The following is a 57,671-nucleotide window of genomic DNA, read 5'->3' as shown; positions in this document are numbered from 1 at the left end:
ACCGCTGATAGAGATAATCTTATTGTTCTTGTCAATCTCCATGATAACCTTGCCCTGCTTATTGGTGAAAGCCTTAAGGTTACCCTTAACAACTACCGTCTGACCAGCTTGAAGATCAGTCTTTGCAGCGAAGTCAGCACCATTGAGACCCTTACCAGAGAATACCTGGAGCGTCTTGTCTGTACCGTTATCAGAGATATAGTAAGTGATACTCTTATAGTTCTCGTTATAAGAAACTACCTCAGAGATAACACCCTTTACATAAGCCTCGCCCGTAGCAGTCTGGTTAGCCTGAATCTTTTGTACAGCTTCAGTAACAGTCCATGCAGTAGTCTCTGTATTCAAGTCAGCTGTTGGTGTTGGCTGAGCAGCCTTATTACCATTGAGAGAGTAGATATAGTTGCCCTGTGTGAACTCCTTCGTACCCTTGAAGTTTACAAGTTTACCATATACAACAACCTTATCGCCAGCGTTAAGTTTATCGCTTGCAGTGAACTTCTTATTACCAAGTGCATAGCCGCGATATACAGTCAACTGTCCGTTGGTCGTTCCATCGTCAGAGATAAGATAGGTAGCATTACCATAGTTGGCAGCATCAATCTCCTTGACACTAACGATTGTACCAGAAACATATACATCCTTATCAAGGTTCTGACCAGCATCAATATACTTCAACGCTGCAGCAACGTTGAATGGGTCAGCCTCTGTACCAGTTCCAGCAGTAGGAGTGGTAGGTGTGTTTGTGTTGTTATTGTTGTTCTCTTCAAATGTAACACTGTATGGAGCTGGAACATCCTCACAGCTTGTGAAGACAGTTGTTGTCATAGCCAGCGCCATCATTGAATAAATAATCTTTTTCATATTCTGTATAGTTATTTGTCTTGTTAATTAATTGAGATAATCTTACTGTTACGACCAACCTGTGGGTTTGATGTTGCCTCGTAAAAATCCAAGGTACCAAGGATAAGAACCTTCTTTCCTACACTAATCTGTGAAGGGTCAGTGAACTTATCGCCATTCAAGTACAAGCCACGGAACACCTGCAACTGGTCAGTTGTTGTACCATCATTAGACAGGTAGTAGCGAGCATTACCATACTGAGTTGAAACCTCATCTATCTGTGAGATGATACCCTTGATATAGTAAGTGTTAGCATCCTTCTTATTCAACTTTGCATAAGCCAAAGCACGTGTGATATCCAATGGGTTAGCCTGTGTGCCATCACCCTTGCCTGGGAGTCCCTTGAATGGGTCAACCTTCTCTGCAGGCTTGATGTCATCAAGTGAGCGGATGATAATCTCCCACTGGTTATTAAAGCGTTTGAAGATACCAACGATGTCAACCTTACCCGTTGGGACCTTGCTATTAGCGAATTTAGCAAAGTTACTATTATACACGATAACCTTTCTGCCATCCTGCTCGTTTAGGGTCCAGCTAACGCTACCCGCACCGCCATTAGCATCAGCGAAAGTATCAGTAACCTTACTGCTGTTGCTACTCTTAAAGCTAACGTTACGGATAATACCCAACTTACCGCCATCAGTGTCGAGGTTCCAAGTTGTTGCGTTGGTGCCAGAAGCAAACTCAGTAGGTTCAACCTTATTACCAGAAGAGAGAATCTTATAGTGCTGATCCCAAACAGTACGGCTGATACGACCAATGGTTGTTGCACCAGAAGCATTCACAGAAGGAACACCAATCTGTGCCTGCTTACCATAGTTGCCTACGTAAAGGTCCTTCAGACTTACCAAGACTTCCGTGCCGATAGGTAGTGCACCATGCAAACCACCCTGAGCAACACTAACGATAATAGCACCTGTTGCGTCCTGCAAAGCTAACTCCTGATAGATGTTACCAGCAACGTCAGAACTTGTAACGATAGCCTTTATCTTGATATCGTCTGTAACCTTAGCATAGCTGACGCCATCACGGTAATCCGTCGCAATATAGTTAGCAAACTTACTCTTCAGCTGAGCAATAGAAATGACATTTGTTTCGGTCAGTTCATTGTTGCCGTATGGCGCCGAACCTGTTTCAGCTGGCTCTGCGTAGCTATCGCCCATACAAGATGCAAAGAGTGCGCAGACAGCTGCCATCATTAAATATTTCAGTTTCTTCATAATCGTTTCCTGTATTTAGTTTTAGAATTTGTAAGCTACGTTCAACATACCATTGATACCATTCACGTAATACTTCTTAGGATTGCGGTAGAAGTCGTAAGCACGTGTTGTAGCAGCTCCAGTCGTCTTGTTGACAGTGTAGTTGCTGCGGCCCTGCTCATAACCACCACTTACAATCTTCTGGTTGTTCAGTAAGTTGGTAATCATCAAGTTGATAGACAAACTTCCATGGCGGAGATAAAGACTCTTACCGATAGAAGCATCGAGCATAAAGCCACCATGACCCTCAGTTTGTGCGTAAGGAGTATAGTTGCCATTAGCATCCATACCGCCAAGCGCAGTACCCATTGTGCGGAGAGTGTTGCCATAACGGAGGCTTGGTGCGTAAGAGAGGTAGATACGATCATAGTAGTTACCGCTCAAGTCGATGAACCAACCACCCTTGTGATAACTGAGGATTGCACTGTAAACACTCAGAGGAGTGCTTGCTTCGTGCATATTCTTATTGTAAACAATATCCTTGTTATAAGTGCTCTTCGTAGAGTTCAAGTAGATAACATCAGCATTGTTAGCATTCTTAGCCTCGCTCCAAGTACCGAGCGCCTTGAAGTTAAGGAAGCTTGTGAGCTTGAAGTCAAGTCCCAACTCAATACCATAGTAATTCTTCTTCATGTTAGTCATGCTAACGTATGTGAAAGAGTTAGCATCATCAAAGTAGAAGTTCTGCCACTCGGTCACGTTTGTCATGTGGTTGTAGTAGCTACTGAGGTTAGCGTGGAGCCAACTACCAGAGTACTGATAGCTAAGTTCGCTTGAGAAAATACGCTCATTGTGGAGGTTGAGAACAAAGTCATTGTTCATCTCAGGTGAAGCAAAAGCAGTGTTAGCATTTGGTGCACGATGCTCATAACCCAGTCCGAGAGAAAGTGCATTACCACCACCAAGGGTAACGGTAGCATTAGACTTCACACCACCTGTAAGGAAGTTTGCATCCTTGCTCTTACCAGCAGAGTTGTCAGCAAACATACCATTGCGCATGTTACCTACTCGATACATGTTGTCATAGCCAACTCTACCAGCTACCATATAGTGAAGCTTGCCAATAGTTTGCGCATAATTAGCCCAAAGTTTAGCACGGCGTACGTTGATATTATAGTCGTAACCGAATGTATCACCCTCATATACGAGCTTACCTAAACCCAAAGTACCGGTTGTATTAAGGTCATACTGAACACGTGGGTCAGCTGCAGCGTAGGTTCCGAGCGCATAAGTATTGATGTTATGGAAACTCTTTGCACCCAAGAGGTCCTCCATTGTCTGATAGTGACGAGCTAAAGTCTGACCGAGTGAAAGGCCTGCATTAAACACCTTGTTCTTACCAAGATGGTTAGTAAGAGTAGAAGACAGTGCCGTTGTCATTGCATCATTGTGCTTAGCCTGCACGTAGTAAAGTGCATCCTCACCATTGGCTGCCGCCTGGCGGTTAGCATAGTAAAGACGATCCCACTGAATCTGGCGGTTCTCCTTATTGCCCCACCAGTTCACAGCAGTCTGCCAATCAGAGAAAGTCTGTGCTGTACGATAGCGTGCATTGCTCTGATCCCACACGTCATAGTAGCTACTTGGAAGGTTCTTCCAGTAGTCAGGCTGTGGGTTTTCGCTGTTGTTATAGTTCAGCTTAGTGCTCTTATACATAGAATACTGAGCAAAAAGACTTGTTGTCAACTTCATCTTTTTATTGATATCCCAATCCCAAGTGAGGATAGCAGAAGGAGCGAAGTCGTTTATAACACGGCTATTGCGTTTGTGACCATTCTGATAACCCCAATATGGGTTGTACTGATAGTCGTTAGCAAGCCAGTAAGCCTCGTCAGTACTTGCGCCCTGTGTAGAACGCTCAGTTGGGTTACCCCATGTAGACAAAGCTAAAGAATGACCATTGTTCCATTTCTTCTGAACACCGAAGTAGTAAGACAATGAGTTATAGAAAGTCCCCTCAACGTAACCACGGTTAGCCCAACGATAAGCAACGCTGGCAGCAATAGCCCAGCCCTTAGCGTTGAATCCACTTGCATAGTTGTACATACCACGAAGGGTATAGTTACGGTTAGCAGCAGAAAGCGTGAGACGATGTCCGCCAGCCATTGAACCAGCGCGGAAGTCATAGTTGTTACTTCCAGCCAAAGCTGTCATTGAGAAGTTATTGTTCTCAAAAGGAAGTGCATAGTCAACGTTACGTGTCTGCTGGTTGATACCACCTACCATAGAGTAGCGGAACTGTCCGCTTTCCATATCGTTCATAGGTGCACCATTGATATAAACATCGTTATATTTCTGGTTCAGAGCACGGTAACGGAACCGCATGGGCGAATACAAGAAACCCACTTGTGAAGCATAGACGTTACTGTTTGAGTTGAGAATCGTTACATTTTCATTCATGTCATTGTTCTCACCTAACTGCGCTTCAGTGAAGGTGAACGCCGATTCATCCATAGCGTTGGCCGTCTGCGCCTGCTGGTTCGTCTTTGTGTCGGTATTCTGTGCGACCACCATAGACGAACTGCATAGTGCTAAAACGGCAAGTTTCAGCTTTTTCTGCATAGTTGATTACATTAAATAGGTGTTATACTATAGACTGCAAAGTAACGAAATAAATTTGGAAATAGAAAGTCTTTTTGATGAATTTTTCGAGAATTATGCGTAAATGTCGGATTATTTACCGATATTTGCAAACTAAACGTGACTGTGTCCAGGATTCAGTTATAGGCTTTGTGTGTCTATACTTAAAAGTCGAGTACATATCAGCTTATGCTTTTGTTTTCGTATTATTGCTGATTCCCAGGGTACTATAAGTCTTTGTTTAGACGCTCTGATAAAAACAACAACATTAAAAATAATGAGAAAGTTACTATTAGTTCTTTTCTGTGCCGTTCTTTTCGGTACGTCAGCTTCAGCCCAGAAGAAGTTTTCTGTTTATGCTATAGGCTTCTATAATGTAGAAAACTTGTTTGATACAACACGTGATGAAGGGAAAAACGACCACGATTTCACGCCGACTGGTAGTTATCAGTGGAACGAGATGAAGTATAGTCATAAGTTGCATAACATGGCATCGGTATTGGCAGAGATGGGTACAGATGTTCTTCCGAATGTTGGTTGTGCGGTTATTGGCTTGGCTGAGGTTGAGAACGACCACGCAATGCGTGACCTCACAGCACAGCCAGAGTTGGCAAAACGTGGCTATAAGTATGTACATATCGAAGGACCCGACCATCGTGGTATCGACTGTGCCTTGATTTATAATCCAAAACTCTTTACCGTAAGAAATACAAAGTTGGTTCCTTATGTTTATGATTTACCAAAGGACAGCACTCGTGCTACACGTGGCTTCCTTACTGTAAGTGGTACACTGGCTGGCGAACATGTGACCATCATTGTGTGCCATTTACCAAGTCGTGGTGCAGGTTCTTACTATCGTGAGTTGGGTGGTAAGCAGGTAAAGGCGTTGAAGGACTCACTTCTTCGTGAAGATCCAAAGGTGAAGGTGCTTGTTATGGGTGATATGAATGACGACCCAACCAATAAGAGTATACATGAATGTCTGTCTGCAAAGGGCGAAATCAATGAGGTTGGTGCAAATGACATGTACAATCCTTGGTATAATGTCCTTGTAAAGGAAGGAACAGGAACCTTGCAGTATCAGGGTAAGTGGAATCTCTTTGACCAGATTATCATGACTCCTAACTTGCTGAATAAGGATGGTAAGAAAGACTTCTCAGAGTTGAAGTTCTGGAAGAACCAAATTTTCCGTCGCGATTATCTCTTTCAGGAGTCAGGTAAGTATAAGGGTAATACCAAGCGAACCACTGCTGGTGGTGTTTGGCTCGATGGTTATTCAGACCACTTGCCAGTTGTAACTTACTTTGCTAAGCAGCAGTAAAGATTATTAGACTTATTAGGCTTATTAGCCCAATTAGCCCAATTAGCCTAATAAGCCCAATTTGATGATAAAACAATGGAAATAGAAACTCATCCTTTTGAGCCGTGGCTCCCATCCAATGCCAAATTGTTGCTGTTAGGAACCTTTCCGCCAGCACCAAAACGTTGGTGTATGGAATGGTATTATCCTAATTACACGAATGATATGTGGCGTATCTTTGGTCATATCTTCTTCGGAGATAAGCACTACTTTGTGGATGAAGAAAAGAAGACCTATAAACTTGATTTACTAAAGCCCTTCTTAAAAGAGAAGGGGATAGCTATCTTCGATACTGCCTTGCGTATCTATCGTACAACAGGTACGGCATCTGACAAAGACTTAGAAATCATTGAGCGTGCTGACCTCGATGGAATGCTTCGTTCATTGCCAGAGTGTAAGGCGGTGTTGGCAGCAGGTCAGTTGGCAACAACGGTCTTTACAGAGCATTATGGTATTGATGCGCGTAAGATGAAGATGGGTGATCACAAGGAGTTTAGCTTTGAGAATCGTACGCTGCGACTTTATCGTGAACCAAGTAGTAGTCGTGCTTATCCGATGAAGGTCGAGAAGAAGGCTGAGTATTACGAAAGGATGTTTAGGGATTTAGGGATATTAGGCTAATTGGACTTAAGGCAAATAAGCCCAATAATAAGAATAATAAAATCAACCAATATGAAGGATAAAATAACTATCATAGGAATAGCGGGTGGTACTGGTTCGGGAAAGACCACCGTAGTGAAGAAAATCGTAGAGAGTCTTCCTCCTCATTATGTGGCTGTTGTGCCGTTGGATTCTTATTATAATGACACGACAGAACTTACCGATGAAGAGCGCAAGGCAATCAATTTCGACCATCCAGATGCCTTTGATTGGAAACTACTCATTAAGCAGGTGAATGAGCTGCGTGAGGGAAGAGCAGTTGAACAACCAACTTATAGCTATATTCTCAGCAATCGCTTGCCAGAGACTATTCATGTAGAGCCAAAGCCTGTAATCATCGTTGAGGGTATTATGGCATTGAGCAACAAACGTCTACGTGATATGATGGATCTCAAGATTTTTGTTGATTGTGATCCTGATGAGCGCCTTATCCGTAATATTCAGCGTGATACGATAGATCGTGGTCGTACGGTTTCAATGGTTGTAGAGCGCTATTTAGAAGTATTGAAGCCAATGCATGAACAGTTCATCGAGCCTACTAAGCGTTATGCTGATGTGATTATCCCACAGGGAGGCGAGAATGTAAAGGGTATCAACATCCTCTGTAAGTATATCGAAGGCTTAATGCCAGGGGATTAAGAATAAGTAAGACAGGTTTTTGCCTGTCTTTTTTTATTGAGGATATTAGGCTTATTAGCCCAATTAGGCTAATAAGCCTAATAATAAAAGCTTCCTCCGATATGTAAAGTGATAAAGTTTACTTCTGAAAGTGGGACTTCAGTATGAGAGATGAAACGCTCTTATTAGCGTGCGGAGCCTCCGCACATATGGTGCGGAAGGTAAACACCAATGGTGCGGGTGGCTGATAGCAATCGCTTGGGCGGTTTATAACCTTATTAAATCCAAATAGGAAACAATACCATAGTAAGGACTATACATAAGCCTAACTTAGAGAGTTGGGTTAAAATGTTAGGTGTTATCTCTCCTTGAACCTTTCGATTTCTATGTAAAGATTGAATGGTTTTTGAACGCTCTATCACGATACCCTTTACAAGACAATTCACTTGAAACAAATTTTGCTGTCATTGCTATCATTCAAAGTGTTCACCTAACTTATTCTTTTACAGTTAGATTGCACGAAATGTTAAAATGACAGCAACATAAAATAAAACTATTCTTGTAAGATTTGTAATAGTTTTCTTTCGCATATAAGATCGATTCTTCTCACTTCATAGATCAGGATATCTAATAAAAAAGCGACAGCATCAAGGGATAACCTTTAATGCTGTCGCTTTTATATTGGAATCTTTTGTTTTATCTGATTCTGTCAGCTGCTCTTACTAAGGCTTCATCAGCAAGGATAGAGTGGCGTGCAAGCCACAAGAGGATGAAAGCTACGAGTGGAAGACAGGCTGCAAACTTAATGTGGAAGTCGAAGCCAGTCATCAATACTTGGCTGAACACACCATAAACCACATACCAACCAATAATCATTAACATGGAGAACGTACAGAAACGAGCCTGACGCTTGCGGTTATGATAGTCGAAGATGGCGAAGAGGTTGATAGGACAAGTTACTAAAAGAATAGCAAACAACGCCCATACGTTAAAGTCCTTACCACCGTTAGCATCACTTATCCAGAGATTCATTAACATGCTCTCAGCACCCATACCCTTTGGTTCAAAGCCACCTACAGGTAGGCAGAGGCACGCAATGGTAGTAAGCAATGCAAGAAACAGGAATACAGTTTGTTTCCTCTGTATCATAATTTAATCTTCTTCCTCGTTCAGAGCATCCTTAGAAGGATCGCGCCAATAAACGTCACCATCGATGAACTCCTGAGTAGCTAACAATGTTGGCTTTGGCAGTTTCTCGTAGTAACGGCTAATCTCAATCTGCTCACGGTTCTCGAATACCTCGTCAAGAGAATCGTTATAAGAAGCAAACTCAGCAAGTTTCTTACTCAAGTCCTGCTTAATTTCAACCGAGATTTGGTTTGCTCTCTTTGCTATGATAGCAACACTCTCATAGATGTTACCAGTATCTTTCCAAAGTTCCTGAACATCTCGGGTTACCGTATTTGACGGTGCTTTTGACTTCTTGTAATCCATTCTAATTGTCTATATTTTATAAGTCTGTTATTCTTTAATCTTTTGTATATTGCTTACACTTCTTGATGTAATCCTCAGCTGTTTTGCGTTCCTTTGAATCTGGGTACTCGTTGATAAATCCGTAGCACTCGTCTTCTGCATCCTGGAAACGTTGTACCTTCTTCTCCTCAACACTCATTTGAGCTAATTCAAACTTACTCTTCATAATGAGGATAGCAAAGTCCTCGCGTAAGTCGCTATAAGGATAATCGTTCAAAGCGTTTTGTGCAGTGATGATGCAAGCCTCGTAGTTGTTACCACCGTTGTTGTCAACGGTGCGGATGCTGTTACCAAAGTAAGAGCCAAGGTTATAATATAACTTTGCATTGAGATACTCCTTACGGACAAGCTTATCCTGCAATGCAAAGAGGCGTTGCTGAGCAGTTTCTTTCATCTTACCATTTGGGAAGATGTCCAAATACTCTTGGAAAGCTGCGATGGCTGCGACGGTAGGAGTCTGGTCAAGACGTGGCTCAGGGGTTCCTTCAAAGAGACTCTGCCCAATGTAGAAGGATGCCATTTCAGCATACTGGCCACGTGGGTAAGTCTGGTAATACTTCTTAAATGTTTCTGAAGCAGCTTGATAATCCTTCAAGCAATACTCTGCCATAGCGAGCATATAGAGACATTCCTGTGCGTTGTCAGTACCTTTCTCGATAGTCACAAGGTCTTGCAAAAGGGGCACAGCAAAGCCATACTTTCCCTTTGCAAAGCATTCCTTTGCAAATTCGTATTTATAATCGTTGTTAGTTGTCTTGTAGACTTGATTATATTCGTGTGCGCAACTTGTCAACAGTAAAACGGCACAAAGACCAATAAGAATTCTTTTCTTCATAATTTGACTTTGAAGTGCAAAGTTACATATTATTCTATAAATACGCAAAGGTGGTTTGCATTTTTAGCAAAAAATCACTATTAATTATATACTATCAGCGCTTTTTTGTATCTTTGCAATCAAAGATTGATTCACTTGACGTGTAGAAAATGAACTTCAAATTAACATCGAAATATAAACCAACGGGCGACCAGCCAGAGGCAATCAAAGAACTTACAGACGGATTAGAGCGTGGCGATAAAAGTCAAGTACTCTTGGGTGTGACAGGTTCGGGTAAGACGTTTACGGTTGCGAACGTGATTGCCAATGTCAATAAACCCACACTTATCTTGTCGCATAACAAGACTTTGGCTGCACAGCTTTATGAAGAGATGAAGGCTTTCTTCCCCGATAACGCCGTGGAGTATTATGTCTCTTATTATGATTATTATCAGCCAGAGGCTTACATGCCTGTGACGGATACCTATATTGAGAAAGATCTTGCGATTAATGACGAGATTGATAAGTTGCGTTTGTCGGCTGTATCTTCTTTGTTGTCAGGTCGTAAGGATGTTATTGTCGTGTCTTCCGTTTCGTGTATCTATGGTATGGGAGCACCAATAGCCATGAAGGAAAATGTCATTTCTATCAAGAAAGGACAAGTCATTGATCGTAATGATTTTTTAAGACGCTTGGTCGATGCACTTTATATGCGCAATGACATCGAACTACAGCGTGGAAACTTCCGTGTGAAGGGCGATACGGTGGATATTGCGATGGCTTATAACGACAATGTCTTGCGTATTACGTGGTGGGATGATGAGATAGACTCTATCGAAGAGGTGGATGCTGTTGATTTCCATCGCCTTGCGACCTTCGATGCTTACGAGATTTACCCAGCCAATCTCTTTGTTACGTCAAAGGAACAGACCGAAGGAGCCATTCGTCAGATACAAGACGACTTGGTGAAGCAGGTTAATTTTTTCACCGAGATAGGGGATAACATTAAGGCACAACGTATCAAGGAACGTGTGGAGTATGACATTGAGATGATTAAGGAACTCGGTCATTGCTCTGGTATTGAGAACTATTCACGCTACTTTGATGGTAGAGAGGCGGGAATGCGCCCTTACTGTTTGTTAGACTTTTTCCCAGAAGATTACTTGATGGTGATAGATGAGAGTCATGTGAGTGTACCGCAGATTTCAGCGATGTATGGTGGCGACCGTGCCCGAAAAAAGAATCTTGTGGAGTATGGTTTCCGACTTCCTGCAGCCTTTGACAACCGTCCGCTGCGTTTTGAAGAGTTCCATGATTTGATTCATCAGATTATCTATGTTTCGGCTACCCCAGCTGACTTCGAGTTGGCTGAATCAGAAGGTGTTGTAGTTGAACAACTTATCCGTCCTACTGGTTTGCTCGACCCAGAGATAGAGGTGCGTCCATCGGAGAATCAGATTGACGACTTGATGAACGAAATCGTTATCCGTGCAGAGAAGGAAGAGCGTGTGTTGGTGACGACACTGACCAAACGAATGGCGGAGGAGTTGACCGAATACCTGCTGAACCATGATATCCGTACGGCTTATATCCACAGTGATGTTGCCAGTTTGGACCGTATTAAGATTATCAACGACCTCCGTGCGGGTATCTATGATGTCCTTGTGGGTGTCAATCTCTTGCGTGAGGGATTAGACTTACCAGAGGTTTCATTGGTTGCTATCCTTGATGCCGATAAAGAAGGTTTCCTCCGCAGTCATAGAAGTTTGACACAGACGGCAGGACGTGCGGCTCGTAACGTGAATGGAAAGGTGATTATGTATGCCGATAACATCACAGAGAGTATGCAGAAGACCATCGATGAGACGATGCGTAGACGTACGAAGCAGCTGAAATATAATGAGGAGCATCATATTACTCCGACACAGATTGTCAAGGCTATCAAGGGTACACTGCCAGTGGGTGGTGAATCGAATCTTACTGCACAGACCGCTTCTATCGGTAAGAATGTCGGACAGGCATACGTTGAACCCAATAACGGTGTTCTCTTTGCTGCTGACCCAATTGTTGCGAAGATGAGTAAAGCACAGTTGGAGAAGAGTATTGCTAATACAACTATCCTCATGAAGCAGGCAGCAAAAGACCTCGACTTCCTACAGGCAGCGCAGTATCGTGATGAGATAATACGTTTGCAGAAGGAGTTGGAAGGGAAATAGCCTCACCCCCAGCCCCTCTCCGAGTGGAGAGGGGAGTGATTAGCGAGATACCCCCGAAGTCTTAAATGTAAAAGATGGTAGCCTCATCCCCAGCCTCTCTCCGAGCGGAGAGGCGAGTAAAATGCGTGATACCCCAGATATTAAATGTAAAAAGAGGGGTAAGAGAAGGGCGAAAAAATGTTTGTTTAGTTCGTTTGGGTCATGGTGAAAAAGTTGCTACGAGGGTTTGAAAAATCATTACAATATTTTAGGTAAAGGGTCCCTAATATAGGTGAAAAATACGTGTAAGAAGTAGGTTTGCAATCATCAGTAAATCAGTGGGTTATAAAACTGCTTTTCAAAAGGTGCTTAGTTGGACTTCAAAAGGGCGTTAGTAAGGGACTTAAAGGGCATCTTTTGCAAGCCAATTGGGCGTCTTTAAGAAGCCAAAAGAGCATGTTTTAGAAAGTGGGATGTGAAAATATAGGACAAATTATTCCTCTGTAAACATTCGTTCTTTTACTTTGTCTTTATCTTATTCTGTCTTGCATTATCCTGTCTTCTGTTCTTCTGCTTTCTATGTCAAAAACCTCCAATATTTCTTATTTTAACTATTTATTTAACATTTACACTTGGCGTTGCCACGCAGATGTTGTCAGATTGATACATGCAACCATTTCTGACCATTGCTGTTATAATGGCAATCATCTTATTCTTGACATTATTCAGTGCAACCATAGGTTTCTTTCCTCGTTCTATAAGCCTTTGATAATACTTTGTAATCTGTGGACAAGTTCGTACAGCGGCTAATGCAGCCTGTGTGAGGAGCGATTTAAGCATCTTATTAGCTATAAAGCCCACTCGTGGATCAGTGTGTACGCTTGTGCCAGAATCACGTCCAAAAGGTGCTATACCATAGTAGCAAGCAATCTTTCTTGGGTTGTAAGCGAACTTAGTAAAGTTGTTAGTATATACCATTAAACTGACAGCGTTGATAGTTCCAATACCTGGCATAGATGTGACAATGGCAAAGATACTATAGAGTTGGTCATCTGATTCGATATACTCCTTTATCTTTTCATCACACTTGGCTATTTCCTTATTTATCTCTGTAATGATATGTCTGGCACTCTGAGATATAGTATTCTTGATAGGCGATTTCTCTTGTGTAAAACGTTTCTCAATTCGTCTTACTTGAAAGCTGCACCTGTGGCGTACAAGGTGATGACGATACAAGAAAAGTTCCCGTAATCCACTCAAAGCAGGGCTTAAGGGTTCATATAACTGCGCCTTATCCTCAAAGCGGAGAGCATACTCAGCAATCATAAATGCGTCAACAGCATCATTCTTTATACGCTTCAAAGGGAATGTGCGTTTGATGGTTAGTGCATTCTCTATCCACACGTCATACCCCTGAGCATATAGCCAGTCACTCATCATACAGCTGTATCCACTCGTAGTTTCGCCACAGAACAACCAAGAGGAGCATGTTTTTTCCTCAACCACAGACTTAATCCACTTGATCATCTTACGATAACCACTCACTTTATTGTCGAACTCTGCATGCGCTTGCATAGATGTGGACTTAACGATGATAGCTACATCGAATTTTTCTTTTGAGAAATCAATGCCAATTAAAACTTTCTTCATAACTTTGCATTTTATGGAAGGCTAGCCAATAGTTGTTGGACTCAAAACTCTAAATAGGCTCGCAGCCTAGACTTTCTATCAGGTCTTTGCAACTATACAGGATGGACTAAAGCAAAAGCTGGATTTGAATTCCTTGTTACTTTAAAGTTTCCCTATCCTGTAGGCTGGTTCTTCCTTTTGACAACAAAGGTAATGAATCAACCTTATTTTCTAAAGGATTTTTATACCCTCTTTAAGTTTCTTGCTGCAAACTTAGAGTTACTTTGTCTTTATTTTATCCTGTCTTTGTTCTTCTGTTACCCTGTCTTAATCTTACTTTGTCTCAAAGTGGTTTAGTCATCTTGTCTACAGTAATAGTGGTGCTCTTCGTCTGAATTTCCTCATGTCTATAAACGAAAAAACCGCAGGACAATGTCCTGCGGCCAATTTCTCTCTTTTTCTGTTCGTTCTCTGATTACTTAACAGAGTCAGCAGCAACTGAATCAGCAGCAACTGAATCAGCGTGTACGCTATCTACCATTGAATCAGCAGCCATTGAGTCAGCTGTAGAGTCAGCGTTCTGAGCTGGCTTAGAGTTACCACCACAAGATGCGAAAGAGATAGCTGCGATAGCTACGAACATTAAAACTAATTTCTTCATTTTCTTTGCTTTTTAAATCTGTAAAACAATCATTTGTTTGTTAAAACGATGCAAAGGTAAGTATTTTTTTTATATGGCAATAATATTTTTAGAACTTTTTTTGTTCTTCTTTTGTAACAAATTCGTAAGCTATTGATAATCAATAGGATATGAATATTAAATAAATGTTAAAGGTTTTGATGTGTGCCTGCACAATTTAAAAACCCTTTCTTTTTAGCGGCTTTAAAGCCTTGTTTTAGCGTGTAAAATCTTATTTTCTGTCTTTTTCTTGTTTTTTCTGATGTGTAAACGGGGTTATTTCTTTGGTTTTGTCTTCATTTTACTGTAACTTTGCAAGTTATATGATAGATACAGCAGCATTTCAAGGCAAGACAGCCAAGTTCTATACGTTGGGTTGTAAGCTCAACTTCTCAGAGACAAGTACCTTCGCGCGTACCTTATATAATATGGGCGTGCGTGAAGCGAAGAAGACTGAGCAGGCAGACATATGTCTGATTAATACCTGTTCGGTTACTGAGGTTGCTGACCATAAGTGCCGTCAGATCATCCATCGTATGGTTCGCCAGAACCCAGGTGCTTTCGTAATCGTGACAGGTTGCTATGCTCAGCTTGAGAGTGCAACGGTAGCGAAGATAGAAGGTGTTGACCTTGTGTTGGGTAGTAATGAGAAAGCCGACCTCGTACAGTATCTTAGTGATGCTTGGAACAAGGTCGATACAGCTAAAGAAGAGGCGTCAGAGGGAGAGTATCACTCTGTTAAGACGAAGGATATTAAAAGTTTCCAAGCAAGTTGCTCACGTGGTAATCGTACACGCTACTTCCTAAAGGTGCAAGACGGATGTAATTACTTTTGCACTTATTGTACGATTCCTTTTGCTCGTGGATTCTCACGTAACCCGACTATTCAGTCACTTGTTGCGCAGGCAGAAGAGGCTGCAAGAGAGGGTGGAAAGGAGATTGTATTGACGGGAGTGAATATAGGTGACTTCGGTAAGACCACAGGTGAGAGTTTCTTAGACCTCGTAAAAGCATTAGATAAGGTAGAGGGAATACAGCGTTTCCGTATTAGTTCGCTGGAACCCGACTTGATAGATGATGAGTTGATAGCGTATTGTGCAGAGTCACGAGCGTTTATGCCACATTTCCATATCCCACTTCAGAGTGGTTCTGATGAGGTGTTGGAGTTGATGCACCGTCGTTATGACACGGCACTCTTCGCCCGTAAGATAAAACTTATTAAGGAAAAGATGCCCGATGCGTTTATCGGTGTGGATGTGATGGTAGGTTCTCGTGGCGAGCGACCAGAGTATTTTGAGGATTGTTATAACTTCCTCGACTCCCTTCCAGTCACCCAACTCCATGTCTTCCCTTATTCAGAACGTCCAGGAACTGCGGCATTGTCAATTCCTTATGTGGTAGATGACCGTGAGAAGAAGCACCGTGCGCATAAGCTATTGAAGCTCTCTGACGAGAAGACACGTGCCTTCTATGCAGCGCATATAGGGCAGGAGGCAGACGTCCTCTTTGAGAAAGCGGCACGCGGAAAGGCTATGCACGGCTTTACAGATAACTATATTCGTGTGGAACTGTCGCCTGATCAGGCAAAGGAAGAATATGACAACCAGATTCTCCGAGTACGATTGGGAGAGTTTAATTTCGATCAAAGTTCATTAAAGGCAGAACTCTTATGAAAGTAGCGATAGTCATATTGAACTGGAATGGACGAAGCATGATGGAGCAATATCTCCCTTCTGTGCTGAATTATTCACGAGATGAGGCAGAGGTTATCATAGCCGACAATGCTTCAACAGATGACTCTGTTGCTTGGTTGAAAGAAACTTATCCACATGTTCGGGTGATAGAATTAGCTGAAAACTACGGCTTTGCAGAAGGCTATAATCGTGCGCTAAAGCAGGTAGACAGCGAATATTACGTGTTGTTAAACAGTGATGTTGAGGTCACACACCACTGGCTAACGCCCCTCATCGAGGAGATGGACGCTCATGAGGACATAGCAGCTTGTCAGCCAAAACTGCTCTCCGCTGCCAATCCTGATGCTTTTGAGTATGCCGGTGCATCGGGAGGTTTCATTGATCGTTATGGCTATCCGTTCTGCCGTGGACGCATCTTTGACACGGTAGAGGATGATAATGGGCAGTATGATAACAGTGAAGAGATACTTTGGGCAACAGGTGCTTGCTTGATGATACGTGCCAGAGACTATTGGGCAGCAGGTGGATTGGACGGCAGATTCTTTGCCCATAATGAAGAAATCGACCTCTGTTGGCGTCTGCATCAGATGGGTAAGCGCATCTTCTGTTTCCCTGAAAGCTATGTTTATCACGTTGGAGGCGGCACATTGCCTAAGTCAAATCCACGTAAAACCTTCCTGAACTTCCGTAATAACTTGACCATGTTATGGAAGAACTTACCAGAGGATGAATTGAAGCATGTCATGCGCGTAAGATGGTTTTTAGACTATTTGGCTGCATTTCAAACGCTGATTCTGAATCATAATTGGGGTGAATTTAAGGCAATCTTCTCAGCACGTAGGGCTTTTAAAAAGTGGCGACATGAGTTTGAGAGATTACCTATTCGTCTTGATGGAGTGGTAAAACATCGAGAAAACCTCCCTTCTTGTACGAATGATGGGCGTAAGAAATATGCTCTTCTTTGGCAATACTACGTAAAGGGTCGTAAGGTGTTTAGCTCCTTATCTGAATGAAAATGAGATATGGTTGCATATTATTTTAATATTTTTAGCAGAACGCTTGCGTTTTAAAATATATTTTAGTAATTTTGCAATCAATACTCAAATATTGTAAAAACAATCTGTCAGTAATAGCCTGTGAGATATCTCTATTGTATATTATTAGTTGTTCTGTTCACCTGTGTAGGCTGTCAGTTCAAACTTTCATCTGATGGCATGAATAAAAATTCACTGTTATTAGAGATAGATCGCTATGACCGTTTGGAATATCGTTACTTGACAACGGGTGATTTCTCTGCCCTTCAGCAGATGAATACAGAGTATCCGATAGAGACCCGTACACTGATAGAGGATGTCGTAAAGATTGGTGAGATAACCGATCCAGACATCAATACAAAGTTCTTGAAGTTCTATCAAGACACGACCTTACAGTCTGTTATAGCAGATGTAGAGTCGGAGTTTGCCAATACAGAAGACCTTGATCATCAGTTTAGTGGAGCATTCAGACGACTGAAACAGGCTTTGCCGAACATTACAGTCCCAAGAGTCTATGCACAGATATCAGCTTTAGACCAAAGTGTTGTCGTGGGTAATGGTACTATCGGTATCTCGCTTGACAAGTATCTCGGTCCTAATTATCCTTTGTATGCGAAGTTCTATTCGCCAACACAGCGTAAACAGATGTCACGTGAATACATCCTTCCAGATTGTATGACATTCTATTTGATGAGTATCTATCCTTTACAGCATTTTGAATCGCGTCCGCAAGTGGAGCGTGACTTGCAGATTGGAAAGATACAATGGATTGTCAATCAGATAATGACAAAGCGAACCTATCACAGTCGGTATGAGGAGGCTGTAGACAACTATATGAAGAAGAACCCTAAGACTTCTTATGAGGAACTGCTTCGTATGACAGATTTCTCCAAATTTACTGTTGTGGAGAGTTAAAGAACATTGCTTGACGAAATCAAAAGAAAGATACTATCCCCTCTCAGAACCAATGGCATCGACCGTATGAAAGGTTTTGCAGAGGGGATAATTGTATCACCAAGTTATCAGAGTTTAACCTCTAATCAGTCGTTGGAAGATAAATCACTCGTATCTCAGTGATATATTATAAGGTAATATGCCCTCAGCACAAATGGTGCTAAGCCTTCGCACCACATGTGCGGAGCCTCCGCACGAGGCTTGAATAGGGTAGGTGAAGTTTGTAACTATCATTTTATTTGTGGCAAGATACAAATAGTAGACATACAAGGTGTGTTTTTAAGTAAGCGGTGTAAACAGTTTGTCATCTGTTGATAAGCTAATATTTTTTGTGTGTATTTTGTTGTGAACGATTAAATTTAGCGTCATGTAATAACAAAAATGTCAGTTTGTTTTTGTTTATCTTCTTTTTTTTATATTTTTGTAGCAAGGTCTTTTATTTACTAACGCTTAAATAATAATTTATGGAAAAGGGGAGAGCCATTTGCAAGGTATTGAAGGATGTCCGTCAGAAAATAGCAAATGAGAATGGAATAAGCTATCATCCTGAAGAGTGTCATCATAAGGGTGAATGTACAGGTACGTGTCCTGGCTGTGAGAAAGAAATCCGTTACCTTGAAGAACAATTAAAGAATAAACAGCATAGCGGTTTAGGTATGAAGGTGGCTGGTATTGCAGCAGGCGTCTGTGTGACAGTATTGCCAATGGCTGCTATGGTACAAACAGAGAGTAAGATTAGTCCTGACTTTAAGGCTAAGACGATAAAGAATGATTCTATAAGAGCGGTAGACCTGACCAATGGTCAGCCTGATGCTGTTCTATTACGTGGGAAGGTGTTCGATACAAAGACAAAGGAGCCTATTATTGGAGCCGTTGTTGGGTTGAAGGACACAAAAAAAGGAGATGTCACCGATATTGAGGGCGAGTATGCTGTGAAAGCTCTGCTAACTGATACACTGGAGGTGAGAGGTATTGGTTATTATAAAATGAGTGTGACAGTTAAAGAACTCTTAGATAAAAAGAATAATGATATTTATATCACTGAGGACTCAGCGATGATGAATGAAATTGTAGTCTTGGGTGGATGCGATAAAATGTTCGGGAAGCATAAGGCGAAGAAAGGACCGAAATCGCATAAGGAAAAGAAGTGTAATAAGAAATAAAGTTATGGCAAAAGGGAAGAGTACTTGTAAGCTATTGAAGGATATTCGGCAGCAGATAGCGGATGCGAATGGTATCAGCTATCAACCTAAAGAGTGTCATCACAAGGGAGATTGTGCAGGTACTTGCCCTGCTTGTGAGGAGGAGATACGTTATCTTGAACATGAGTTAAAGGTGCGTAAGGGTAATGGCTTCGGTATGAAGGTGGCTGGTATTGCAGCAGGTATCTGCGCTACGGTAATGCCGATGACCGCTGCTGCGCAAGCTGTTACGCCCGATAGTACGGCTAATCGTCCTGTACATACAGCTAAGAAAGGCGATGTAAAAGTAGTAGACCTTTCTGATGGTTGTGCATCACCTGTGGTTGTACGTGGAATGGTCGTAGGCAGTGATAATAAAGAACCATTGATAGGTGCTTCTGTTGTAATAGACGGAACAAAAAAGGGCGTTGCAACAAATATCGATGGACAGTTTGCTTTGAAGTTACCACCAGACACTTCGTTGGTTATTTCTTTAATAGGATATGAGAAGCAAAAGGTTCATGTAAGTTCGCTTTTGCATTCTGATAATAATGTTATAGTGCTTGAGGAAGATAGAGATGCAATGTTAGATGGCATTGTAACAATAGCTACACTACCTACTTGTAAAGATGAAAATAAAGGTAATAAAGATAACGTGAGTGGTCGTAGAACTGATAAGCCTAAGTCGCATAAGGAGAAGAATAAAAAGAAGTGTAAGTAAAGATTAGTATTATGGCAAAAGGAAAGAGTACTTGTAAGCTACTAAAGGATATTCGACAGCAGATAGCGGATGCGAACGGTATCAGTTATCAGCCTAAAGAGTGTCACCACAAGGGGGATTGTGCAGGTACTTGTCCTGCTTGTGAGGAAGAAATACGTTATCTTGAACGTGAATTAAGAGCACGTAAGGGTAATGGCTTCGGTATGAAGGTAGCTGGTATCGATGCAGGTATTTGTGCTACGGTAATGCCAATGACTGCTGCTGCGCAAAATGTTAAGCCCGATAGTACGGCTAACCCTCCTGTACAAACAACCAAGAAAGCCCCTGTAAAGGTAGTAGACCTTTCTGATGGTTGTGCATCACCTGTGGTTGTACGTGGAATGGTCATAGACGCAGAAGATAAAGAACCTGTGATAGGTGCTTCTGTTGTTATAGACGGAACAAACAAGGGCGTTGCAACAAACGTGGATGGACAGTTTGCTTTGAAGTTACCACCAGACACTTCGTTGGTTATTTCATATATCGGATACAAGACAAAGAAGGTTCATGTAAGCTCTCTTTTGCATTCTGATAATAATGTTATAGTGCTTGAGGAAGATAGAGAGGCAATGTTAGATGGCATTGTAACAATAGCTACACTACCTACCAGTAAAGATGACGTATATGGTCATAGGACTTATAAACCGAAATCGCATAAGGAGAAGAATAAAAAGAAGTGTAAGTAAGGATTAGCATTATGGTAAAAGGAAAGAGTACTTGTAAGCTACTAAAGGATATTCGGCAGCAGATAGCGGATGCGAATGGTATCAGTTATCAGCCTAAGGAGTGTCATCACAAGGGGGATTGTGTAGGTACTTGCCCTGCTTGTGAGGAGGAGATACGTTATCTTGAACGTGAGTTAAAGGCACGTAAGGGTAATGGCTTCGGTATGAAGGTGGCTGGAATTGCTGCAGGTATCTGTGCTACGGTAATGCCAATGACTGCTGCTGCGCAAAATGTTAAGCCCGATAGTACTTCTAATCTTCCTGTGCGTACAGCCAAGAAAGATTCTGTAAAGGTAGTAGACCTTTCTGAAAGTTGTGCATCACCTGTGGTTGTACGTGGAATGGTCATTGGTAGTGATGATAAAGAACCATTGATAGGAGCTTTTATCTTAATAGAGGGAACAAACAAGGGTGTGGCAACAAATATAGATGGTTTGTTTGCTTTGAAGTTACCACCAGATACTTCGTTGGTTATTTCATTCATTGGTTACAAGCAGAAAACGGTTAGTGTAAGTTCTCTTTTGCGTTCAGATGATAATGTTATTGTACTGGAAGCCTATGATGTGTCGGTGATAGTAGGAGGAATTGGATCTGTTTTACCAAACTACGATGATGTGTATGGTCATAGGACTTATAAGCCGAGGACGCATAAGGAGAAGAATAAAAAGAAGTGTAAGTAAGGATTAGTATTATGACGAAAGGAAAGAGTACTTGTAAGCTACTAAAGGATATTCGACAGCAGATAGCAGATGCCAATGGTATCAGTTATCAGCCTAAGGAGTGTCATTACGAAGGGGATTGTGCAGGTACTTGCCCTGCTTGTGAAGCGGAGATACGCTATTTAGAGACGCAGTTAAGAGAACGGAAACGCAAAGGATGGGGCATGAAAGTGGCTGGTTTGGCTGCTGGTCTTTGTGTTGCTACGGTTCCGCTTACATCATGTCAGAACACTCCCAAAGTTTGCAACGTTGAGAATAAAGCTCAGGATTCTACTGATACGCCAGTTATGGGCAAGCAAGAAGTGATACCAAAAGCACTCACTGCAGATTTGAAGAATGCTATTGTTATTATTGGACGAGTGCTCGACTCTTCTACTGGTAAGGCTGCTTCGGAAGTTAATGTTATGTTATTAGGAGGTAAGAAGAGGCTGTCTTTGGGCGAAGATGGAAGATTTGTATTGCAGGTTAATCGTAATGACACCCTCGTTTTTTCATCTTATGGGTTTGAGGATAAGGTGATAGCAGTGAAGTCTATTCGTAATCCTGATGATATGGTGGTCCGTTTAGATCCTTCTCTTGACAAAGTAGGAGAGATAGACTGGGAGTATTTAGAGAAAGAATTAGCCGACAGTACTGTTCCTCAATCACATAAAGAGAAATGCAATCAGAAATAACAGCACCGTTTATTGCCATTAATCGGCACAGGCTCACCACGGATGGCGAAGGCGTAACAACATTGGTAGGCTTTCATGGTTGTCCGCTGCATTGCGAGTACTGCTTAAACGCTCAGTGCTTGCAGGCTGATGGTGTATGGTGCAGGCTGACACCCGGTGAGTTGTATAGTGAGGTGGAGATAGACGATCTTTACTTTGTGGCAACGGGTGGCGGTATCTGTTTTGGCGGTGGTGAACCCCTTTTACGTTCAGACTTCATCAAGGCCTTTGCCGAGATCATGAATCCCGAATGGAAGTTGACAATAGAGACATCGCTCAACGTACCGCTTGAGAATGTCAAAGCTATTGCCTCGTTGGTGCAGATGTGGTATGTAGATATAAAGGACATGAACCCTGATATCTACAAAGCGTATGGACGTAAAGAGAATAAGCAGGTCGTTAGTAATCTTCAATGGTTAGCAGCGAACGGATATGCTGATAAGGTAATCATCCGTCTACCCTTGATACCTGAATATAACACAGATGAAGACCGCCAGCGAAGCCAACAACAGTTGGAAGAGATGGGCTTTACAAACTTTGATAAGTTTAATTATATTGTGCGGTAGTAGCCTTCATCCTATACAATATACATAGCTCATCTTTCGTTTTTTACTTTAAAAGCATTATCTTTGCAATTAATAAAAGAAAGAGAGTATGAAGAAACCACTTATCATTTTATCAATTATATTTCTGTTGTTGCCAATTACAGTAACAGCACAGAGCTTCGATGCCTTATGGCAACAAGTAAATCAAGCTGAGCAAAAGGACTTACCAAAGACACAAATCAGCTTGTTAAAGAAGATAGAACAGAAAGCACAGAAAGAGAAAGCCTATGGGCAAATCTTGGCAGCAAGTCTGTTAGCATCAAGGTTACAGACAGAGATTGCACCCGACTCTGCTGAGGTAGAGTTAAAGCGATTGAAGGCAAAGGCAAAGATGGTAGAAGGGAAGGATGAAGTCTTGTCGGCTGTCTACAACTGTATCTTGGGCGTGATAGGACGGAATGAAGAAAGTGGAAATGCTGACGAATACTTCAAGAAGGCACTTGCTAACCCTTCTCTATTGGCAAGTCAGAAAGCAGCCGACTTTAAGCCTTTGATAAAGATAGGTAAGAACGATGATATCTTTAAGGGTGACCTATTGCATGTTATTGGTATGCAGGCAGGTAACTACGACAAATTACATAGCTATTATAAAAGCGTTGGAAACCGTGAGGCTGCTTGTTACACGGCATTGATGGGAATAAAGGAGGAGAAAGAGAGTATTTCAAAGCTCGACTCACTCATGCAAGCATATAGTGACTTACCGATATGTGGAGAAGTTGCGTTGAAGCGTTATGCTTGTATGGGAGAAGATACTCCGGTTGAGGAAAAGATAGCCTATATTGATAATGCACTTGTCCGTTGGGCATCATGGAATAGAATCACATCATTACGTAATGCTCGTGCAGAACTGACAAGACCGATGTTTGAAGTGAGTTTCGATAAGCGTAATGTTAGTTCGACGGAGAAGAATAACTGGGTTAAGCTGAATACGCGCAATGTATCAGATGTAATCGTAACGATTATGCGTACGAAACTATCAGGTAATCATTCTCTCAGTCTTGGAGATAAGGACGACATGGCTAAGTTGAAGGCAAGTCTGTTGCCAGCAACAACGCAGACGATAACCCGTACTTTTACTGGTCATAAGGATTATGAAGAGGTGAAAGACTCTTTCTTAATGCCTACATTACCTTTGGGTGTTTACCTCATTAAGGTAGAAACGCCAAAAAAGAATTTTACACCAGAATATGCTTTCTACTATGTTAGTGACCTCTATGTCATGAGCGAACTACAGCCAAAGAAGAAAGCACGGTATGTTGTTGTCAATGTTGTGGATGGGCAACCAGTAGCAAATGCAACGGTTCAGGCTACCTATCCAAATTATAATGATAAGTCTTCTATCGTCAAGAAACTGGTTACGAACAAGAATGGAGAGGTAGTTTTTGATTCGGGAAGAACTACCCCTGACATCTATGTCTTTACGAATAAGGATAAAGCCTTTGAAGAAACTCAACTGGAGGGTTCGTATGATTACGACAAGGTGAACTATGACAAGATGGTAACACAGGTCTTCACGGATAGAGGTATCTATCGTCCCGGACAGACGGTGCACGCATCTGTCATTGCTTATCAGAACACAAAGCAAGACTATAAGACTAAGGCTGCAGGCGGACAAACCTTTGATATGGTTTTGAAAGATGCCAATTATAAGGAGATTGGACGTAAGTCAGTAACCACAGACCGTTTCGGTACTGCTGCAGCAGACTTTAATCTTCCATCAAGTGGACTGACTGGTAGCTTCTCTATTTATGCTGATTTTGGAACAAAAGGATCTAAGCGTTTCCAAGTAGATGAGTACAAGCGTCCAACGTTTGATGTAAACTTTGACGAATATAAGGAGAAGTATGCTGTCGGTGATTCTATCAAGTTGATTGGTTGTGCCAAGAGTTTTGCTGGTGTACCTGTACAAGGTGCAAAGGTGCATTATGTCGTTACACGTAATATAAGCTATTGGTGTCGCTTCTATGAAGGTAGTGAGGAAGTGAATGAACAAGATGTTGTCACAGATGACAAGGGAGAGTTTGTTGTTACCGTGCCTTTTGTCTTATCTGACAAAGCCAAGAAAGAACTGAAGTCTGGTAAGGGTTATCGTTCACTTTTCTATAACTTTAGAGTTGAGGCTTCGGTGACTGATGCCGCAGGTGAGACACATGACGGTTTTACTTCATTGCCATTAGGAACAAAGGAGGCAAGTCTTTCTTGCAATATTGCTGAGAAGAATCTGCGTGACAGTCTTAAAACGATTAAGTTTTATTACCTAAACGCTGCAGGATCTCCTGTTGATGGAACAGTGAAGTATGTAATTGTACCACAGCAGAAGGATCAGAATAATTATGTTTATAGCGATTACAAGACCGCAAAGGCAAATGAGAATGTTGCTATAAAGGGTTTGTCTTCTGGTGCTTATCGCCTACATGCTATTTGTGGAACAGATACGATAGATGAGGACTTTGTCGTCTTCTCTTTTGATGATAAGCGTCCAGTTATTGAGACACATGACTGGTTCTATCTGAGTGGAATCCAATTCCCTCGCGATGGTGGTCCTATCTATATGCAGGTGGGTTCAAGTGATGAGAATCAGTATGTTGTTTATTCTATCTTCTCAGGTAATAAAGTGATTGAAACAGGTTCTTTCAATCAAAGCAATAGTATACAGACATGCAAGTTTGTCTATAAGGAAGAGTATGGTGATGAGATATTTCTTAATTATGCTTGGGTAAAGAATGGCGTTCTGTATGCTCATTCAGAGAGGATTATACGTCCGTTACCAGATAAGAGCTTAATTGTGAAATGGAAGACTTTCCGTAATAAACTTATCCCTGGTCAGCAGGAGGAATGGACAGTAACTATTAATCGTCCTGATGGTAAGGCTGCCAATGCTCAACTGATGGCAACGCTTTATGACAAGAGTCTTGATCAGTTCTTGTCTAATTCATGGAACTTAGGTAACTTCTTCTCGCTTAACTATACATCTGTTAATTGGGAGAGGCCTGATTATTCAGGTTTGGGTCTTTCATGGGAAGCTAATATCAAACCTTTTGATGTAGAGCTATTGTCTTTCTCGAGATTTGATAGTCGCTTCTTGGAAGATTATGATACGCCAGATGCTTATATTTATTCAGCAAGAGAAGACCGAATGGTAAGCATGACACGTACCGTTAAGACAATGGCTTTGGCAAAGGAGTCTTCTATGAATGAGGTCGTTAAGGTTGGCTTTGGACCTACTAAGGAAACGAAAGCGAAATTTACTGCTCCTGTAGTAAAGAAAGATGAGGAGATAAAACAAGAAAAGGACGAACCGAAGAATGTAAAGCCTTCTATGCGTGAGAATCTCAATGAGACAGCATTCTTCTATCCACAGTTGCAGACGGATGGAAAGGGTAATGTTAGTATTAAGTTTACGCTTCCAGAGAGTCTTACTACGTGGCGATTCATGGGATTGGCACACGATGAGGATATGAATAATGGCTTCCTTTCTGATGATATCGTTGCTCAGAAGATCTTGATGGTGCAACCTAATATGCCTCGTTTTGTACGTATGGGTGACGAAGCAATGGTTTCTGCTCGTTTGTTTAATCAGTCTGAGAAGGATATCAAGGCAAAAGCAAAGATTGAAATCCTTGACCCTGCAACAGAGAAGGTGCTCTTTACGGATAGTAAAGCTGTTGTTTTGAAGGCGCAGGGGAGTGGTTCTGCAACTTATAGCTTAGCTTCTTTATTAGCACAGAATACAAATAAGCTTACAGCTGACCAGTCATTGCTTGTTGTTCGCTTCACGGTTGAGGGCGATGGCTTCTCTGATGGTGAGCAACATTACCTCTCAGTACTTCAGAATAAGGAGTATGTAACAAACACCTATCCATTCACACAGAATGAAGCAGAGGTGAAGACGATTAATGTTGGTAAGCTTTTCCCAAAGAAGAGTACGGAACAGAAGCTGACAGTAGAGTACACCAATAACCCTAATTGGCTGATGATTCAGGCATTGCCTTATGTCGCAGATGCAAATGAAAAGAATGCTATCAGTCTTGTTTCGGCTTATTATGCAAATCGTTTGGGTAAGCAGATTATAAGTACTTCCCCATCGATTAAGCAGACAATCGAGCAATGGAAGAAGGAAACAGGCAAGGAAACGTCAATGATGTCGGCTTTGGAGAAGAATCAAGAACTCAAGTCTTTGACACTTGATGAGACTCCTTGGGTGATGGATGCTAAGAATGAAAGCGAACAGAAACAGCAACTCGTGCGCTTCTTTGATGAGAATCAGTTGCAGAACAAGTTGACATCAACATTCTCAAGTCTAAAGAAACTACAAAACTCTGATGGTTCTTTCTCTTGGTGGCAAGGAATGAGGGGAAGTCTGTATATGACAGTTGCGGTGACAAAGACACTTGCTCGTTTGCAGAATCTTACAAGTCCAAGCCCAGAGGTAACAAACATGATTAACGCTTCTTTCCGCTTTATGGATAAGAAGGTAGCTAAGTGTGTGGCTGAAATGAAGCGTGATGAGAAGAAGTATAATACGATACTCTTCCCATCTGATGACCTTTGTGATTATCTTTACACCAATGCTTTGTTCTATCATGACCGAGCTACAAATGACATAAAGTACCTCATTGACCGCCTGACCAAGAAGCCTACGGACTTGACTATCTATGGTAAAGCGAATACTGCAGTAATCCTTCAGCAGTATGGTAAGGTTGAAAAGGCGCGCGAATATCTCCAGAGTATCAAGGAATATACGGTTTATACGGAGGAGAAGGGATGTTATTTCGATTCTAAAAACGCTTATTACAGCTGGCGTGATTATAAGATTCCAACAGAGGTGGCTGCTATTGAGGCGATAAAGACCATTACTCCTACTGATGGTAAGACGCTTGTTGAGATGCAGCGTTGGCTCTTACAGGAGAAGCGTACGCAGGCTTGGGATACACCATTGAACTCAGTGAATGCTATTTGGGCATTTATGAACAATGGCAACTGGTTGATGCAGAATGGAGAGCATGCTACATTAATGCTTGATAATAAGCCATTGCAGACAACACAGCCTACGGCAGGGTTAGGTTATGTGAAAGCTACGCAGTCTGTTGATTTCCACTCGTCTGAGATTCATGATTTGGTTATCAGCAAGACAAGCACTGGCACAAGTTGGGGTGCTGTCTATGCACAGTTCTTCCAGGCGTCAACAGATATCTCTGATGCTTCATCTGGCTTGAAGATTAAGCGTGAAGTCATGGTTGATAGTGTACTGTTGAAGAGAGGTAAGAACCTTAAAGTTGGTGACAAGGTGCGTATCCGTTTGACGATCATTGCTGACCGTGATTACGACTTTGTGCAAGTAGTTGATAAGCGTGCAGCTTGCCTTGAGCCTGTCAGTCAGTTGAGTGGTTATCGTTGGGGATATTACATTGCTCCAAAGGATTACACGACTAATTACTACTTCGACCAAATGGCTAAAGGTAAGCATGTCGTAGAGACAGAATATTATATTGACCGTGCTGGTGTTTATCAGACAGGAACCTGTACCGCACAATGTGCATACGCACCAGAATATAGCGGACGTACAGGTGCGGAGGTTATACGAGTTGACAAGTAAACAAGTAGACAAGTAAACAAGTTATTTGATAGAGTTGTCGAGTCAAAGTGTTGTTTTAACTCTATTCATTTTCAAGTAGATGAGTAGACAAGTTGACAAGTAAACGAGTTGACAAGTAAACGAGTTGACAAGTAAACAAGTTATTAGATAGAGTTGTGGAGTAGGGGTATTGGTTTAACTCCCCTAACTTCCCAACTCCTTAACTCCTTAAAAAGAAATGCTTCAAATAGAGATAGATAACGGTAGTGGTTTTTGCTTCGGTGTGACCACAGCCATTAAGAAAGCCGAAGAAGAATTGGCAAAGGGTACAAAGCTCTATTGCTTGGGTGATATCGTACATAATAGTATGGAGGTGGAACGCCTCACAAAGAAAGGGCTCATCACCATCAATCATGAGCAGATGCGCGAACTCCATAATGTGAAGGTTTTGCTGCGTGCACATGGCGAACCACCTGAGACTTACGAGCTTGCAAGACGTAATAACATTGAGATTATCGATGCAACTTGCCCTGTGGTTCTTGCCCTCCAACGTCGTATTAAGACACAGTATGAGAAAGGTCGTCAACCTTCTTATATGATATCGTCAAAGGGTGGGGCTACTGTTGATGAACCTTCAAACCTCAAGCCAGTAACGAATGAAGCGGTAGAAACCTCTACTTCTTCTGTTTCTCTTCCTCCTGCAGTAGGCGAGGGACAAGAACTTAGTGCCTCCTCTTCGATTGTTATCTTTGGAAAGAATGGTCATGCCGAAGTGCTTGGACTTGTTGGTCAGACCCATAGTCAGGCGATTGTGATAGAGAAGTTTGAAGATGTCAAAGCGTTAGACTTTAATAATGACATCTATCTCTACTCACAGACGACAAAGAGTTTGGATGAGTTTCATAAGATTATCGAATACATTCAAAGTAATATATCACCAAAGGCAAAGTTCCAAAGCTTTGATACCATCTGCCGACAGGTTGCTAACCGTATGCCGAACATTTCAACCTTTGCTGCTCGTCACGACTTGATTCTCTTTGTGGCAGGCCGTAAGAGTTCAAATGGTAAGGTCCTCTTTCACGAATGTTTGAGTGTAAACCCAAACTCCCATCAAGTTGAGAGTGCAGACGAAATCGACATGAGTTGGTTTGATGGAGTCGAGACAGTAGGAATCTGTGGGGCTACGAGTACGCCAAAATGGCTGATGGAAGAATGTCGTGATGAGATACTCAGGCGTACGAAATAATAGCTTTATAATCCTCAAACAAAGAGATTAAACGCGAAAAACTATCAAGTTGTGATAGTTTTTCGCGTTTTTTTTATACCTTTGCATCGTCAATCAAGATTTAATGTGACTTTTATTGCAACACTTGGGTTAGGTTTTTTCTTGAAATGACAGAATGCAGGGTAATATTTGTTGGGCCTTCCAACAGTTTAATATGATGGAGTATGTCAGTTGTTGATGATAGGTTTTAGGGATTTGTTCGTGGACATAACATTACTCTAATCAACAAAAGAAGATGTCATGTTGTCCCATATTATTTAAGTGAAGTATTCATTAATAGTGTAGCATAGTAGATTTATGAAAGAACAAAAGAGTTTCCTTGTCCCTATGGCATTCTTAGGGCTTATGTTTTTCACTTGTGGATTTGCCTTGGGTATAAATTCATTGTTGGTTCCAGTATTGAAGGTGTCGTTAAGCGTTTCTTCAATGGAAGCATATATGCTCATTGGTGCAACATTCTTGCCTTTCCTCATCTTTGGCTATCCTGCGGGAATGTTAATTAGCAAGATAGGATATAAGCGTACGATGGCTATTGCGTTCGGAATGTTTGCTGTAGGTTTTGGAGTGTTTATCTTCTCGGCAGATGCAAAGAGTTTTCCTTTGTTTCTTGCAGCTTCCTTTTTCTGTGGAACGGCTAACACCTTCTTACAGGCAGCTATAAATCCTTATGTGACAATATTGGGACCAACGGAGAGTGCTGCAAAGCGTATCTCTATTATGGGTATGATCAACAAGTTAGCTTGGCCAGTGTCACCCCTCTTTATTGCTCTTTTCGCAGGTGCTTCAGGTAGTGTTGCTATAGATGATTTAGGTAAACCTTTTGCTGTGATTATTTGTCTGTTCGTTGCTTTAGGTGTAGTGGCTCTTTTGTCACCATTGCCAGAGGTGAAAGCAGCGGGTGAGGATAGCAGTGAGACTGATGAGGTTGACCAAGAAGTATCTGCTTATGCAAACAGTAAGAAGTCTGTTTTCCAGTTCCCACACTTGGTTCTGGGTGCTATTGCCATCTTCTTTTATGTTGGTGCAGAGACTATCGTGTTGGGAACGCTCATTGACTATGCGAATGAGTTAGGACTTGCTCATCCAGAAAACTATTCTTGGATAACTCCGATTAGTATTAGTATTGGATATATAGCAGGAATCATTCTGATTCCTAAGTATCTTTCTCAGACACGTGCTTTGCAGATTTGTTCATTCGTAGCCTTGTTGGGAACGACTCTTGTTGTTCTTCTTCCTGGAGTTTATAGTATATATAGTGTTGGTGTCATGGCTTTAGGATGTTCACTGATGTGGCCAGCGTTTTGGCCTTTGGCATTGATGGATTTGGGTAAGTTTACCAAGAAGGGTTCATCACTCTTGACGATGGGACTTATCGGTGGAGCAGCAATTACAGTACTGTTTGGTCTTTTAAAGGATGTTTCAGATGCTCGATATGCCTATGGTCTTTGCTTTGTATGCTTTGGTTATATCTTGTTCTATGCGTTCAAGGGCTATAAGTTACGTTAATAGATTCATATCTAAAGACGTTATAAGTCTCTGTATAATAACCTTTCTTTAGGTTGGAAGCAGTATTTTTATTACATTAAATAATCCTAAGTTACAATAGTTTTACGGGGTTGCCTTTACGAAGGTAATCCCGTTTTTTGTATACTATCTTATAAACTTCTGTGTTGGCTCCTCCCGTAAGATAGACTGATAAACTAAGACGCTCAAATAATATGGCACACAGAGTCACGGAGTGGACGGAGATAAACGTAATGTTATGGAGGTGACGATGCACAAAGAGTAACAGAGACGAAGCGTACAGATTCTTGATAACTATTTTGGTATAAACGCTTTGTATATAATTTGCTAATAGAATTGACCAATAAACTCCGTCGCTCTATGCACCGACAGTGCCTCTGTGACTTCCATTGCTTTAATAATCCTCTGTCCTCTCCTTTTCTCCGTGTGACATTTCGTCAGAAACCTAACCTTAAGTGGCAAACCTTATCACTCCAAAATCCTGAATACCCAAAATATGTTTAGGTTCTAATGACCGCATGGGTTAAATCTGATTTCACACTGAGTACCTGAATCTACCGACTCTTTTATTATTGTGAAATATATTTACATAACTTCGAGCTAAATCTCCTTTTCATGCGTGTAAGATAGCATTTCTAAAGGTGTTTGTAACTGTCAGGTATACAGAGTGTTATCAACCTATGTTTTAAAAGGCGCTTATTAAGGGTTCAAAAGGGCGTTAGTAAGACCTTAAAAGGGCATCTTTTAGAAGCCTATTAAGCCCCTTTTCGAAGGCTAAAGGCCATATATAAAATTCAAGGTGTACAAAAAATATTTACATACATTTATCGGTTGTGGCTAAGTGAAGGCATAAATGGCAGAAAGACAATGTAAAGAATAGGCAAAGAAATAATATTTTAGGTTTCAATCAAATATTTGTGATAGATGTTATGAAATGATATGTTTTTAATATATAAACTTAAAAAATATTTGCATGGTTTTTGTTTTTTGTGTACTTTTGTAGATTCGCTGTTTAAAAAGCGGCTTTAATAAAAAAGAATATCAGTATAATTTGTATTCTACTTTTTTAATTTATAAGAATAGTTCTAAACATTAAAGTACCAGAGGGGAAATGAGAAAAGAAATGCAAAAAAGTAATCTCGTATTACGAATTTGGGCAGTACTGGCTCTGATGTTAATGCTTAGTATAGGGTCAACCGTATCGGCACAAACACAAGATGTCGATAAGATGGTGGTGACGCTGTCTATGAAGCAAACAGAAATGAAGACCTTCTTAGATGAAGTGTCAAAGCAAACAGGGTTACAATTTGATGTGACTCCTGAGCTACTATCTCAAGCGGAGAAAGTTAACATTGACGCACAAGCGCAGCCTGTTCGTGCCGTGTTAGGGCAAGTCTTTAATAAGACTGGTTTTAGCTATAGTATTGATGGCAACAGCGTGAAACTTGTTCGTAAACCAACACAAGAGAAACGGAAGGGAGTATATGGACAGGTAACCGATAAAGACGGTCTGCCTCTGCCTGGTGTAACCATCCGAATGAAAGGCTTTAATGGCGGTTATATCACGAATTTGGACGGTCAGTATGAGATTAATACCGACTTGCCAGAGGTTACGCTCACCTTTAATTATATAGGATATAAGCCTTTAGAGAAAAAGGTAAAGAATGGTACGGCAGGTAACTTCACGATGCAGGAAGACGTTGGTGAGTTGGGTGAAGTTGTCGTAACAGGTTTTGCAACAAAGAATAGAAACAGTTTTACAGGTTCGCAAGTATCTATAAAGAAAGACGAATTGTTGTCTGTTGGTACAAAAAATGTACTTACGAGTTTGGCTAACTTTGTGCCAGGTCTTAGCGTGTTAGAAGATAACCTTGGCGGATCTGACCCAAATAAGATTGCTGATATCAATATTCGTGGACGCGCTACCTTCTCAGGTCAGGCTAACTTACCTGTATTCGTTGTTGATGGTTCGCAGGTAAAGGTAGACTATGTCAATGATATGGATATGAACGATATCGAGTCAATTACCGTACTCAAAGATGCGTCGGCATCAGCACTCTATGGTGCGAAGGCGTCCGCAGGTGTTATTGTTATCACAACAAAGGCACTCAAGGGTGGTAAGTTGAGATTTAATTATAACGGAACATTACGTTTGTCAACTCCAGATTTGAGTGATTATAAATTGCTCTCAGCATCACAAAAGCTTGAGTATGAGCGCTTGGCAGGTCTTTACACAGCGACCAACTTAGCGGACCAATATGCGCTGCAAAACAAGTATGCATTCTATTACAACCAGATACAGGACGGTGTGACAACCGACTGGATTAAGAAACCATTGCGTAATGCGGTTTCTTCACAGCATAGTGTAAGTATCGATGGAGGTGATGAGCACGCACGATATAACTTAGGTGTCCGTTATGGTGATGAGGAAGGTGTAATGAAGGGTTCGAGTCGTGAGCGTTTGTCAACAAACTTCAAACTCTCATATAACCTTTCAGGTAAGTTCTTTATCAGTAATACGGCTACTATCTCATCTGTAAAATCAACTCAGTCGCCATATGGTGACTTCTCTGAGTGGGTGAAGCAGAACCCATATGAATATCCATATGATGAGTATGGCGCATTGAAACCAAAGTTGAATTATGACCTCTCTAACCCTTTGTATGAGGCTTCGTTAGGTAGTTTCAACAGAGGAAATACGCTCGACGTATTAAACACAACAACACTTCAGTTATGGTTGGGTGAGAAATTCAGAATTGATGGTGACTTCTCAATACAAAAGACGAAATATGAAGGACGTAACTTTGTGTCACCATTCTCGGCAGATCAGATTAAGAACGTAGCCGATGTGTCACGCAGAGGACTACTGAGAGAGACTTTCACCAGTACAACTACTTATCAGGGTAAGTTGATGGTGTCATACAATAACTATATATTTAGTAAGCTGTTCCTTACGACGATGGCTGGTGCAACGATCGAGTCAAACTCTGTCGATGGTAGTACGTATGGTTCTGTAGGTTATTATTCAGACAATGTAGCCCACCCATTGTTGGCAGGAAACTATCCAACAGGTAAACCAGGTGGTGTAGACAATAAGTATAATGGTGCAGGTTTCTTCGTAAACCTTAACACAATATGGGATAACCGTTACTTCTTAGATGTAATTTATCGCTATGAAGGTTCGTCTAAGTTTGGTAAGAACTCTCGTTTCGCTCCTTTCTGGAGTGTGGGAACAGGATGGAATATTCATAATGAGAAGTTCCTTAAAGGTTCACCTTTCCAGTTGTTAAAGCTTCGTGCAAGTTTGGGTTATCTTGGAAACATCTCGTTTGAACCCTATCAGGCGTTGACAATGTATACCAGTTTGGCAGGTCTTAACTATATAAAAGGTATTGGTGCCGTACCAATGGGTATTGGAAACAAGAACCTTAAGTGGGAGAGAACACTCAGTGCCAACCTCGGTCTTGACCTCACAATGTTCAAGGGACGCTGGGACTTCTCGGCAGATGTTTATGTAAAGAATACAGACAACTTGTTGCTTGACATCACTAAGGCTCCATCATTGGGTATCACCACGTCACGTGAGAATGTCGGAGAGGTAGAGAACCATGGATTTGAGTTCCAGACACGTGTTATCCCTATCAAGAATAAGGATTGGGAGTGGTCGTTGAGCCTTAACTATGCCTACAACAAGAATAAGATTAAGAAGATTAGTAACGCTCTTCGTGAACAAAACGAGAAGAACCAGGCAAAGGGTGGTGTGACACCATTGCCTATCTATGAGGAAGGTCAGTCGTTGACAGCATTGAAGGTAGTTTCTTCTGCTGGTATCGACCCTATCACGGGTAATGAGGTATTTATTAAGCGCGACGGCAGCCTTACGTTCGTTTACGATCCTAATGACAAGGTCGTATATGGCGATACCACACCATTCGGTATGGGTTCAATCGGTTCTTACCTTACCTATAAGCAGTTCTCAATGGGTATGTCTATGCGTTATTCTTTCGGTGGAGCTGTCTATAACCAGACGTTAGCAAGTAAGGTGGAGGGTGCCGACCCACGCTATAACGCTGACGAACGTGTATTTAGCAGTAGATGGAAGGAAGTAGGTCAGCAAGCAAAGTACAAGCGAATTAGCGATTCAAGTGTACCTATGCAGACATCACGATTTGTTGAGACAAATAATTATATCACGCTGAGCAGTCTCTCGTTAGCATACGAAGTGCCATTGACATTCATTAAGCGATATGGCTTGAAGCGTTTACACTTGGAGATGTTGGCTAACGACCTCTTCTATCTCTCATCTGTAAAACGTGAGCGCGGATTAAGTTATCCTTATGAGCGAAGTGTAGAGTTCTCAGTAAGACTTGGATTTTAAACCGATGATGGCTGACACATTAATATAATGGTGAAAGACTATTTAGGCAACAATAAGAAAAAATGAATATGAAGAGAATATCATATTATACAAAACTATTGGTAGGTGCTGTCATGATGCTATCTGTAGTATCGTGTAACGACTTTATAAATGTTCAACCATCTGGGCAGGAGGATGAGGAACAACAGTTCTCATCTATCCGTGGTTTCCGTAATGCTATGTATGGTGTTTATGGCAGTATGGCAACATCAGACTTATATGGTGGCAACTTAGGCTTTGGTTTCGTAGACCAGTTAGGACAAATCTTTGGTTACGATAACTCATCAGAGACAAGCTACTTCGTAGGACAATACGATTATATGCGAAGTGATGTGCGTTCTATTGTTGATGCTATTTGGACAAAGCAATATCAAGTAATAGCATACGTCAATAATATAATTGATCAAACAGAAAATGCTAAGTTTGAGCATGCGGAGCTGTCTTTGATGCGTGGTGAGTGCTATGGCTTACGTGCCTTTATGCACTTCGACCTCGTTCGTCTTTTTGCTGAAGACTATGGTCAAAGCAATGCGTCAACACGTGGTATACCATACTCAACGTCTTTCGACCTCAATAATAAGAAGCTATTGACTTTGCATAAAACGTATGAGGCGATATTGTCGGATTTGGATAAAGCTGAAGAGCTCTTGAAGAACGATGATGTAGTAAACGTTGAGACAACTGCTTCCAGTGACTATCTGAAAGGACGTGCTGTGTTCTTTAATAAGTATGCTGTGGCTGCTACAAAGGCAAGAGTTTACTATGCTATGGGTGACGTGACGAATGCGGCTAAGTATGCTAAGCAGGTAATCGATGCAACCAATAACTTCTCATTGAAGAAGTATAGTTCATTGAGTGATGTAAAGCGTTTCCCTGCAGCAGGAGAGTTGATTTTCGGTTTGTATAACAATACGCTTTCAAGTACTATTTCTACGCTTTTCTTATCACAGACTGCACGCGGTACATTCACTGAAGGACGTAGAGATCTTGAGAATCTGTATGAGACATCAGCCTTCTCGGCGACAAGTACAGACTTGCGTTACACTGGCTATTACAGACAGAATACTACACCAGATGGTTTGAAGACCTATTCTTTTGTAAGATTCTTAGAGAGTGATGCACAGGTGAATAGCAATCCTTTACAGGGCTTGACACTAATCCGTTTGCCAGAGATGTATTATATCTTAAGTGAATGTACATACGATAGTAATAAGACAGAGGCTGTTAGATTACTCAATGAAGTAAGAAAAAGTCGTGGATTAGAGGATGTTGATAGCGCAAAGGTAGCAACACGCGAGGCTTTCAATAAGGAGATGTTGCGTGAGCGTATGCGTGAGATGCCTGGAGAAGGACAAACGTTCTATGCGTTAAAGCACTATAACAAAGCATTTACTGACTTTAGAGGTATTACCACACGTCAGCCATCTAATTCCATCTTCGTCTTGCCTTGGCCAGAAACGGAGAAAGAGTTCGGAGGACAGTAAGTTATTAAACACTTTATGAAAATGAAAAAAACAATAAGAAATATACTACTTGTTTGCGCTGGTGTAACCATGTTTGCAGCATGCAGCAACGTCGACTTTGATGGTGAACATAGTTCTGACGGCATGTTTGAACCAACAAATCAAGTTAGCTTCTATTATGCACAACCAGGTGATACCGTTGTGAATTACTCATTCGGAGTAAAGCCTGTTGATACACTTACACACGTGGTTTATCTCCCCGTGCAACTTGTAGGTAATCTTTCTGCTGAGGCGCAACCCTTCAGTGTAGAAGTAGGTAAGGGTACAACAGCTGTTGCAGGGAAGCATTACACACTTAATGCTGACACCTTGCGTTTCGCTCCTAATGCTTATCGTACCTATGTTCCTGTAACGTTGATACGTGCTAACTTGTCAGAAGATAAGGACGATTCAATACGATTGGTATTGAACTTAGTAGGGAAGGATAAGTTGGGAACAAGACTTACCAAGAACAATACGGTTAAAATAACCTTTAACAACGTACTCTCTAAGCCTGATTTCTGGGAAGTGATGGAGAGTTATTGGGGTTTAGGAGCCTTTACCAAAAACAAGTATCGTAAGTTACTTGCTTATTATGACAGTAATGAGGCTACTATCAGAGATATCATAGAAGGCTCTGATGTAACGGCACAAGGCTATCTTTATCAGCATGTGCAGGAGGTAATTGCTTACTTTGCAGCGCATCCAGATGAGTTGTAAAAGGTAGGATAAGTATTGTTACTTGTCTTAAGGTATAATCGAGTGTAGACAGAGTGTCGTTTCTATAAGGGACTTTAGCTTGCGAAAAACAATGATTATACCTTATGATAGAATGAATATTGGTAAACAGATAAATAAGAAATAAGATGATAAAGAAATATTTATATCTTCTCTTGGCACTCCCATTAGTGGCATTGTCATTTCAATCATGTATAAAAGATGAATCTTATGGTCCTTCTGGGAATTCGTCTAAGTTATCATTGGCACAGGACTTACAGGAGAAATACACCCTTAATAGATGGGATACATTGAAGATTTCGCCTAATGTCGTACAGACAAATGAGCAAAAGAAGGTTGACTATGAGTGGGAAGTAAATGGTAAGGTGGTATCGACCGATGCCTCTCTTAAATATGTTTGTAAGGACTTCGGCTCTTTCCCATGTCGATTAAAGGTAAGCAATGGAGACAATATTCAATATTATGAGTTTGGACTAAATGTACAATACTCTTATGTTGATGGTCTTTACATATTAGCAAGCAATAGCGGAAAGACAATCGTTTCTTATCTGCCAGAGGAAGGAAGTACAAAGACTTTTGACTTAGATGTTCTGCAAAAGAATAATCCAAGCATTGATTTCACAGGAGAACCTAAGGGAATTGATTATGCGTTAGCACGTGATAACAAGACTCCACTCTTGTTTGTTGCCGTGGGAAGTCCAAGTACTATCTATGAGTTCGACGGTAATCTGATGAATATGCGCTTCACTACTAATAGTACAGGTGATGTTACATATCTTAGAAAGAGTGCCTTGACATATCCTAAGTCAATGCTGACAATGGTAAATCATGTGCCAAACCGATTGACACTCTCAGAGACAACACCCTTCAACTTAGGTAATTCTATAAAGGATGCTTTAGGTTCTGACATATCTTTAGCTGATGCTGCAACAGCTTGGAAGCAACAAGATCTACGTTATGTACAAGGCTACGTAATGTTTGACAATGCTGAAGGACGATTGGTAGCACAAAAGGTACAGGCTACAGGTAAGGTACCTGTTGAGTTATTGAAAGGTAAGTTTACGGGTGAAACACTTGTTGGTATGGGACCTGTTGATAACGAGCGTAACATCGTACTGCTCACATGGAATGCTACTTCATCAAAGTTTAAGTGTTATTATATCTTCCCAGGCTTCTATCCTTCTACAGCTACAAAGGTTGAGGCTGCTGTTGTAAAAGATGAGGCTGTTGTACCAGCTACTGCGGGTTTGACTACACAATCAGTTGTACGCGTATCTGCAGAGAAGAACTTAGTTTACTATTCTGCTGGTAATAAGCTGTATGCTTACAATGTGTTGTCCGGTGGTAATTTCCCACAAAGCGCATTAACAAGCTTTGGAGATGCTGGTGAGACTATCGCTGATATGCTCATCTTAGAAGGAAGCAATAAGCTTTATGTAGCTACAAATGCAGCTTCAGGTCAGCTTGTGGGAAGCATTTACTGTTTTGATATGAACGAGAATAAATTGCTTTGGGCGAAAAAGAATATTACTGGACGTATCAAGAGCATTACATACAGACAATAATGAACGGGCGTGTGTCAAAATAGACATATCCTCTTTGTTGACAAGAAGGTTAACCCTTTTTGACGAAAAGGTCAACCTTTTTTGACGAAAAGGTCAACCTTTTTTGACGGAAGGGTCAACCCTTTTTGATGAAAGGGTCAACCCTTTTTGAAAAACAGTCGACTATTTTGATAAAAACTGTTGACCCTTTTGTAGACAGATTAAGTTTTAGGAATTTAAAAGAGAGGATGTGTCTATTTTGATACACTCTCATTCAAACCATAATTTCGACATGAAAACAAACAGTATAATGGCAACACTGCGCACAATAGGAATAGGCTTATTACTATTGTGCGTTAATGTTAGGGCTTTTGCCGATGATAAAAAAGGCGACGAAGACAAAAAAGCTAAGAAGGAAACAAAATACGATAAACTATTTAAGGACAAGAAGAAGGAAACTGCAAGTAGTAAGTTTATCACTGTACATAAGAGTGATGGGAAACTCTACTTGGAGGTTCCTGTCAAATACTTGCATAAAGAGATGTTGTTGGGTGGTGGTATCTCCTCAACAACAGACCCAACCTATCTGACCATTGGTACAAAGAGCTTCACTCCTTTGCATTTCTTCTTTGAAGTTCAAGACAGTAGCTTGGTTATGAAGACACCTAACAGTGTGGTTTATTCAGACGGTAGTGCAAGCACTGAGATGCAAGAAGCCTTGAAGATTAGCTATCGTGACCCAGTCTTGATGGGATTTAAGATTGCTGCTTACAACAATGATAGTTCGGCTATTGTGATAGATGCAACAGATCTCTTGGCACGTCCTAATACTATGTTACCTATTATTCCAAAGAAGTCGGGTGATTTAGCATTGTCAGCTTCGCCTAAGAGCGAAATGTCTTACGTTAGAACGATTAAGAGTTTCGATCGTAATATTACGATAAACGTTGATTTCAACTATCTACTCACAGCCTCACTCATGTCTTTACCAGTTGCCAGTGAGATTCCAACAACCGTAGGTGTTACCTATAGTTTAGCGTTATTACCAGATAGTAAGATGCGCCAGCGCGTAACAGATTCGCGTGTTGGTATTGCATCTGTATCTAAACTCACCTTCGATAATAACATAGCGAAAAGCAAGCAAACATTCATAGCACAACGTTGGAACCTCGTTCCACAGAATCTTAAGGCTTACGAACAAGGTAAGTTGTCAAAGCCTGTTAAGCCTATATGCTTTTATATTGATGATGCCTTCCCTGTTGAATGGAAGAATGCGATAAAGCAAGGAGTAGAACTTTGGAATAAGGCCTTCGAACAAGCGGGCTATCAAAAGGCTATTGAAGCCTTAGACTTCCCAAAGAATGACCGTAACTTCGATGCAGACGACATTGCCTATTCTTGTATTCGATATGTACCAAGTACAGCTGAAAAGGTTACATCTTCTTTCTTGGCGAACCCACAAACAGGAGAAATCATCAATGCGTCTGTGTTTGTTCCAGCCAATGTCGGTGATCAGATTTACCGTTGGTTATTCTTAGGTTCAGCAGCATCAGATGCCACAATGCGTACCTCTCATCTGCCACAAGACAAGTTCAATCAAGGATTGAAGTACATGGTAGCATGCGAAGTAGGGCGAAGCCTTGGTTTGCTTGATAATATAGGGGCTTCATATTCCTATCCTGTTGACTCTCTTCGTAATAGCACATTCACACATACCAACAATCTTGCTGCATCAATAATGGCTAATACACCTTTTAATTATGTTGCTCAGCCAAGTGATAAGGGTGTTGTTTATATGCCAGAGAGTGTTGGACAGTATGACAAGCATGCTATCGAATGGGCTTATCGTTATTTCGACCCATCAAAGACAAGTTTAAGTGCTGAGACCGATGTGCTTGAGAAGATGGTTGATAAGCGTGTACAGAATCCTCGTTATCGTTTCTTCCGAACTTCTTCATTGATTTGGGACCCACGTGTACAAGAAGGTGCATTAGGCAACGATGCGATTAAGGCAAGTGAATATGGATTGCGTAATATGCAAATCGTTGAGAACAACCTTTATAACTGGGTGAAAGACGATGATGATAGTCGCATCAAAGAGAAGTTATATCTGGCAATCTCTCAGCAGAGATATGCTTTCTTCAAACGTGTGTTGAGCAATGTTGGTGGTATCTTCTTAAACGATATGAAAGTGTCATCGGGTGTTCCTCGCTATGAGGTAGTACCTAAAACACGTCAGCGACAGGCGATGTTGTGGTGCTTAAATCAGGCAAAGCATTTTAAGCAATATGCTAACCCAAGTTTTGAGCGTAAGGGATTCATGGCTATAAGCTATTACGACCAGCTCTTAGAGTTTATTGGATATGATCTCTTTGGTGTTCGTACACGCTTGGCAGTAGCATCACACCTTTCATCACAGAGTTACAGTCAGAAAGAATATTTCGACGACCTTTTCTCTTCACTCTTCCAAAGTGCACAATTGTGTAAGGCTCCATCTCAGGAGGAGCGTGTGCTACAACGTGCTTATCTAACGTATTCACGTGCCGTTATCGACAAGGCTAACAAGCAGGGCGGTAATGGTCCAGCAGCACTTCAGTCTACATCGGCTAACGGCAATCAGACGAGTAGCACTGCCTATGGTAACCCTACTGCCTCACTCGCACCAACAGTTGATGCTGCTTTGTTAGACGGCTCAGCTATTTATTTCTACACTTCACTGTTGAAGCTAAAGCCAATGTTAGAGAAGTGTGTCAAAGCGAACCTCTCATCTGATGCGCACTCACATTATTCTATGTTGCTCTTTAAGGTGAACAAAGCTTTGGAGGATGGTCAATGAAATATTCATTAATATCTAATCAGTTAATGCGTCGCATACTTTTACTTCTGCTTCTCTTTTCTTTCGTCGCAACATCGGGAGCGGCTTTCCCGTTTTCAAAACGTAAGAAGAAGGCGCAGAGCACACAAACAGATAAGAAATCGGCTTACGAGCGTGCCCTTACCGAGCAACTGACGGAGTCGGTGCGTGGTAGCTTTGTTTCGTTTCATAAGACTGACGGACGTATATTGATGGAACTTCCGAAGCAGTCTTTGGGGCGCGACATGATTATTGGCGTAACCATTTCGTCAGTATCAAATCCCAAGATGGGCGACTTAGGCTTTAAGAATTCCAACTTAGTGCATGTGCGCTTCATAGAAAAAGATAGCTCTGTGGTGATGCAGGTGGTAAATACTGACTTGTTTGTACCAAAGAATCAGCCTTCAGCTAACCTTGCTGCAAGGCTGAACTATGATAATCTTGATTTTTTTTCATTCCCTATCAAGGCACATAACGACTCCACAGGAGCCGTGCTGTTCGATGCTTCGTCATTTATTCTAAAGGAGAATCGCTTCTTCCCAGTGATTGCTAAGAATGTAGGGTCGTACACAGTAAACTCATCTTTGAAAGAGAACCTTACAAGGGTGACGAAACTAAAAGTCTTCGATGAGAATGCCTGTGTCGGTATGGATAGGCATTACATCATTAGTCTCTCTGGTAAGAAGGGTTCGCCTATCACCAACTATCCCGTAACGATTGGCGTCAACTTTACGTTAGCTTTGTTGCCAAACGACTTGATGACACCTCGTTTGAGTGATACACGTGTGGGAATGTTTCTTATGAACAAGGATGTTCTTAAGAAGGACGGATCAATTGATAAAGCAACATTCGTTAAGCGTTGGCGACTTGTACCGAAGGATACGGCTGCCTACTTTGCTGGCGAACTCTGCGAACCAACAAGGCCAATCGTCTATTATGTAGAGAATACATTCCCTCCACTTTGGAAACGGGCTATCAAAGCTGGTGTTCTATGGTGGAATAAGGCTTTCGAACGTATCGGGTTTAAGAATGTTATGCAGGTGGCAGACTTCCCTACGAACGACTCTAATTTCGACCCTGACAACTTCAAGTATTCTTGTATCAGATACTTACCTACTGACGTTGAGAATGCTATGGGACCTTCGTGGACCGACCCTCGAACAGGAGAGGTTATCAATGCTACTGTTCTTGTTTATAATGATGTTGTAAACACTATCAACAACTGGCGATTTGTTCAGACGGCACAGATTGATCCTCGTGCACGTAGAGCGCAGATGCCTGACAGTATTATAGAGGAGACACTTGAGTATATTATTGCGCACGAGATTGGCCATACGCTTGGATTTATGCACAACATGGCTGCATCTGCAGCACTTCCAACCGACTCGCTGCGTTCTCCTGCCTTTACGCAAAAGTATGGCACAACGGCTTCCATCATGGATTATGCACGTTTTAATTATGTTGCGCAACCTACTGATTATGGTGTTAAACTTACTCCACCGCGCCTTGGTGTCTATGATTACTATGCTGTTGAGTGGGCTTACAAACTTTTCCCTGGTTCGAAGGGGTTTGAGGATGATGCTAAACAGCTGCGTTTATTGGCTGATAAGCATGAGGGCGATCCTTTCTATCGTTATGGCTTACAGCAAACGGGCACGAAGTATGACCCTTCTGCTATTGAGGAGGACCTCGGTGATGACCCTGTAAAGTCATCTACCTATGGTATGGACAATCTTCGAATGATTCTCAAGAACCTTGATCATTGGATTGGTGATGAGGATGGTGATAAGCGTAAGGCTGAGTTATATAATGAGGTGCTGTCTCAGGCTATGCATTATGTACGCAATGTTAGTGTTAATGTCCCTGGCATCTACCTCTATCAAACAAGCGAGAAGTCGGGCTTACCACGCTATAAGGTTGTGCCTAAGGCTAAGCAAAAAGAGTCTGTACAATGGCTTTTGAAGCAAGCACGTACGTTTGCAACTTTAGGTAACGATACTATAGAGCAGAAACTACCATTCGGAGCAAACAAGCCTTTTAAGATTTTAGCTCGTGATGTGCAGTCGCTTGCTATGATGGCAACGTCAAAACTTGCTATTTCTTATTATCTTGACTCTACCTCTTATTCGCCAATTGAGTATATGGAGGATGTTTATCAAGATGTCTTTGGCAAGACGATTGCTGGTAAAGAGAATCTTTCAGTGGCTGACCTCTCTATGCAACGACTCTATGTCGACTTATTGCAAGAGGGTGTCTCTGATATGAAGCAAGCACCTAATGTTCATAATCTTCAGATGCCTTTGACTTCTGTAAATAGTGTTATCACTAATATGTTACGGAGGAACGAGGCTGAAAAAGAGCATACGGAATGTTGTTATTTGGCAGACAGACAACGAAGTTCAGATGATGATACTCATTTCCTTAACTTCGGTAATGGCTATGGTGAGCCAGAACCTTTGTGGGGAACAACTGTCAATCGCACTTCAGAGTTCCAATTAGAGTATGCGCAGAAGTTGCTTTCTTTGTTGGAAACAACTATTCCACGTGTTTCTTCTCCTGATTTGAAAGCACATTATATGCTTCTTGAAAAGCGTTTGAAGAAGTATTTGAAATAATAGAATTCTTCAATTCGATAAACTTAAAGCTCTCTATAATTTTCATAATTATAGGGAGTTTTTTGTTGTACTACTAATAATTGAACTTGGAAAAATATTTACATAGGATTAAGGTTTGCGCAAGAAAAAGCCAAGAAAAGGGGCTTTTCTTCCGTCTTTGTAACTAAAAGATAATCAGGAGGTTGTAAAATGGCATGTGTAAAGGTGCTTAATAAGGCTCTTAAAGGGCGTTAGTAAGACTTCAAATAATGCCCTTTTGAAGTGCTATAAGGCATCTTTTCATATGCAAAAGAGCGTAGGTTTAAAGCGAAGATATGAAAAAACAGAACAAAAAAATATCTTCATTGTCTCTGTTTTTGTATGAACGAGACTTTTATTACCGCTCGTAAAAGTTGCAGAAAGCAAGTAATTTTAGAGGGTGAAAGACGTGCTTTCTCTCATTTTAATAATAGTGATAATGCTTATTAGTGATAGAAATAATGCTTATCAGCAGGAAGTTTCCACAACTTATTTAGCTGCCGCATAGCTTATTTCTTTTTCTTTTTGAATAAGCTGAACTTATTAAAGGGACCTGATGATTGCTTACCCCCAAACATACGATAGAGTTTCCACGTAAGGATAAGTCCATCCAATACGCCCGCACCAACATTGAATGCACCAGAGAAGCGCTGAGTAGGCGTGTTCTTGTCTTTCGGCTTATGCATAAGTTCATTCCACAACCCCGCAATCTTGTTGCTATCCTTGGTCAAGTCTGTACGCAGCTGTGCTTTGCGCAAGCGAATGTCGTTCAGCGACCTATAATTGGTTCCAAAGTGAGTGGTCTGTTCAGTCATAAGCTTATTTTGACATTAAGAGACTTCCCAAGAATCTTACCAATGGGCGTTCAATAAGACTGCGACGTAGTAAGATGAAGAAAAAGAGTAATAGCAAATAGCCACCACCAACAATCAGGAAAGCCCAAATAAGTGAACCCACCAATGTCTGCAATGCAAAGGCTGCAGCAAAGGAGAGATAAATTAGGGAAATTAATAAGATAGTGCAGAAAACAACCATGATTGTAATCACGGTCAGTAATCGCACGACCTTTTCTATTACATCGAGCTTCATGTACTCTGACTGAAGCCCGATATAATGCTTTAGCACCTCTACGAGTTGTGCTATTGTTTCTACGTTCTTGTCGTTTGAGAACATCCTTTACAATTTAGATAGCGTCTGAAGCTGCATCCTTGATATCCTCAACGAAATCCTCAGCTTCCTTGCGGCTGAGCTTGATATCATGCTTCTTGCAGAAATCGTCAACAGCATCAGAAATCTTTGAACGTGTGTCTGTACCCTTCTCTGGAGCCAAAAGAAGTCCGAGAGCTGCGCCTGTGATGCTACCACAGAGGAATGCGCAAACATAACCTAATGTCTTCATAATCTCTTATTTTTTATTGTTAATGAATAGTTCTTTCTTTATCAATGGCAAATATAGCTAAAGTTTCGCATATTAGCAATAGAATAGGAAGTATTTTTGTGTTAAAAATCTTACAAATAGTTTATTTAACAAACTTTATTGACGCTGCTTTCTTACTTCTGCTTCTTATTTTGTAACTTCGCACGATAATTACATAGTAAATTAATAGTATAATCAATAAAAACTAAGGGATTATGAAGAAATTTATGGTTTTGGGCGCAGCTATGTGTGTTGCAATGGCTTTCACTGGCTGTAAGTCAAGCGAGAGTGCATACAAGAAGGCTTACGAGAAGGCTAAGTCTCAGGAGCAGAATACTACTACGAATACTGATGACAACGCAACTCAGCAGGACGCTGTTGTAGCTCCAGTAGAGACTCAGCCAGTTACGCAGGCTCCAGTTGTTGATAATTACGACAATGAGCCAGTACGCCGCGAGACTGTTTCTGTTGTAAATGGTTCTGGTTTGAAGGCTTACAGCGTAGTTGTTGGTTCATTCAGTATTAAGTCTAACGCTGAGGGCTTGCAGCAGCGTTTGAAGAATGCTGGCTACGATGCTCAGGTTGCTTACAATGCTGGTAACAATATGTATCGCGTTGTTGCTTCTACTTACGACAGCAAGGCTTCAGCTGTTCAGAGCCGCAATCAGCTCCGTGCTACTTACGCTGATGCTTGGTTGCTCTCTCGATAAATGAGTAGAATTTTAGCGATAGATTACGGTAAAAAACGTACAGGATTAGCTGTCACCGACCCATTGTGCATCATCGCCAATGGGTTGGCGACTGTTCCTACGTCTGAACTTTTTGAGTTTTTGAACCAGTATATTGCAAAGGAAGCGGTCAGCCAGCTTGTCATTGGCAAACCTATACAGTCCAATGGTCAGCCGAGTGAGAACCTCGCTCGTGTGGAGCAATTTGTCAATCGTTGGCGCAAGGCACACCCAGAGTTGCCTATTGATTATTATGACGAGCGCTTTACGTCGGTTATCGCTCATCAAGCAATGATTGCGGGTGGGGTTAAGAAGAAGACCCGCCGTGAAGATAAGGGACTTGTTGACGAGATTTCGGCAACAATTATCCTACAAGATTATATGAGGTCCAAGGGGCTTTAATCCGTTTGAAGTTTATGTTTATTAAGATTCGAAACGTTTGGAAATCAGAATCGTAGAGCCTTGAGCCGTTTGATTATTAAGCTGATAGAGTTTTGCGCTATTTGATGATTAAACGTGTTGGACACCTATTAAGTTTAAAAGAAAGAAAAGAATATGGTATTACCCATTTACACATATGGTCAGCCAGTGTTGCGAAAGGTAGCCGAGGATATCCCCCTCGATTATCCTGACCTCCAAGAACTGATACAAAATATGTTTGAGACCAACACCGCCAGCGATGGTGTCGGTTTGGCAGCACCACAGATTGGTAAGTCTATCCGTGTCGTTGTTGTCGACTTGGATGTGCTCTCAGACACCTTCCCTGAGTATAAAGACTATCGTCATGCTTTCATCAATGGTCACATCCTTGAGTATGATGACTCTGAGACGGAGACCTTGGAAGAGGGATGTCTCTCTCTGCCAGGTGTTCACGAGAGTGTGACACGTGCAAAGCGTGTCTACGTAAAGTGGTATGACGAGAATCTCGTTGAGCATGAGGAGTGGATTGATGGCTATCTTGCTCGCGTTATCCAGCATGAGTTTGATCACCTCGAAGGTCGTGTCTTTACTGATCGTATCTCGCCATTCCGCAAGCAGATGATTACCAGCAAGCTCAAAGCCCTTCTGCAGGGAAAAGTTCGCTGCCACTATCGTGTGAAGGCTCCACGTAAGTAAGCCTATGTTGCGTGGTATCGTAGTATCCTTGCTTTGCCTATTGGCATTACCGTCAGCAGCCCAATACAACGTCAAGAAGATGATGGAGGAGGGGAGGCGGACGCTTGATCAGGGATACTACGTTACTTCCATGCAGATTTTCTCCCGTATCGTTGCCCTCAAACCAAATCTATACGAGGCTTGGTATTTGATGGCATTGTCAAAGTATCGCCTTGAAGACTATAAGGGTGCTGGTGATGATTGTCGCCGTGCTTTGACTTTACAGCCCTATATTGCTGATATCTACGAACTTTATGGTATGTCTAACATTCGTGTGGAGCGTTACGACAGTGCTATCGTTGCCTTTACCCACGCGCTTGACATAACCCCCGACAATCGTGACTATTGGTTTAATCGTGCCTATTGCCTTTATCAAGTGGGCGATAGCAAGGCTGCTCTTCAGCAACTTGATTATATCCTCAAGCGATGGAAATCATTCGATGCAGCCTCCCAGCTTCGTGCCGACATCGTAGCGGGTAGGAAGCCAAAGCAGCAGCCCATGAAACCTAATGCTTCGCATTTTTACAAGCTACCGAGTCTTCGCATTGAAAGTGATGACAAGCGTCCGTTGAAGCTTTGAACTTTGAGCTTTGAACTTTATGATTTGAGTTTAACCCTTAAGCTACATCGGTAATCATAATTATGACGTACTGATGAGAACTTCGTTCGAATAATTCTGAATTTTGAATTCTGAATTAAAGAAGTAATCATAATTATGAATTATGAATTCTGAATTCTGAATTAAAAGTATTACCTTTGCCACATATTTGATTTATAAAACTAATTTGTAGTATGGTTAAAATCACTTTCCCAGACGGTTCCGTTCGTGAATACGAGCAGGGCGTAACTGGTTTTCAAATCGCCGAGAGCATTTCGCCGGCTCTCGCCCGTGACGTTGTATCTTGCGGTGTAAATGGCGAAACAACAGAACTCAACCGTCCTATCAATGAGGACGCAAGCATCGCACTTTACAAGTTCGATGACGAAGAAGGTAAGCACACCTTCTGGCACACTTCTGCCCACCTCCTCGCTGAGGCTTTGCAGGAGCTTTACCCAGGCATTCAGTTCGGATTCGGACCAGCTGTTGAGAACGGCTTCTTCTATGACGTGATGCCTGCAGAGGGTCAGACAATCTCTGAGAACGACTTCCCAAAGATTGAAGAGAAGATGCGCGAACTTGCTAAGAAGAACGAGCCAGTCGTTCGTCGTAACGTCTCTAAGGCGGATGCTGTTAAGGAGTTTACTGCCGATGGACAGGAATACAAGGTGGAGCACATCGTAGAGGACCTCGAAGATGGCACTATCTCAACATATTCGCAGGGTAACTTCACCGACCTTTGCCGTGGCCCTCACCTCGTTTCAACAGGTGCTATCAAGGCTGTCAAGATAACCAGCGTTGCTGGAGCTTTCTGGCGTGGCGATGCTAAGCGCGAGCAGATGACACGTATCTACGGTATCACCTTCCCTAAGAAGAAGATGCTCGACGAATACCTCGAGATGCTCGAAGAGGCTAAGAAGCGCGACCACAGAAAGATTGGTAAGGAAATGGAACTCTTTATGTTCTCTGACCGCGTCGGAAAGGGTCTTCCTATCTGGTTGCCAAAGGGTACACAGCTGCGCCTGCGCCTGCAGGAGCTCTTGCGTCGTCTCCTCCGTCCTTACAACTATCAAGAGGTAATCACACCGGGTATCGGTGGTAAGAACCTCTACGTAACTTCTGGTCACTATGCTCACTATGGCAAGGATGCTTTCCAACCAATCCACACACCAGAGGAGGACGAAGAGTATATGCTTAAGCCAATGAACTGTCCTCACCACTGTGAGATTTACGCTTACAAGCCACGTTCTTACAAAGATCTTCCACTGCGTATCGCAGAGTTCGGAACCGTGTTCCGTTATGAGAAGAGTGGTGAGCTTCACGGACTTACACGTGTTCGTACCTTCACACAGGATGATGCACATATCTTCGTGCGTCCTGACCAGGTAAAGGCAGAGTTTGAGAACAATATCGATATCATCCTCAAGGTGTTCAAGACCTTTGGTTTCGATAACTACGAGGCGCAAATTTCCCTCCGCGACCCAGAGGACAAGGAGAAGTATATCGGCTCTGACGAGGTATGGGAAGAGAGCGAAGCAGCCATTAAGGAAGCATGCGCAGAAAAGGGTCTCAACGCTCGTGTAGAGCTTGGTGAGGCAGCGTTCTACGGTCCTAAGCTCGACTTCATGGTGAAGGATGCTATCGGTCGTCGTTGGCAGCTCGGTACAATCCAGGTTGACTATAACCTCCCTAACCGCTTCAAGCTCGAATATACAGCAGAGGACAACTCTAAGAAGACACCAGTGATGGTTCACCGTGCACCATTCGGTTCACTCGAGCGTTTCACTGCCGTTCTCATCGAGCACACAGCAGGTCACTTCCCACTCTGGTTGACACCTGATCAGGTTGCCATCCTCCCAATCTCTGAGAAGTATAACGACTATGCTCAGAAGGTGAAGGCTTACTTCGATGCTCACGACGTACGTTCAATCATGGACGACCGCAACGAGAAGATTGGTCGCAAGATTCGCGACAACGAGCTTAAGCGTGTTCCTTACATGGTTATCGTGGGCGAGAAGGAAGCAGCCGAAGGCCTCGTATCAATGCGTCAGCAGGGCGGTGGCGAACAGGCAACGATGACAATGGAAGCCTTCGCAGAGCGTATCAACAACGAGGTTGCTGAACAGCTGAAGGGGTTGGATTAAAAAAAAATAACAACTCGCAACAACCAGCCCCTCCCCCTTGCCCCTCCCCCATAGGGAGGGGAGTAAACACCGTGATACCCCTGTTGTTAGATAAGTGGTGGTATGCGAATAACATACTTGTTAGGGGGAAACAGAAGTTGGATAACATACTTGTTGGGGAAGAACAGAAGTTAGAAGCCTTATTGCTTTAGAGGCTAACATATTAATGACCCTCGTGGTCTTCCTTCTCTTCTAATCAAGGGAAGGAGAATCCCTTATGCGGCATCCCTTAGTGGGTGCCGCTTTTTATTTGTGAACTCTTTTCCCTTTGAACTTTATGATTTCAACTATTAACTTTGAACTTTATGATTAGCACTACGAATGGCACTAATAACACGAATCATTATTGCTAAGTAATTCGTGTCATTCGCGTAATTCGCAGTCTCCCCCTTTGACCCTTGAATAGAACTTTAGGGGTATCTCGCTAATCACTCCCCTCTCCTTTACTTCCCTTCGGTCAGTGACCGTTGGTTCGGAGAGGGGTTGGGGGTGAGGCTACTCCTTCCCTTTACCTCCCTTCGGTCAGTGACTGTTGGTTCGGGGAGATCGGCAGTTTGCACTCCTCCCCCTTCGGGGAGGTTGGGTGGGGCTTTACCTCACTTCCACAAACACCTTTTCTCCTTTCGCTATTGCCTCCGTCATCATCTTAACGAGTGTGAGCACGCAGCGGGTAGAGTCGAGCACATATCCTTTGCGTCGGTTGAAACCGAGGAGGATACATCCCCGTGTGTCTTCTGGCTTATTCCCCGCATGAATCCTTATCCCCTCAAAACCCTTCACGTTCAGCAGCAGCGGCAGCCATCGTCCGAACCGTCGGCTGCGTGTGATGAGGATGCGATAACGCCCAGTGGGGATAGCTGTCTTTCCAATTATTTTATGCCTGCGGATGAGTGTCAGCGGCATTTGAGAAGTCAGCTTTCTCGCTGTTGGCTCCATCGTATTGCAGAACCATTCGGGCATAGCCTTTTCTTCATTAACTATTTGTTTAGGCACATCTATTTCTTTATTGTTAGCTGGTGTAGGCATACTTTTCTTTTCAATTCCAGCCTGTTCGGGCAGAATATAGAGGTTTCCTATTGTGTAGCCTTCTTTAAAGGCGGTACGTCTGATGATTATTTCCATTGCAGTAGCGATTATGTGGTTAGACCTTAATGTAATTTGTAATTGTAATAATGTAATTTCTTCGGGGTTATACAGTCACAGTCTTCTTCCATTCGCCTTCCTTTACCTTTTCAATCCATCCGTCCGCCTTCCATCGATGAATCATAACGCGCAGCGTCCCAATGTTCGTATTCTCAGGTTTCAGTCGGTTAAGGTCGTCGAGCGTGAATGTCTGTGGTAATTCTTCAAGAATATTCTTGTTTCTGCTTCTTCTCTCGTTTCCCTCCATTGTCTTACCCATCTGTGTAAGCAGTGGCTTTCCGAAGATTTGCATTTGTGCTTGTAAGACATATTCAGCCATAGCCTCGGCAAAGTCAAGGCAGGCTTTCGACTCTTTCTCGACGATCAGCCTATAGACAACGCCACAGCGAAAGCCTATGACGGCAGCACGTTTGCGATAGGTGTCTTTGACAATGTCCCAGGTGCGTGATGCCTCAAGACGTTTCTCTTCCACCCAATTAGCAATTCGTTTGCGCAATCGGGGGGTGTCAAGGAATCCGTTGGCAGCACACAGCTTTTCTACGGCTTCACGAATGGCGGCAGAATCCCTGTCAATCATTCCTCGGAAGCGGGGCATAGGAGCAAAAGCGTTGTCGGGCATTTCGGAGAAGATGATGCGTGAGGAGAGTCCGTTCTCCACGTTGTCGCCTTGAAAGCATTTTGCCAGCGCACCGTATGTGCCGAGTATGGTCCAATTATAGGCAACGTCAACAACTCCGCTCTCTGCCTGATCAGAGTTATAATCTTGTCCCCACCGTCCGTTATCGAAGGCGAGGCGATAGATGTCATACTTCTGCGACCACGAGCCTGCACCGTTTGTCTTTCGTAGCGTGTCGAGTTCCTCACCAAAGGAGAAGAGCGTGTGCCCCTGTGCATATTTCATACGTTTCAGTAGGGTAGAACACGAGATGGTAACTGGCACGTTGCGTATCATCACTCTTGGGTCTTCGGGAGCCTTTTCGTTAGCCTTTCGGTTACGGCGTTTCTCCTTCCATTCGTCTTCCTGCTTTCGCGCCTTTTCGTCGTCCTCGTTCATCCTTTCGAGCCATGTGTCGAGGGCTTCCTTACACGCACTTTTGCCCGATGCTTGCGGACCGACGATGACCGACATAAGTCCCAGCTGCATTCGCTTTCCGTCGCAGTATTCCACCGTTACGCTGTCGGCGTAAGCGGCTGCCAGAGGCATGACAGCACAGAGAACAGGTATCTTCATCCCTTCTGGAACGCCTGCTAAGGTTGCTTTTAGTGCAGGCAGACGTAAGATGGCGTTTTCGATGTCTGCAACATATTGGGGCTTTGCCTTCGGTGTGGGTATGGAGAAGGTCTGGTTGCCCATTAAGCCACTCGTTACGGCTGTTTTAAGATTAGAGACATCTTCGCCAGCCTCCTGTTCAGCAAGGGCATTGATACGTTGAACGGTTGCGTTGAAAATCTTTGAGTCGTCGTGATATTTCGCATAAAAATCGTGGATAAGCTGACGGCAATCCTGCTCCTTAGCATATTCAGGCATGCGCTGCTGCACCACTGCCAAGAGTTCTTCCTCGCTCATCAGTCGGCTGGCTGCAATGGAGAGGATAGCCTGCAGAGAGGTGTGGCGTGAGCCTATGCGGTTGATATCTACATCCTTTAAGCCTGCAGCTTCACGACTGAGGTCGAAGATGCGCAACTGCTTTTCTGTGCAGGTCGTAGGCTGCGTGTGCGTGGTTTCCTCTTTCGGTGTGTGTGTAGCTTCTGCCGTTGGCACTTGATAGGCAAGCGTGCGCCCATCGTCCGTAAGTCCACGTCCTCGGAAAGCAGCTACATACATCTCACGATCGTCATCATTGAGGGGTTGATACCATTCTTTCGAGCGATAGATTTCGTCGTCAATGGATGTGACATAAATAAAGCGTTCGGGAGTGATGCAGGATTTGTCATAGGGCACACCGATAGCCTCGCCATAAGCCTGCTGCGCCTCCTCTACGGTCATACCGAGTGGAAGACGGAAGTCAATATGCAGTTTCTTGCGGGCTGAATATTCCATATGCAATAACTTACTGCGCCAACGTCCAGGCTTCGTGTCAAGTTCGCGTGCCGCAGTGATAGCTTTCTCTACGACCGATACGTCGTCTACATCGAAAGTTGTCTGAAAGGTGAACGCTTCAGGCAGTAGGTTTGCTTGCCTACGGTGATTATCCCCGAAGGCGGTGTAATGTGGGCATCGCCACGGTAGTTGTGCCTTCAGTGCGTCAGCCCGTTTGTCGCCAGCTGGTAGTGTACGAATTTCGTTTATCAGTTTCTTCAGCCACGGCTCTCTAATGAGTCTATCGTAGTCTTCGATAGTCATCGTTCTGACGATTCCTTTATTGCCGTTGCGTGAAGTGTTGAGTGCAATGTTTTGTGTCATAGTTTTAAGAATTAATAAGAGTAAAGAAAAGAAGTAGCCCCTCCCCCTTGCCCCTCCCCCAAAGGGAGGGGAGTGAATACCGTGTTATCCCTATATCTCAGATAATACTTAGCGGTAATAAAACAAAGAGTAAACAAAACACAGGGGTATCTCGGTGCTTACTCCCCTCCCTTTGGGGGAGGGGCAAGGGGGAGGGGCAAGTCGGGGCTTCTTTTACATCCCTCCCACGAACGCTGTTACGGCTACAAATATCTCGCTCATCATCGTGACGATGCGGCGGATGCCGAGTTTTCGGGGCAATCGGATATTGACGATAAGGTCGTGAGAAGTCTGTTTAACACAAGCGTAAGGAATCTCAAAGAGTTTCTCATAGCGGCTACCCGTACCCTTGCGATAAGGACGGATAAGCGTCTCACCATCTTCGCGCACACTGACCGATGCTTGGAATTTCTTCTCGCTACCTGCCACGACAACAGACCTCTCCCATGGGCAGGGCTTGAACTGGATATGGCCGTCGGTATGAAAACGCGTCTGTGTGTCCATACAGATATTGTCATAAAATACTTCGTTAATGTTCTCGATAAAAGCTGCGTTAGTTTCAATATTTTTCTTCATTTTTTCTTCTTCGTTAAGTGAGGAAGAAGCGTCTGAAAACGTGGCCACGTTTACTCTCCGGAGACTTTCCTTCAGCTCACTTCACTCAGATGAATAGTTCTTTTTTTTATTCCTCCCGATGGCTATACCCTCTCAAACTTAATGATACGGATGTCGTTGAACCAGCGGTCTTGCCACTGACGGACGCCATAATGCAGGCTCACCTTTAGGCGGTCGCCCTCTTGAAGGGTAAACTTCTCAATCATACTGCCGTGCAGCGTGGCTACTAATGCGTCAGGGTAGACAACATTCTCTTCTGCCTCCAGCACTACGTCACGACGTTGCCAAGCTTGTCCGTCACGCTGGCTGATTCCTTTTACTACTGGCTGTAAAGCCTTCACCTTGAAAACGATATTTTCTAAATCTTGCATAATATTTTTTGCTTACCGAGGATAGTGCGTAGCGACATTGCTACGGGGCTTCCTTTCGTTAGCTGATGCAAAGATAGGGCATAAAAAAGCCCCTTGCACGAAAAAACGTACAAGGGGAATAGTATTGGGAAAAAGGGAACTGAAAGGGGAATAAACCTACGTCAGATTTAGCCTTTTCATTAGGAATTCGGCAACCATACATTGCTGTTCGTAGGCGGGAGTCTTCTTCTTGAGAGCCTCCCACTTGCTCACTTTAACAGAGAGGTCAGTCAGGTCGGTAGGCACCTTCTTGAAAGATTGGTAACTGCAGGCAGGCTCCGCCTCCTTGAAGCCCATTCTGTTGTTAATGTCCCTTTCAAAATCGGTCATCTTCTTAGGATAGTTGCAGTATTCATAGAGCACTCTATAGACAGCATACCACTGCGTTTGCGTCTTCATCATCGGCTTGCCGTCGTCAGTCTTGGCTTCGAGAAGTTCCGTCAGCGCCTGCTTTATCTCCTCATCGTCAGGAGCAAGGCGTGGCTCATCGTGGCTGCTGCCATAGTAGTTTTGCGTACAATCGCCCATGATAAGGTTCTCAATCGTCTGTGTGCTGTCGCCAACGACTAACTGATGAATATTCACGTTAGCCCCCTGCAGCAGTTGCTGCAAAGCCTCTTTATGTTCGTTGTTCATCGTTCCTTCGTTTTATCCCATATTGGCGTTAGTAATATTCTGTGTTCCGTTGCCTGTTACAAGCTGGTTAATCATAACAGTCTGTTTGTTCTGAATTTCTTGCTGTGTTTCATACATCTTTTGTATAAGTTCCCTAATCTGTGTGCTAAAGGGCGTATTGCCAAAGACATAAAAGCCTAACTTCTCCATAACAATCAATTTTTCGGGAGAGTTAGGAATATTCTCCAATCCCTCCATAATATCCTCAATTTTGATGGTTGTGTTTCCCTTTTCCTCCAGAAGTGCTTTCATCTTTTGTACCAACTCTTGGTTCTTGTCTTCCAATGCTTCTATGGTCATGATGTCTTCTTCACGGCGGATGGATGCAAGGAGTTCTTTGTTCGTACCCTTAAAGCCTAAAGCCCTCATTCTTTCGACTGTGTCAGCTTCCCCTGCAGACAAGGGAAGACCTGTCGGTTCTGCATCTTCAAGCTGCTGCCGCAGCTGCGTTATCGTCTCCTCCTGTGCGCTGTTGAGCTTCTCAAGGTTCTCGATTTCCTCTTGGAGTTCTTCGTTCTCCTTGAGTATTTGAGCGTCCTTTTTCTTTAGGTTTTTTATTTGCTTTTTAAGCAGGGTATTAGATCGTTTTAGCTTTTCGGCTTCCTCTCTCAGCTGTGCGATAGTGGCCTGTCGTTCCTCACTTATAGCTTTCTCTACGATGTTTTCAGCCCATAATCCCACTTTCTGTCCGTCGATTTCCTTGTCTTGTGGCAGAAATTTTGGCGATAAAGGCGCAAAAGATTCTTTGCGGTCTTCCTCATCGTAGAATATACTAAAGAAAGATGCAGCCTTTTCGCGTTCCTCTTTTTCGTTCTGCAAGGCTTCTTTTATTTCTTTCCGATGGGTTATGAAGTCGTCGATGAGTTCCTCAAAGTATACATCGTATACGCATTGCCCCCATCCATTGTCATAATCTTTTTGCCTTGATATAGTTTTTATCTTGCCTTGCTTTACTAATCGTAAATACTCTGATTTTATTATCCTTACGATAGCAATAAGCATTCCATCATCCTCTATTCCATTGATGATTCTTTCAATCTTGTCAAGGTCGAATCCTCCTGTCAGTTTTTGCCAACTTTCATGTACGAAGCTGGCATCGCCGTGGTTAAGGCGGTTGATAATAAAGTTCACGTCATCCTTCTGGCTGCTCTTGTCATCCAGTTTCCCTAAATTACCTGAAAAAGCATTCAGAGTAGGCTGTGCCTCTCTTGAATTCAAAATTTTTTTAAGATAAATTTCTTCCATTAAAAAAGGAAATTTAAAGGTTAATGAAGACTATTCTTTTCTCTGTGTCTTTCCTTTTTTCATAGAATCGACAGCTCTTTTATGGAGCCAACCTCTCTGTATGCTTCTATTGTGGTTAACAAAGCTGCTAAGAGGGCGCAGATTAAAGTTCGTCTTCAGCCTTCGTTTTATGATAAGGCCTTACAAAGTTATAAAATTTTTCGTACAAATGCAAGCATCATCTTTTCTTTTTTTTCATTTTTTTGGGGTCCTTGAAGGGTAATTCTGCAAGGCAGATTCTAACTGCTGATGGTTAAGGCGATTCAAGATGAGGATGGTAAAAATAACGGCTATTTTTGTTTTCACTCTCGATTACATAATTACAGATTACAAATT

At 42.4% G+C, this 57,671-nt stretch carries 44 protein-coding genes (1 of these 44 running past the window's edge); 27 read left to right on the top strand and 17 right to left on the bottom strand.

The features are described from left to right. The 3 genes in view from J4861_RS05480 to J4861_RS05470 are tightly spaced (at most 23 nt apart) and all read right to left on the bottom strand, a layout consistent with a single transcriptional unit that may run on beyond the window. A protein-coding gene (locus tag J4861_RS05480) for a choice-of-anchor J domain-containing protein (RefSeq protein WP_211816144.1) crosses the window boundary here: on the bottom strand, window positions 1-861 show its 5' portion. The gene continues 486 nt to the left of window position 1, outside the view; the window shows 861 of its 1,347 coding nt (coding positions 1-861); its start codon is at window positions 859-861; its stop codon lies off the left edge, out of view. Between the two features lie 23 nt (window positions 862-884). Further along, window positions 885-2,120, bottom strand: coding sequence for a DUF5689 domain-containing protein (locus J4861_RS05475; RefSeq protein WP_211816143.1), 1,236 nt, complete (start codon window positions 2,118-2,120; stop codon window positions 885-887). A gap of 21 nt (window positions 2,121-2,141) precedes the next feature. Then, a complete protein-coding gene (locus J4861_RS05470; protein WP_211816142.1) occupies window positions 2,142-4,721 on the bottom strand; it encodes a porin family protein in 2,580 nt (859 codons plus the stop codon). A gap of 295 nt (window positions 4,722-5,016) precedes the next feature. Between J4861_RS05470 and J4861_RS05465 the strand changes: the two genes are divergently transcribed. The 3 genes from J4861_RS05465 (at window position 5,017) to udk (ending at window position 7,398) form a co-directional block, all read left to right on the top strand. Beyond that, the gene (locus J4861_RS05465; protein ID WP_211816141.1) at window positions 5,017-6,060 is read left to right on the top strand and encodes an endonuclease/exonuclease/phosphatase family protein; all 1,044 of its coding nucleotides are present in this window, start codon (window positions 5,017-5,019) and stop codon (window positions 6,058-6,060) included. A 75-nt stretch (window positions 6,061-6,135) separates the two neighbouring features. Continuing rightward, the gene (locus J4861_RS05460; protein ID WP_211806422.1) at window positions 6,136-6,720 is read left to right on the top strand and encodes a uracil-DNA glycosylase family protein; all 585 of its coding nucleotides are present in this window, start codon (window positions 6,136-6,138) and stop codon (window positions 6,718-6,720) included. A 51-nt stretch (window positions 6,721-6,771) separates the two neighbouring features. After that, a complete protein-coding gene (gene udk, locus J4861_RS05455; protein WP_211816140.1) occupies window positions 6,772-7,398 on the top strand; it encodes a uridine kinase in 627 nt (208 codons plus the stop codon). 675 nt (window positions 7,399-8,073) lie between these two features. On the opposite strand, the gene J4861_RS05450 is transcribed toward udk, so the two are convergent. The 3 genes from J4861_RS05450 to J4861_RS05440 are packed head-to-tail and all read right to left on the bottom strand — an operon-like array spanning window position 8,074 to window position 9,745. Beyond that, entirely contained in the window at window positions 8,074-8,526 is a 453-nt protein-coding gene (locus J4861_RS05450; protein ID WP_013265140.1) for a DUF4293 domain-containing protein, read from the bottom strand. Window positions 8,527-8,529: 3 nt separating this feature from the next. Then, window positions 8,530-8,871, bottom strand: a complete 342-nt coding sequence (locus J4861_RS05445; RefSeq protein WP_013265878.1) for a DNA-directed RNA polymerase subunit omega — start codon at window positions 8,869-8,871, stop codon at window positions 8,530-8,532. A gap of 34 nt (window positions 8,872-8,905) precedes the next feature. Next, a complete protein-coding gene (locus J4861_RS05440; RefSeq protein ID WP_211816139.1) occupies window positions 8,906-9,745 on the bottom strand; it encodes an outer membrane protein assembly factor BamD in 840 nt (279 codons plus the stop codon). A 149-nt stretch (window positions 9,746-9,894) separates the two neighbouring features. Here J4861_RS05440 and uvrB point away from each other — a divergent pair, with 149 nt between their 5' ends. Beyond that, the gene (gene uvrB, locus J4861_RS05435; protein WP_211816138.1) at window positions 9,895-11,940 is read left to right on the top strand and encodes an excinuclease ABC subunit UvrB; all 2,046 of its coding nucleotides are present in this window, start codon (window positions 9,895-9,897) and stop codon (window positions 11,938-11,940) included. A gap of 594 nt (window positions 11,941-12,534) precedes the next feature. Here the strand turns inward: uvrB and J4861_RS05430 are convergent. Beyond that, the gene (locus J4861_RS05430; protein ID WP_211816136.1) at window positions 12,535-13,569 is read right to left on the bottom strand and encodes an IS110 family RNA-guided transposase; all 1,035 of its coding nucleotides are present in this window, start codon (window positions 13,567-13,569) and stop codon (window positions 12,535-12,537) included. A gap of 454 nt (window positions 13,570-14,023) precedes the next feature. Further along, window positions 14,024-14,209 carry a PG1828 family lipoprotein gene (locus tag J4861_RS05425; RefSeq protein WP_036924233.1) on the bottom strand — a complete coding sequence of 62 codons (186 nt, stop codon included), beginning with the start codon at window positions 14,207-14,209 and terminating at the stop codon, window positions 14,024-14,026. 341 nt (window positions 14,210-14,550) lie between these two features. Between J4861_RS05425 and mtaB the strand changes: the two genes are divergently transcribed. From mtaB to J4861_RS05335, 18 genes are all read left to right on the top strand, one after another. Next, complete coding sequence (gene mtaB / locus J4861_RS05420) at window positions 14,551-15,900, top strand: tRNA (N(6)-L-threonylcarbamoyladenosine(37)-C(2))-methylthiotransferase MtaB (RefSeq protein WP_211816134.1); 1,350 nt, start codon at window positions 14,551-14,553, stop codon at window positions 15,898-15,900. Continuing rightward, window positions 15,897-16,934, top strand: coding sequence for a glycosyltransferase family 2 protein (locus tag J4861_RS05415; RefSeq protein ID WP_211816132.1), 1,038 nt, complete (start codon window positions 15,897-15,899; stop codon window positions 16,932-16,934). The genes mtaB and J4861_RS05415 overlap by 4 nt, the downstream gene beginning before the upstream one ends. A 123-nt stretch (window positions 16,935-17,057) precedes the next feature. Next, window positions 17,058-17,870, top strand: a complete 813-nt coding sequence (locus J4861_RS05410; protein ID WP_211816130.1) for a gliding motility protein GldB-related protein — start codon at window positions 17,058-17,060, stop codon at window positions 17,868-17,870. A 503-nt stretch (window positions 17,871-18,373) separates the two neighbouring features. Beyond that, on the top strand, window positions 18,374-19,072 hold the full coding sequence (locus J4861_RS05405; protein WP_211816129.1) for a carboxypeptidase-like regulatory domain-containing protein: 699 nt from the start codon (window positions 18,374-18,376) through the stop codon (window positions 19,070-19,072). 4 nt (window positions 19,073-19,076) lie between these two features. Continuing rightward, entirely contained in the window at window positions 19,077-19,811 is a 735-nt protein-coding gene (locus J4861_RS05400) for a carboxypeptidase-like regulatory domain-containing protein (protein ID WP_211816127.1), read from the top strand. An 11-nt stretch (window positions 19,812-19,822) separates the two neighbouring features. Further along, window positions 19,823-20,536 (top strand): carboxypeptidase-like regulatory domain-containing protein, encoded by a 714-nt coding sequence (locus J4861_RS05395; protein ID WP_211816125.1) that lies wholly within the window; start codon window positions 19,823-19,825, stop codon window positions 20,534-20,536. Window positions 20,537-20,547: 11 nt separating this feature from the next. Beyond that, window positions 20,548-21,255, top strand: a complete 708-nt coding sequence (locus tag J4861_RS05390) for a carboxypeptidase-like regulatory domain-containing protein (protein WP_211816123.1) — start codon at window positions 20,548-20,550, stop codon at window positions 21,253-21,255. 11 nt (window positions 21,256-21,266) lie between these two features. Then, the gene (locus J4861_RS05385) at window positions 21,267-21,968 is read left to right on the top strand and encodes a peptidase associated/transthyretin-like domain-containing protein (protein ID WP_211816121.1); all 702 of its coding nucleotides are present in this window, start codon (window positions 21,267-21,269) and stop codon (window positions 21,966-21,968) included. Then, window positions 21,953-22,573 (top strand): radical SAM protein, encoded by a 621-nt coding sequence (locus tag J4861_RS05380; protein ID WP_211816119.1) that lies wholly within the window; start codon window positions 21,953-21,955, stop codon window positions 22,571-22,573. The genes J4861_RS05385 and J4861_RS05380 overlap by 16 nt, the downstream gene beginning before the upstream one ends. Before the next feature lie 88 nt (window positions 22,574-22,661). Continuing rightward, on the top strand, window positions 22,662-28,208 hold the full coding sequence (locus J4861_RS05375) for an alpha-2-macroglobulin family protein (RefSeq protein ID WP_211816117.1): 5,547 nt from the start codon (window positions 22,662-22,664) through the stop codon (window positions 28,206-28,208). A gap of 217 nt (window positions 28,209-28,425) precedes the next feature. Next, window positions 28,426-29,433 (top strand): 4-hydroxy-3-methylbut-2-enyl diphosphate reductase, encoded by a 1,008-nt coding sequence (locus tag J4861_RS05370; RefSeq protein ID WP_211816115.1) that lies wholly within the window; start codon window positions 28,426-28,428, stop codon window positions 29,431-29,433. A gap of 336 nt (window positions 29,434-29,769) precedes the next feature. Next, window positions 29,770-30,978 (top strand): MFS transporter, encoded by a 1,209-nt coding sequence (locus J4861_RS05365; protein WP_013265638.1) that lies wholly within the window; start codon window positions 29,770-29,772, stop codon window positions 30,976-30,978. Between the two features lie 1,129 nt (window positions 30,979-32,107). Beyond that, window positions 32,108-35,374, top strand: a complete 3,267-nt coding sequence (locus tag J4861_RS05360) for a SusC/RagA family TonB-linked outer membrane protein (protein WP_211816113.1) — start codon at window positions 32,108-32,110, stop codon at window positions 35,372-35,374. Between the two features lie 68 nt (window positions 35,375-35,442). Then, window positions 35,443-36,897, top strand: a complete 1,455-nt coding sequence (locus tag J4861_RS05355) for a RagB/SusD family nutrient uptake outer membrane protein (protein ID WP_211816111.1) — start codon at window positions 35,443-35,445, stop codon at window positions 36,895-36,897. Window positions 36,898-36,918: 21 nt separating this feature from the next. Then, window positions 36,919-37,635, top strand: coding sequence for a DUF4843 domain-containing protein (locus J4861_RS05350; protein WP_249110749.1), 717 nt, complete (start codon window positions 36,919-36,921; stop codon window positions 37,633-37,635). 146 nt (window positions 37,636-37,781) lie between these two features. After that, entirely contained in the window at window positions 37,782-39,218 is a 1,437-nt protein-coding gene (locus J4861_RS05345; RefSeq protein WP_211816109.1) for a PKD-like domain-containing protein, read from the top strand. 271 nt (window positions 39,219-39,489) lie between these two features. Next, window positions 39,490-42,033 (top strand): zinc-dependent metalloprotease, encoded by a 2,544-nt coding sequence (locus J4861_RS05340; protein ID WP_211816108.1) that lies wholly within the window; start codon window positions 39,490-39,492, stop codon window positions 42,031-42,033. 26 nt (window positions 42,034-42,059) lie between these two features. After that, entirely contained in the window at window positions 42,060-44,666 is a 2,607-nt protein-coding gene (locus tag J4861_RS05335; RefSeq protein WP_211816657.1) for a zinc-dependent metalloprotease, read from the top strand. A gap of 527 nt (window positions 44,667-45,193) precedes the next feature. Here the strand turns inward: J4861_RS05335 and J4861_RS05330 are convergent. Genes J4861_RS05330 through J4861_RS05320 form a run of 3 tightly spaced genes read right to left on the bottom strand, consistent with a single transcriptional unit; the run spans window position 45,194 to window position 46,083 of the window. After that, entirely contained in the window at window positions 45,194-45,499 is a 306-nt protein-coding gene (locus J4861_RS05330) for a hypothetical protein (protein WP_211813194.1), read from the bottom strand. Between the two features lie 4 nt (window positions 45,500-45,503). Then, window positions 45,504-45,857, bottom strand: a complete 354-nt coding sequence (locus tag J4861_RS05325) for a phage holin family protein (protein WP_013265805.1) — start codon at window positions 45,855-45,857, stop codon at window positions 45,504-45,506. A 10-nt stretch (window positions 45,858-45,867) separates the two neighbouring features. Further along, window positions 45,868-46,083, bottom strand: coding sequence for a YtxH domain-containing protein (locus J4861_RS05320; protein WP_004360299.1), 216 nt, complete (start codon window positions 46,081-46,083; stop codon window positions 45,868-45,870). A 233-nt stretch (window positions 46,084-46,316) separates the two neighbouring features. On the opposite strand from J4861_RS05320, the gene J4861_RS05315 reads away from it, so the two are divergent. The 5 genes from J4861_RS05315 (at window position 46,317) to thrS (ending at window position 50,726) form a co-directional block, all read left to right on the top strand. Continuing rightward, window positions 46,317-46,811, top strand: coding sequence for an SPOR domain-containing protein (locus J4861_RS05315; protein ID WP_211816107.1), 495 nt, complete (start codon window positions 46,317-46,319; stop codon window positions 46,809-46,811). Continuing rightward, complete coding sequence (gene ruvX / locus J4861_RS05310) at window positions 46,812-47,231, top strand: Holliday junction resolvase RuvX (protein ID WP_211816106.1); 420 nt, start codon at window positions 46,812-46,814, stop codon at window positions 47,229-47,231. A 153-nt stretch (window positions 47,232-47,384) separates the two neighbouring features. Then, window positions 47,385-47,945, top strand: a complete 561-nt coding sequence (gene def / locus J4861_RS05305) for a peptide deformylase (protein ID WP_211816105.1) — start codon at window positions 47,385-47,387, stop codon at window positions 47,943-47,945. Between the two features lie 4 nt (window positions 47,946-47,949). Further along, on the top strand, window positions 47,950-48,564 hold the full coding sequence (locus tag J4861_RS05300; RefSeq protein ID WP_211816103.1) for a tetratricopeptide repeat protein: 615 nt from the start codon (window positions 47,950-47,952) through the stop codon (window positions 48,562-48,564). Window positions 48,565-48,776: 212 nt separating this feature from the next. Continuing rightward, the gene (gene thrS, locus J4861_RS05295) at window positions 48,777-50,726 is read left to right on the top strand and encodes a threonine--tRNA ligase (protein ID WP_004360294.1); all 1,950 of its coding nucleotides are present in this window, start codon (window positions 48,777-48,779) and stop codon (window positions 50,724-50,726) included. Between the two features lie 630 nt (window positions 50,727-51,356). Here the strand turns inward: thrS and J4861_RS05290 are convergent. The 6 genes from J4861_RS05290 to J4861_RS05265 all read right to left on the bottom strand — a co-directional run bounded on the left by J4861_RS05290 (window position 51,357) and on the right by J4861_RS05265 (window position 57,269). Beyond that, window positions 51,357-51,887: a DUF5675 family protein gene (locus J4861_RS05290; RefSeq protein ID WP_211816101.1), complete on the bottom strand. Its 531-nt coding sequence runs from the start codon at window positions 51,885-51,887 to the stop codon at window positions 51,357-51,359. Window positions 51,888-51,954: 67 nt separating this feature from the next. Then, entirely contained in the window at window positions 51,955-54,312 is a 2,358-nt protein-coding gene (locus J4861_RS05285; RefSeq protein WP_249110748.1) for a DUF3987 domain-containing protein, read from the bottom strand. Window positions 54,313-54,525: 213 nt separating this feature from the next. After that, a complete protein-coding gene (locus J4861_RS05280) occupies window positions 54,526-54,927 on the bottom strand; it encodes a hypothetical protein (protein WP_155716396.1) in 402 nt (133 codons plus the stop codon). 122 nt (window positions 54,928-55,049) lie between these two features. Beyond that, window positions 55,050-55,337, bottom strand: a complete 288-nt coding sequence (locus J4861_RS05275; protein WP_155716395.1) for a DUF3127 domain-containing protein — start codon at window positions 55,335-55,337, stop codon at window positions 55,050-55,052. Window positions 55,338-55,493: 156 nt separating this feature from the next. Beyond that, window positions 55,494-56,012 carry a hypothetical protein gene (locus J4861_RS05270; RefSeq protein WP_211816100.1) on the bottom strand — a complete coding sequence of 173 codons (519 nt, stop codon included), beginning with the start codon at window positions 56,010-56,012 and terminating at the stop codon, window positions 55,494-55,496. Between the two features lie 12 nt (window positions 56,013-56,024). Next, window positions 56,025-57,269: a hypothetical protein gene (locus J4861_RS05265; RefSeq protein ID WP_211816099.1), complete on the bottom strand. Its 1,245-nt coding sequence runs from the start codon at window positions 57,267-57,269 to the stop codon at window positions 56,025-56,027. Window positions 57,270-57,671 lie beyond the last annotated feature (402 nt).

Source organism: Prevotella melaninogenica, assembly GCF_018127925.1.
Classification (GTDB): Bacteria; Bacteroidota; Bacteroidia; order Bacteroidales; family Bacteroidaceae; genus Prevotella; species Prevotella melaninogenica_C.
This window is presented reverse-complemented; position numbering and strand designations above follow the sequence as displayed.

Coding starts and splice junctions, on each gene's coding strand:
- J4861_RS05275 (WP_155716395.1), bottom strand. CDS start 55,337: ATGCAAGATTTAGAAAATATCGTTTTCAAGGTGAAGGCTTTACAGCCA.
- J4861_RS05405 (WP_211816129.1), top strand. CDS start 18,374: ATGGAAAAGGGGAGAGCCATTTGCAAGGTATTGAAGGATGTCCGTCAG.
- J4861_RS05415 (WP_211816132.1), top strand. CDS start 15,897: ATGAAAGTAGCGATAGTCATATTGAACTGGAATGGACGAAGCATGATG.
- J4861_RS05445 (WP_013265878.1), bottom strand. CDS start 8,871: ATGGATTACAAGAAGTCAAAAGCACCGTCAAATACGGTAACCCGAGAT.
- J4861_RS05385 (WP_211816121.1), top strand. CDS start 21,267: ATGACGAAAGGAAAGAGTACTTGTAAGCTACTAAAGGATATTCGACAG.
- ruvX (WP_211816106.1), top strand. CDS start 46,812: ATGAGTAGAATTTTAGCGATAGATTACGGTAAAAAACGTACAGGATTA.
- J4861_RS05380 (WP_211816119.1), top strand. CDS start 21,953: ATGCAATCAGAAATAACAGCACCGTTTATTGCCATTAATCGGCACAGG.
- mtaB (WP_211816134.1), top strand. CDS start 14,551: ATGATAGATACAGCAGCATTTCAAGGCAAGACAGCCAAGTTCTATACG.
- def (WP_211816105.1), top strand. CDS start 47,385: ATGGTATTACCCATTTACACATATGGTCAGCCAGTGTTGCGAAAGGTA.
- J4861_RS05450 (WP_013265140.1), bottom strand. CDS start 8,526: ATGATACAGAGGAAACAAACTGTATTCCTGTTTCTTGCATTGCTTACT.
- J4861_RS05475 (WP_211816143.1), bottom strand. CDS start 2,120: ATGAAGAAACTGAAATATTTAATGATGGCAGCTGTCTGCGCACTCTTT.
- J4861_RS05390 (WP_211816123.1), top strand. CDS start 20,548: ATGGTAAAAGGAAAGAGTACTTGTAAGCTACTAAAGGATATTCGGCAG.
- J4861_RS05465 (WP_211816141.1), top strand. CDS start 5,017: ATGAGAAAGTTACTATTAGTTCTTTTCTGTGCCGTTCTTTTCGGTACG.
- J4861_RS05320 (WP_004360299.1), bottom strand. CDS start 46,083: ATGAAGACATTAGGTTATGTTTGCGCATTCCTCTGTGGTAGCATCACA.
- J4861_RS05370 (WP_211816115.1), top strand. CDS start 28,426: ATGCTTCAAATAGAGATAGATAACGGTAGTGGTTTTTGCTTCGGTGTG.
- J4861_RS05285 (WP_249110748.1), bottom strand. CDS start 54,312: ATGACACAAAACATTGCACTCAACACTTCACGCAACGGCAATAAAGGA.
- J4861_RS05290 (WP_211816101.1), bottom strand. CDS start 51,887: ATGGAAATAATCATCAGACGTACCGCCTTTAAAGAAGGCTACACAATA.
- J4861_RS05425 (WP_036924233.1), bottom strand. CDS start 14,209: ATGAAGAAATTAGTTTTAATGTTCGTAGCTATCGCAGCTATCTCTTTC.
- J4861_RS05470 (WP_211816142.1), bottom strand. CDS start 4,721: ATGCAGAAAAAGCTGAAACTTGCCGTTTTAGCACTATGCAGTTCGTCT.
- J4861_RS05430 (WP_211816136.1), bottom strand. CDS start 13,569: ATGAAGAAAGTTTTAATTGGCATTGATTTCTCAAAAGAAAAATTCGAT.
- J4861_RS05440 (WP_211816139.1), bottom strand. CDS start 9,745: ATGAAGAAAAGAATTCTTATTGGTCTTTGTGCCGTTTTACTGTTGACA.
- J4861_RS05400 (WP_211816127.1), top strand. CDS start 19,077: ATGGCAAAAGGGAAGAGTACTTGTAAGCTATTGAAGGATATTCGGCAG.
- J4861_RS05365 (WP_013265638.1), top strand. CDS start 29,770: ATGAAAGAACAAAAGAGTTTCCTTGTCCCTATGGCATTCTTAGGGCTT.
- J4861_RS05375 (WP_211816117.1), top strand. CDS start 22,662: ATGAAGAAACCACTTATCATTTTATCAATTATATTTCTGTTGTTGCCA.
- J4861_RS05340 (WP_211816108.1), top strand. CDS start 39,490: ATGAAAACAAACAGTATAATGGCAACACTGCGCACAATAGGAATAGGC.
- J4861_RS05270 (WP_211816100.1), bottom strand. CDS start 56,012: ATGAACAACGAACATAAAGAGGCTTTGCAGCAACTGCTGCAGGGGGCT.
- J4861_RS05460 (WP_211806422.1), top strand. CDS start 6,136: ATGGAAATAGAAACTCATCCTTTTGAGCCGTGGCTCCCATCCAATGCC.
- J4861_RS05300 (WP_211816103.1), top strand. CDS start 47,950: ATGTTGCGTGGTATCGTAGTATCCTTGCTTTGCCTATTGGCATTACCG.
- J4861_RS05345 (WP_211816109.1), top strand. CDS start 37,782: ATGATAAAGAAATATTTATATCTTCTCTTGGCACTCCCATTAGTGGCA.
- J4861_RS05360 (WP_211816113.1), top strand. CDS start 32,108: ATGAGAAAAGAAATGCAAAAAAGTAATCTCGTATTACGAATTTGGGCA.
- J4861_RS05280 (WP_155716396.1), bottom strand. CDS start 54,927: ATGAAGAAAAATATTGAAACTAACGCAGCTTTTATCGAGAACATTAAC.
- J4861_RS05325 (WP_013265805.1), bottom strand. CDS start 45,857: ATGTTCTCAAACGACAAGAACGTAGAAACAATAGCACAACTCGTAGAG.
- J4861_RS05355 (WP_211816111.1), top strand. CDS start 35,443: ATGAAGAGAATATCATATTATACAAAACTATTGGTAGGTGCTGTCATG.
- J4861_RS05395 (WP_211816125.1), top strand. CDS start 19,823: ATGGCAAAAGGAAAGAGTACTTGTAAGCTACTAAAGGATATTCGACAG.
- thrS (WP_004360294.1), top strand. CDS start 48,777: ATGGTTAAAATCACTTTCCCAGACGGTTCCGTTCGTGAATACGAGCAG.
- J4861_RS05335 (WP_211816657.1), top strand. CDS start 42,060: ATGCGTCGCATACTTTTACTTCTGCTTCTCTTTTCTTTCGTCGCAACA.
- J4861_RS05315 (WP_211816107.1), top strand. CDS start 46,317: ATGAAGAAATTTATGGTTTTGGGCGCAGCTATGTGTGTTGCAATGGCT.
- uvrB (WP_211816138.1), top strand. CDS start 9,895: ATGAACTTCAAATTAACATCGAAATATAAACCAACGGGCGACCAGCCA.
- J4861_RS05330 (WP_211813194.1), bottom strand. CDS start 45,499: ATGACTGAACAGACCACTCACTTTGGAACCAATTATAGGTCGCTGAAC.
- J4861_RS05350 (WP_249110749.1), top strand. CDS start 36,919: ATGAAAAAAACAATAAGAAATATACTACTTGTTTGCGCTGGTGTAACC.
- udk (WP_211816140.1), top strand. CDS start 6,772: ATGAAGGATAAAATAACTATCATAGGAATAGCGGGTGGTACTGGTTCG.